The sequence below is a fragment of the Collinsella sp. HCP3S3_E5 genome (genome assembly GCF_052067635.1).
Taxonomy (GTDB): domain Bacteria; phylum Actinomycetota; class Coriobacteriia; order Coriobacteriales; family Coriobacteriaceae; genus Collinsella.
Window position 1 is genome coordinate 1 of record NZ_JBQHQF010000003.1, and the last position, 55536, is coordinate 55536.

Genomic DNA, 55536 nt, shown 5'->3' on the forward strand with positions numbered 1-55536 from the left:
AGGCAAAGCCAAAGAGAGAAAGAGGCACGCCTTTGCCAAACCTGAAACCTTTCCTTGCCACGTGTGAAAAGAACCGCTGCCTCAATTGAAAGCCCGAGCTTGACACAAACAGGCCGTGATGCCGTCGATGACGGCGTCGGTGACGTCGTGGAGCTCGCCCGAGTCCCAGGCGTCGTCGAACTGCTTGAGCAGGGCGCGCGACTGGGAGGCGTCCAGGCGCATGGTCACGTCGGGAGCTTCCGCGGGGCTGTCGCAGCCGAGCTTGCGCGTGGTGAAGCCGTCGAAGGGCATGTAGGCTACGTTGTCGTCCGTCTTGTCGATATCCATGAAGCCGCTCATGCGCCCCTCGCCCTCGAAGGAGCGGAAGCGCGCCTTGCGGCGGATCCAGTTGGCGCATTCGGTCGCGACGGCCTTCTGCGTGAGCTCGTTGCGCAGCCTGATCTCGAAGTCGGTGCCGCAAAGGCCCTGCTCGCGGGATAGGCGCGGGATGTAGAACTCGCGCTTCTCGCGCGCTGGGCGCTGCTTGGTGAACGCCTGCGACGTGAAGACGAAGCGCAGCTCGTCGATGCCTTCGAGCTGCTCGGCGAGTTCCTGGTAGGCGTACATGGAGAACACCGACGCGGCTATCGCCACGCGGTCGCCGGCGGCTATGTTGGCGACGAGGTCGTCCTTGACGATGCGCGCCCTGTTGTCGAAGAAGTCGGGTTGCATGGGTTCTACGCCCCCTTCTTCGCGAGCTCTTCGATCATGCACGTGCGCACGAAGGCGGAGAAGCTCATGCCCCGCAGGGCCGCCTCCTCCTTCGCCGCGTCGCGCAAGGTGTCGGGAATGCGCAGGGTCACGGAGACCTGGTCGCCGTTCACCAGGAAGCTCCTGATCTCCGTCTCGTCGGGATTGCTCTTGATGAGCTCCTTGTAGCTATCGGGCATTTGCGCTCCCATCGCTCGAAATGCAATACAAATGCGTCCGAAAGTATTATAGCGGTGTATTAAAAGAGACCTTCGGTGCGAGCGGGTGAACGGCGCTGCTGTCTGGTTGGGCCGTGTCGTCAAGTGTCGATGGCCTGGTTGTCGTTTTCGTTATCAGCACTGAGATTCGTGTCTGCGCAATTCGCTTCTGTAGGGGACGTACCGTCGGAATAAGGCGAGGATCTCACCCGCGTAAAACTATGCTTCAATTCATATGCAGTAGCAGCCATAGCAAGCGTCGCAAAGATATGAGACATAGATACTCAATCGGCTTTGTGCCCTCCATGGCTAATATGTCATTCAACGGGCGTTTAGTCCTAGACGGCAAGAACAAAGAGGGGACAACCGTAAACGAAAGCAACCGAAGCGAATCTGCTCGACTTTATGGGTGTCGCGAAGATGCAGTTCGTCATTCCCGTGTGCCACCGAATTTACTCTTGGAGCGAAAAAGAGTGCGGAGCGCTTTGCGATGACGTTATGCAAGCGGGCCGTGATGGCGTGTCGCATTTATCTCAGCGGCGCTCTTCATGCACGCCATCTTCAGATCGATAACAGATGGGATATTCTGCTCGATTGTGGCTTGGATATTTGGCAACGTTTTGACATATTGAAAGCTGTCTGCCCGAAATGCGTCGCGTGAAAGCGTTTGAGCTTACCTACATGAAGGCGGGCGAACAGTAGGCTGCATGCGCCTTCCATTTTGAAGGAGAGAGACTCGGTGTATTCTTATCAAGTTCCTGACGGTTTCGGTCGGCGTGTCGAACAGTATCTAGCGGCTATTGTCCCGGATACAAAAGCTCTTACGGACTTACGACGTTGCCATTACGATTATGAAGACCTCGGTAACGCTTATTATGCGGGGATTAGACCGTCCCCCTGGGATTCAAATGCTATGGATGTAACCTTGCTTGGCCCGTCAGCGTCCATAGATCGCTTGCGCGAAATGAAGACCCTCCTTAATACGGCTGTTTCCAAGGCGTTGAATACGTCTGTGACTGGTCTTCTGCTGCATGAGCTGTTCTTGATTGATGACGTCGCGCCGTCCTCTCCTTCTTTTGCCTCTGATCAGGACAGATTCGATGTTGATGTTAAAAATGCTCAGATGATCAAAAAAGAAATTGTGAGGATTGGGGAGAACTTAAGTAAAAATAGCCTGTATACAGACGCCATTTCCGAGGATTCCATCAACGACTTCTTTCGTGATTTCTTGGACCGGCTGGATTGCTGTGAGGTCAAAGACCAGACTAGGCATGGGCTCTCCTCAAATGGCTCAGCGGCCGGGGAAGTCGATATTCTCTTGCAAAAAGATGGGCGCGAGGCGGCAATTATTGAAGGGCTTAAGCTGTCGTGCGTAAATGCTAGCTATATTGGTGAGCATATAAGAAAGGCAACAACCAACTATAATCCGCTCGGAACCCCGGTTTTTATTCTTGCTTATGTATCAACAAATGATTTTGATAAGTTTTGGTTGCGCTGTTTGGAGTTTTTAAAGAATTACTCCTTTGATGCAAAAGTGAAAAAGTCAATATTCCCCGAAACTGCCCCAAATGCTGCCTGTAGGCTGGCGTCGGCTGTTCTCTCACGTGATGGCTACTCTTTTCCGTTTTTTCTTTATTGCGTTCAAACTCATTAAATGAGTTAAATAAGTTAGCTCAATTATTAGAGGGATCCGGCAATACCAGCGAGGCACCCTATCCGTTCTGTATATCTATCCGGCAAGATCTTTCATAGAAAGGTACTTATGATTCAGCAAGTTGCTTTCGAAGTTCCCGCAGAAATTGCGGTGGGCCTAGCTTCGGGTAAGTATGTCCAATGGGGCGGTGTTGTGCGCGACGGCGCCGGGCATATTGTTCGGCATCTTAAGCCTGCAGATGTTCAAAATGGGGCCAACAAAGCGCTGCGTATAGCTGACCAGGCGGTTCAGCTTGCGAAACAGAACAAGAAAGTTGCTATAGCTGCGCTTGCGGTTGCGGGCGTAGCTGCGGTCGGCGGAGGCGTCTATGCGGGAGTAACTCGCGTGCGCCACAGCAAAGAAGGCGCGTTGCGAAAGAAGCGGATGGCAGACTTTAACTCCGCATTCTCGGAATACCTTAAGGCTTTGGGGGATGGCGAACTTACGATCGAGATGATTGACAGATTGGAAGGCGCCATAACTGCTCTTAATGACGGCAGGGAAGGCTTCACAGTCGAAATTAAGGGCGAGCAGTTTGAGGACATTGTTAAGTCCGTGCGCGACTACACTGATCGTCTGTCCAAGGCGAATGGCGAGAAGACCTCCAATGCCGTTCTTAAGCTGTTCGAAAAGAAGCCGAATGATATTGAGGGACTGAAGGAGTGTCTGAATACCCAACGAGGGATACTTTTGAGAGCGGCATAGAAGAGCCGCTATATTCGAGATATGGGTTTCTACACTCTCGTACGTCAAGCGTTCGAGCTCTCTGCAGCTGTCTATGTTCGCTCATCGCTCGTGATTGACTCGGGAGATTCTGACCACCGACATTTTGGCAACCAGATTACGGAAAGCGGGCTCACCGATCTCGGTGAGCCCGCAGACGTTGCGCATGCCGTTGTGGTTGCCTAATTTGAAGGCTGAGGCTGAATCTGCTGAGGGATGGATGCGAGGTATCTGATGGCGAGCTAAAGCCTGATGCTGATAATGCCAATGGTGCTGGCGAGAAGAATGAGGGCTATCAACGCAATCACAACTGCCAAAACTGCATACAACTGCTTCATTTTGCCTCCTGCCGAACTGGAAGAAATGAGTTCAATAACTGCTGATAGAATTCTACCAGCAGATTACTACTCAACGGTATGAGTGAGGCGTGTTTTGGAACATAGCAAACATGAGAGGGGCGTTCAGTCCGAATGTACCTCCGGGCATGATGAGCGTGTGGAAGTGTCTCGAAAAGAAGCGGTCGAGGCGAATGACAAGTGGGGTAAGAAGGTTGCCAAGTTTTTTGGAAAGCTGTCGACCAAGGTAAAGATCGCTTTGGTCGTGGTCATAGCGGTGACCCTTGTCGGATTTTTCGGCTTCATCCTCCCTTCAATGCTCGATAACGACGAAACTCAGTACCTCACGACATCGGATCTTAAGTCTGCTGTAGATATCGACAGTCTTTCTACGGTTGATTACACCTACCACGGCATCGTCGAGAAACACGGCAGGTTCCTCTGGATGGATCGCGTGGAATATCGCGTTAAATACGAGGCTCACATTCGTGCATCGTTTACGATGAGCGACATCCAGTTTGGCATCGACGAAGAGAATAAGGTCGTTACCGCCTATCTCCCCAAAGCGCAGGTTGGCGAGCCTCAGCTCGACAATAGTAAGTTTGGCTACCTTCCCGAAAACGCAACTGCAGATATAAAAGATGTTCTGTCACTTTGTCGTAAAGATGCCGCAGACGAAGTCGATAAAAAAGAGATTAAAAAACAGGCGGACACGAGCTTGCGGGATACCGTGAAGGCCCTGACGCTGCCGCTTATCGAGGGTGAGTACGAGCTTGATTTCAAACCGTTGGCCGATTACAAGGGGGAGGCTGACTCCAATGCGTAAACCATGGTTGGTATGCTTTGCCCTCGTGGCGGCGCTGTCGCTTACTGGGCTTTCGGGTTGCGCAAAAAAAGACGAAGAGCCTGATTTTTCGGATTATACGAAGATTGCCGAGCTTGCTACCGTTGAGTGCAGATTCCATAACGTCGCGGAAATCTATAACGACGGCACCAATATGTTGTTTGGGATAAACGTGGGATACAAGAAAGCGTGGTTCGAGTATGACGGAACGGTGCAACTGGGCGTTGACGTCTCCAAGGTAGATGTCAGTAGGCCGGACGAGAACAATGTCGTAACTATCACAGTCCCTAATGCGCAGATCCTCGGTCAGCCCCAAGCCGACGAGAGCACCTTTTCCGATATCTATAGCGATACCGGGTTGCTAACTCCTATTACGACAGTTGACCAGTCTGCTGCGCTTGAAGAAGCCCAAAATGAAATGATAAAAAGTGCCGAGGGCAATTCAGCATTGATGAACAGCGCCCGTGAAAGAGCTAAAACTCTCTTGAGTCAGTACGTCACTGGAATTGGTGAGCGGATGGGCGAGAAGTACGAAGTTCAGTTTAAGGATGCAGAATAGGCTGACTTACAATTGCCTTGCTTGAGAGGGGCTTCGGATATGAAGGGCCTCCCATTTCTGGTTGTGTTAGAGATGGGAGGCCTCTTTTTGTATTCAACATCTCTTTACTGCTGCGTATCTAGCCGCGGCATCAATGAACTTCGCTAGCGCTTTCGGACTGTCAAAGGCAGACACAAGTGCCAGCCTTTTGACACCGTGTGATCAAAGACTGCGCGCCACAATGATGCCTCCTGCGTTCGTCTACGCCATCGCAATCCCACACGCGGCACTCAGCAGCTCGTACTCCCTCTGGCTCCACTGGCGCAGCCCAGCCGCGCGCACGGCGTCGCGGCACAGGTCCAAAAACACCTCAGCGCCCTCGCAGAAGCACTCACGGGCAAAGGTGCCAGATCCGTCCGCAACGCACACGCCGTCGGCGAAGAGCTTCCAGCTAGACGGTTCGCGTGAATCGTCTCCGAGCAGCTTGATCTGCAGTACGTGAGGGTCGCCGGCGGCGCAGAGCTCTTCCTCGAGCACCTGCACGGTAAAGCGCATCTGGTGGGAGAGGCTGCTCTTAACCATGGCCGAGGCATAGCCGCTCGGTGCGTCCAGAAGATGCATTCGTTTTGGCTTGGCTGCCAGGTTGTGGAAGTTGCGCTCACTGCGCACGGAGAAATTGTCCATACGGACTCCTTTCATCGATGTTGGCAGGGCCACCGTGCCTCTTGGCCGGTTGGCGTCGGGATCGTGGAGCCAACTCTCTACCCCGACTCTGGATAAAACGCGCCCGCTCCTTGCGGGCACGATGGAGTGTATCAGCGCGCGCGGACACAAATCAAGCGCGCCTGCGAAATGATGTGCAGACGGCGCTTGATTACGCGGCAATTATTCGGCCAACATTCGGAAAAGTGTCGAAATCGGCCGTAAGAAAGTACGGAAAAGTGTCGAATCTGACGGTCTCAACATCTGGAAAAGTGTAACTGGATAACAAAACAGCACGTAGAAGCTGGTGCTACATATGGACGCTTCAGCCGCCCCTAACCCCCGCTACTCGTCCCCGTCGTTGGGGTCGCCCTTGAGGTTGTTGACGTCGAGGTAGTCGTTGCTCTCGTCCTCTTTTTGCTGCGTTGCCGATTCGGACTCGACGGGGCTGCGGAACAGCTGGAATCCCTCAAACGCAATGACGCCAAGTAGCACCACGACAATCGCTATAAAGATAATCTTTGCTACTGGATTGAAATCCAAAAAGCGCGGCGCCTCTTCTGCAGCGTAGTAGTCGCCATAATAATCGTCGTTATCAGTGTGGCTATCGGTGTATGAGGATGTGGGTATAGCTTGCGCATGGTCGTCCGGCTCGTATTCGGAAGCGGACGCGGCGACAAGCGGATTTACCGGCTCGCCGAGCGTCGGCGCTCCGGCAGATGTTTCGTCCAGATCGGCATCAGCCCAGGAATCGAAGGCAAACTGACGGGTCGCAAAGTCGTCGAGATCTGCAATGGGCGGTTCGGGCGCAAGATGCTGCGCCGCGGCGATAAACGATGCCGTCTCGGAGGGATCGCCTGTCGAATGGGTTCCGCCGCCCATGGGCTCGTCGGCTGTCCAGGGGCGATCGCTCATCACGTCGTCGAGGCTCAACGCAAACAGATCGTCTTCGCCCACGTCAAACGCGCGTTTCGCATGCCTGGCGGCAGAAGCGAAGCCTCCGTGGTCGTTGCGCGATGCGTTGCTCGACCCCATCTTGTTCCATCCTTTCGAACTGTCTCGTCCTTCGATTATATGGAACTTGCCTTGCGGCCGAGTCTTGGATTCGTGCATTCCAGAACTCACGCCCAAAAGGGGAGGGGCGCAGACGCGCTGACTATTTGTCGTCGGCCTCTGCCTTTGCCTCGTTGAGGTAGCTATAGAAGCTGTACTTAGAGATGCCAAAGAACTCGCAGGCACGCTCGCTCGACTTGGAAATGAGGAAGGCGCCGCGACGATCGAGGTAGCCAATGGCGCGAATGCGCTCATCTTTGGTCATAAGGGCTGCGGGCTTGCCCACGTATTGCTCGCACTCGCGCAGCAGATCTTCGAGCAAGTCGCCGATGGTTTTGGTAATGGGCTCGGGCTCGGTGTAGCCCGTGCCGTCGGTGCCGGTAAAGGCATCGAGCGAGCGCTCAAAAGCTTTCATGAGCGTAATGTCAAAGTTAATGCCCAAAATGCCGACAGGCTTGCCCTCGTCGTTGCGGATAAAGATGGTCGAGGACTTAAGCAGCTTGCCATCGGCGGTTTTGGTGAGGTATGGCTCGCGGTCGTGCACGTCGGTGGTGTCCTCGTGCATGGACTCAAACACAATATGGCTGGGACCGTCACCCAGTTTGCGCCCGCTTACATGGCCGTTTTCGATCACCACGATGGAGTGATCCACGTCCTCGGTCTCCAGGTCGTGGACGACGACTTCGCAGTTGGGGCCAAACTGGAGCGCCAGGCCGTGTGCAAGGCGCTTAAAAAACTCAATCTGTGCGGGGGTCATGGGTGCCTTCCTAAAAATTAGTTTGGGCACACTTTGCCATAAACCCCACTTGTTCGCAAATAACGAAAGTGCCGCTGCGTTATGAGCGCAACGCCGTCCGTTGGTTCCAGGCCTAAAGCCGGGTTGAGGTAAGCCATGTAAAGGGGGCGCTCTGCCAACCGGCGGGGTGCCCCCTTTTTGCATCGTGGGCGTGCGGGATAAGCGCTTTCGATGTAGATGCCCCGCGACGCGCGTTATGGGTACGATGGCTTCAGGGGAGGTATCGCCATGAAACTTGGTTGCGTCATTATGGCTTCGGGCGAGGGCAAGCGGTTTGGCTCTAACAAGATGCTTGCCGACATCTGTGGAAAGCCGCTGATTCAGCGGACGATTGAATCGGTGCCCAGGGGATTTGACGTTGTTGTTACGACGCGCTGGCCCCAGGTTGCCGAGATCTGCCGTGAGCTGCGCTGCGCGTGCGTACGGCACGATGGCGCGCTCAGGAGCGAGAGCGTGCGCGCCGGCCTTACTTGGGGAGCCGATCGCGATTGGAGGGGCTGCCTCTTTTTGCCGGGCGACCAGCCGCTCGTGAGTTCGGATTCCTTTGAGGCACTCGCCGGTGCTTTTAAGGCCAACGGCGGTGTCGCGCCCGTGCGTCTTGCCCTGAACGGCGAGCCGGCCTCTCCGGTGCTGTTCCCCGCGAGCTTCTTTCCTAACCTTATGGGGCTTAAGGGCAAGGACGGCGGATCGTCGCTGCTGCGCGGTCGTGCCGATATCCAGTTGGTCGAGGCACGTGCCTACGAGCTGTGGGATGTCGACACCGCCAAGGGCCAGCGCCGCGTCTCAGAACACGTTGCGGCCTGCTACGCGCCTCGCTAGCAGGGGGTGCCGCCAGGGTAGCTAATTTGGGACGGGGCTCTTTTAGCTACCCTGCCTACCTGATGATTTTTCTCTCAACATGGGGTAGCTAAAAGAGCCCCGTCCCAAATTAGCTACCCCTGGAGGCTGGTGGCGATGATGGAGCGGTCGAGAGCCGCTTCGAAGCGGGCGGCCATAGCCGGGTCGCTGAGCGCGTCGACTTGGTTGAGTATGACGTGCGCGGCGTCGAGCCTCAGCGCCTGCATCTCGGCATTGAGCACCTGGGCGACGCGCTCGGGCGTGGCGATGTCGGTGGGCTCGCAGCCGCAACGCTCGCAAAAGAGCTCGGGGCGGTGGACGGCTTCGTTGATGGGCTTGCCGAGCCCCGAGGCGCCGACGATCCAGACGATGTTGGCCGTGCCAGAGGGAATCACCGGCTCCCAGGCGGCGTGGGCTTTGAGCGGGAGCCGCTTGCTGCCGTCCGCCTCGGCCAAGACGTAGTTAAAGCGCTGTGCCAGCTCGCCGAGCGGCTCGGCGGGGGCAGAGAGCTTGCCCGTCTCGGGGTCCAAGACACCTGCTTGGCGGATGCTTCCCCGCGCAAGGCCCGCGCAGGCCTCGCAGGTGCAACCGGGGACATGTGCGGCGCCCGGCTTCCAAGGTGCGGAGTCCAGGCGACGACTCGACCCGTTCCATGGCACGCCGGCGACGGGAAACATATGCGTGGTGGTGCAGAGGAGCACGCGGCCGCCCGCGCGCATAAGCTCAAGGCCGAGCGTCTTTAGCAAGGTCGACTTGCCGCCGCTGCCGATAATCGCGGTAATGCCCGGCTCGAGCTTGAGCGCGGAGGCAAGGTTTCCGCTCGTCGTTTCCATCTGTTCACCGCCGTATAATACTGTGATAATAAATAATCATCAGAGTAGCGGTCGAACCGCTTTTGCTCTGCTCAAACCGTAGCACAGGGAGGTGCCCCGGAAATGCTCGTTTATGTTCGCGGCGCCGGCGATATCGCCACGGGCGTCGCCGCCCGTTTGGTGCGCGCCGGCGTGTCGGTTGTCATGGCCGATATCGCGGTTCCCACGTGTATCCGTCGCACGATCAGTTTTTGCGAGGCCATTCGCCTGGGCGAGGTTCAGGTCGAGGGCATTCGTGCCCGCTTGGCGCAGGCGCCGGCAGAGGCGCTTGCCATTACCCAGGCCGGAGATGTCGCCGTTGTGGTGGATCCCCAGGCCAAGATGCTCGACGAACTTAAGCCCGCTGCTGTGGTCGACGCGATCCTGGCTAAGCGCAACTTGGGCACCACGCGCGATATGGCGCCTGTCGTCATCGCCGTGGGGCCGGGCTTTACCGCGCCGGTCGATTGCGATGCTGTGGTCGAGACCATGCGTGGGCATTTCCTCGGCCGCGTCATCACCCAGGGCTCGCCCCAGCCCAATACGGGCGTGCCGGGTGTCATCGCCGGGTATGGCAAGGAGCGCGTTATCCACAGCCCCGCCGCCGGTGTGTTTAGGTCCGACCGCGCGATCGGTGACATCGTGAGTGCCGGCGATGTGATCGGGTATGCGGGCGACACTCCGATGGTCACGCAGATTGCCGGCTGCTTGCGCGGCCTTTTGGCCGACGGCGTTCTGGTGACCGAGGGCTTTAAATGTGCCGACGTCGACCCGCGCGGCGATGCCAGCTATATCAACTATATTTCGGACAAGGCGACGTCGGTCGGCGGCGGCGTACTCGAGGCGCTCGCCATGTTCACCGACGTTTTTAGGGGATAGGAAGCGACGATGGAAAAGCTCGATGTGGTGAATGCTGCGCTTGGCGCTCTGAAGGCCGGTAAGACGTGCGAGCTGGTGGTAGTTACCGGCACGGCAGGGTCATCGCCGCGCGGCGTGGGCGCCTGGATGGCCGTCTTTGCCGATGGCAGCCAAGCGGGCACCATCGGCGGCGGTAAGATCGAGCTCTTTGCGCTGGACGAGGCGCGCGAGCTGTTGGCCGCAGGGCAGTCGCGCCTGGTCCGCTACACCATGGGCGGCGAGAACTCCGATACCGGCATGATCTGCGGCGGAGCCATCTGCCTGTGTTATCTGCACCTGGATGCATCGCAGGCGCCGTTGTTCCAGTCGGTTGCCGACGTCTTGGCGTATCGACGCATCGGCGACTTCGTCATCGACTTTGAACCGTTTATCGCAAGCGCGCTCGAAAGCGACGCTGCCGAATACCATGGCGAGGAGTCGCGTCGCACCATTGTGGGCTGCCCCGGGCTTTCGCTGACGGAAGAGGGGAGTAAGGTCACCTACACCAACGCCGCCTCCGAGATTCCCCCGGCGCACATCGAGACGCTTTGCCCCGAGGGCCTGACCTACATCTTTGGCTGCGGTCACGTGGGCGCCGCGACGGCGCGCGTGCTCACGGCGGCGGGCTTTGCCGTTGTGGCGTGCGACGATCGCCCCGGCACGTTGACGCCCGAATGGGTGCCCGGCGTCTACGACCGTCGTCTGGTCGACTACAAGAACCTGGACGAGCAATGCCCCATCGGTCCGCGCGATCTGGTAGTCGTCGCCACGGCGGGCCACAAGTCCGATATCGATGTGGTGATTCAGGCCTTGCGCGCCAAGCCCGCCTATTTGGGTTGCCTGGGTTCGCGCCGCAAGACGGCCTTTGTGCGGGCTCGCTTGGAGCAGGAGGGCTTTACGCAGGACCAGATCGACGAGCTGCACCTGCCGATCGGCGTTGCCATTCAGGCCGAGGACCCCGAAGAGATCGCCATCTCCATCGCCGCCGAGATGATCCATCTGCGTCGCACCAAGCTCGTCCCCCGCAAGCGCTAGTCGCATCCCAGGGGTAGCTAATTTGGGACGGGGCTCTTTTAGCTACCCTGCCTGCTCGATGATTTTTCTGGGACGGGGACTAAAAAATCATTAGGTACGCAATGATTTTTAAATCCCCGTCCCAGAAAAATCATCTCGAGGCGTTCGCTCACTGTTGGGTAGCTAAAAGAGCCCCGTCCCAAATTAGCTACCCCAGCCCTCTGTCGCATGCGGGTCAAAATGCTACCTGTGCCATATGCCCTATAATGTCCGCCCGTTGGGCGGCATAGGGCCGCTGCCTAGGGTATGGGAGGCGCAAATGGCAGAGTCGGTGGCAGGGGACGCCCTGTTCGAGCGTACGGGAAAAGTTTCGTTTGTGCAGGTATTGCCCCATGCACTGCAGCATGTGCTGGCGGCATTCGCGGGTATCGTTACGCCCGCTATCATCATCGCGTCGGTCTGCGGCTTCACGCCTCAAGAGGAAGCCGCCGTCATTCAGGCGTCGCTGGTCCTCTCGGCGCTTGACATTTTCCTTCAACAGTTCCCCATAAAAGGCATCGTCGGCTCGGGCTTGCCCATTGTGATGGGTGCGAGCTTTACCTTCGTGCCGGCACTTAAAGCGGTCGGTCTTGAGCTTGGTTTCGAGGCCGTGCTGGGCGCTCAAGTTATCGGCGGCGCGCTCGTCGTGCTCTTCGGTCTTTTGTTTAAGCGCGTGAGCTTTCTGTTCCCAGCTCCGGTGCTCGGTACCGTAATCTTTGTTATTGGCCTGTCGCTGTGCCCGGTTGCCGTGGCGTCCATGGCAGGCGGGGAGGGCGCGGCCGATTTTGGCAGCGTCACCAACTGGACCGTCGCGCTCGTGACGTTTGTCGTCACCTTTATGGCCGGTAACTACGGCAAGGGCGCGCTCAAGCTGGGCGGCATCCTGGCCGGTATCTGCGCAGGTTTTGTCGTTGCGGCGGTGTTGGGCATGGTCGACTTCTCGGCTGTCGCGACTGCAAGTTGGTTTGCCCCACCGGCGTTTGGCGCCCATCGTCTGGTGTTCGATCCAGCGGCGTGCGCCGTGGTGGGCGTTGTGGCCATCGTGAACGCCGTGCAGGTTATGGGAGAGTTTGCCGCTGTGTCCTCTGCGGCGCTCGATACCCCCGCGACCGATAGTCAGATCTCGGGCGGATTGATCGCCAATGGTCTCGTCGGTATGCTCTCGGGCTTTTTGGGCGGCGTTCCCACGGCAACCTTTGGCCAGAATGTGGGCATCATCGCCGAGAACAAGGTCGTCAACCGTATGGTCTTTACGCTCGCAGCCGCCATTCTGCTCGTCGCGGGCCTGCTGCCCAAGTGCGCGGCAGTGCTCACGTCCATTCCGCAGCCGGTGATCGGCGGCGCCACGATCGGCGTGTTCGCAACCATCGGCATGAACGGTGTGGTCATGTTTTCCCGCCACGGCCTGTCTCAGCGCGATACCACGCTCATGGGTCTCTCCATCGCCTTTGGCACGGGCATTGAGCGCACGGCCGGCGCGCTTGCCGGCGCTGGATTCCCCGCATGGGTCGACACCGTCTTTGGCGGATCCTCCATTGCCGTCGCCGCACTTGTCGCCGTCGTCCTCAACCTGGTCCTGCCTCGCCAAAAATAACGCCCCATATATGAGTTGCGGTGAAATACGGATTGTTTAAGCCGGTTAAGCCGTCAAACAGTCCCTATTTCACCGCAACGGCTTTTTGGGACCCATTTGTGCGAGGGAGTTGTGGAGTTGTGCAGGCAGACGATGTTTTTCTGGAAATACGCACCCAATGCGCGTATAGTACCGATTGTTTTGTCGGCTCCTGCTGCGTCGAGTCCAAACCGCGAAATGCCATGAGCGGCGCGGATGCAGTCAGGAGGCACGAGGACAACCCACCGTGGCCACGCCCCGTGCTTAAAACCCCAAGAAGGAGTGAACAATGGCAGAAGAGAAGTATGTGCCGCGTCTGAAGGCCAAGTACAACAACGAGGTCAAGCAGCAGCTTCAGGACAAGTTCCAGTACGAGAACGTCATGATGATCCCCAAGTTTGAGAAGATCGTCGTGAACATGGGTGTCGGCGAGGCCGCTACCGATTCCAAGGCCATCGACGGTGCCGTGCGCGACCTGCGCGCCATCACCGGCCAGCAGCCGATGATCACCCGTGCCCGCAAGTCCATCGCTACCTTCCGCCTGCGCGCTGGTATGCCGATCGGCTGCAAGGTTACCCTGCGTGGCGACCGTATGTGGGAGTTCTTCGATCGTCTGACCTCCGTCGCTATCCCCCGTATCCGCGACTTCCGCGGCATCTCCGCCAAGAGCTTCGACGGCCGTGGTAACTTCTCCATGGGCGTCACCGAGCAGCTCATCTTCCCCGAGATCGACTTTGACTCCGTCGATCACCAGCGTGGTATGGACATCACTTTCGTGACCACCGCCAACACCGATGAGGAGGCCAAGGCCCTTCTGGACGCCTTTGGTTTCCCGTTCAAGAAATAGGTTCACCTGCCCTATAAGCGCCGTTCCCACAAGGGGTCGGCGCTTGGGGCGAACAATACTCTATGTGAGGAGGATATAAGTGGCTAAGACATCGATGATCGTCAAGTGCAATCGCAAGCAGAAGTTCTCTACTCGTGAGTACACGCGCTGCCAGCGCTGCGGCCGTCCGCACTCTGTGTACCGCAAGTTCGGCCTGTGCCGTGTCTGCTTCCGCGAGCTTGCACTCAAGGGCGAGCTTCCCGGCGTTAAGAAGGCCAGCTGGTAAGTCACTACCAGCGTTTCAAGCATCCGTTTGGAACAGGGAAAACGTGCTAGTTAGGCTTTGCCGTTAAGGGCGGCGAAGAACCAAGAGCACGTGTTCATCAAGAACGAAGGAGAATCTGTATGAACCTTACAGACCCGATCGCAGATATGCTTACGCGCATTCGTAACGCTAACTCTGTGAACAAGGCCACGGTCTCCATGCCGAGCAGCAAGAAGCTCGTCGAGATCGCTCGTGTTCTGCACGAGGAGGGCTACATCGAGGGCTACGATGTCGAGGACACCGTTCCCCAGAAGACTCTGCACATCACGCTTAAGTATGGCCCCAAGAAGGCTAAGGTCATCAACGGCATCCGCCGCATTTCCAAGCCGGGCCTGCGTAAGTACACCGGCGTTGCCGACATGCCCCGCGTCCGCGGTGGCCTTGGTACCGCCATTATTTCCACCAGCCATGGCGTCATGACCGACCGCGATGCTCGCAAGCACAACGTCGGCGGCGAGATCATCGCTTACGTCTGGTAATTCGCTCGGTAGGTAGAAGGAAAGGAGATCACCGTGTCTCGTATCGGTAATAAGCCTGTCCAGATTCCCGCCGGAGTCGAAGTGGCAGTCAACGGCAACAACGTTGTCGTCAAGGGCCCCAAGGGCCAGCTCGAGCTCGATGTCTATGAGAAGCTCGCTATCAATATCGAGGACAACGTCCTCACCGTTTCCCGTCCCGACGACGAGCGTGAGACCCGTGCCCGCCACGGCCTCACCCGCGCCCTCATCCACAACATGGTTGTTGGCGTTTCCGAGGGCTTCGAGAAGAAGCTCGAGCTCGCCGGCGTCGGTTACCGCGTGCAGCAGAAGGGCAAGAACCTCGAGTTCTCCCTGGGCTTCTCGCACCCCGTGATCGTCGAGGCTCCCGAGGGTATCACCTTCGAGGTTCCCGACAACACCCACGTGAACGTCAAGGGTATCAACAAGCAGCAGGTCGGTCAGATCGCCGCTGAGATCCGCGGCCATCGTCCTCCCGAGCCTTACAAGGGCAAGGGTATCCACTACGTTGGCGAGCACATCCGCCGCAAGCTGGGTAAGGCCGCCAAGTAGTCGTAACCGACTCACTCGCATAAGACCAGCACCCCGTTAGGTGCTGGCAAGATCAACCTTTTTAGGAGTTTACGTATGAACAAGCATAAGGCGAAGCTGGAAGGCCTCAAGCGTCGTCAGCGTCGTGTTCGCGGCAAGATCTCGGGTACCGCCGAGCGTCCGCGTCTTCGCGTGACCCGTACCAACGCCAACATCTATGCCCAGATCATCGACGACAGCAAGGGCTCCAGCCTGACGCTCGTCTCTGCCTCGACCCTCGAGGCCGAGTTCAAGGGCACCCACACCTCGAACAAGGAGGCTGCGGAGAAGGTCGGTCAGCTCGTTGGCAAGCGCGCCATCGAGGCCGGCATCACCAAGGTCGCCTTCGATCGCGGTGGCCGTATCTACCATGGCCGCGTCAAGGCCCTCGCCGACGGTGCTCGTGCCGCCGGTCTCGAGTTCTAGGAGGTATGTAGCACATGGCTCGTAATCAGAAGCAGCAGCGCGAGGCCTCCGAGTTCGAGGAGCGCGTCGTTTACATCAACCGCGTGTCGAAGACCGTCAAGGGCGGCCGTCGCATGAGCCTCGTCGCTCTCGTCGTCGTTGGCGACGGCAAGGGCAACGTCGGCGTTGGCATGGGCAAGTCCGCTGAGGTGCCCATGGCCATCTCCAAGGCGTCTCTCGATGCCAAGAAGAACATGTTCCACGTGCCGGTGACCGAAGAGGGTACCATTCCGCACGAGGTTATCGGCCACTTTGGTGCCGGCCGCATCATCATCAAGCCCGCTGTCGAGGGTACCGGCGTTATCGCCGGCGGCGCTGTGCGTCCCCTCTTTGAGCTTGCTGGCATCAAGAACGTCCTGTCCAAGTCCCTCGGTACCGACAACGGCCTCAACATCATCAAGGCTGCCGTCGAGGGCCTCAAGGAGCTCTCCAGCCCTGAGGACGTCGCGGCTCGCCGTGGCCTGACGGTCTCCGAGATGTTCGTCGGTAAGGAGAACTAAGCATGGCTGACACCATCAAGATCAAGCAGGTCCGCAGCACCAACGGTTGCAAGCAGGACCAGGTCCGTACTGTCCGTGCCCTCGGTCTCCACAGGATCCGCGAGGTTCGCGAGATTACTGACAACGAGTCCGTCCGCGGCATGATCTTCAAGGTCAAGCACCTTGTCGAGATTGTAGAGGAGTAGCAAATGCAGCTTCACGATCTTACTCCCGCGCCCGGTTCCACCAAGAACCGCAAGCGCGTTGGCCGTGGCAATTCTTCGGGTCACGGCACCACTTCTGGCCGCGGCCAGAAGGGCCAGGGCTCTCGCTCTGGCGGCACCAAGGGTGCCGGCTTCGAGGGTGGCCAGACTCCGCTGGCTATGCGCCTGCCCAAGCTTCCGGGCTTCCGCAACCCCCGTCGTATCGAGTACACCGCTGTTAACGTTGAGCGTCTCGAGCGTAAGTTCGAGGATGGCGCTGTAATCGACGGTGCCGCTCTTAAGGCCGCTCGCATCACCAAGAGCGAGTTCGAGCCCGTCAAGGTGCTCGGCAATGGTGAGCTTACCAAGAAGTTCACGGTCAAGGTCGACAAGGTCAGCGCTTCTGCGCAGGCCAAGATCGAGGCCGCCGGCGGAAAGGTCGAGCTGCCGTGCTAAATGGTCTTAAGAATGCTTTCCGCATCAAAGAACTGCGCGAAAAGATTCTTTTTACCATAGCTATGCTCGTCGTGTACCGCATTGGTGCGCACGTTCCTGTGCCCGGCATTCCCTTCCAGGGGATGCTGGGCCTTTTCTCGACCGATAACAATTCGGTCGCCGCAGGTGCTATGGCCCTCCTGAATCTTTTCTCTGGCGGCGCGTTGAGCTATGTGTCGGTGTTTTCGCTGGGCATCATGCCTTACATCACCAGCTCGATCATCCTCCAGATGCTCCAGGCCGTTGTGCCTTCCCTGCATGAGCTTGCCCGCGAGGGCGAGGTCGGTCAGACCAAGATTACGCAGTATTCGCGTTACCTCACCCTGGCTCTGGCAATCCTCAACTCCGTGGGTTACCTCTTCCTCTTTAAGAGCTTCGGCATCAGCTTTAATGGCGCCGCCGCTCCCGAGATCATCTTCGACCTCATGATCGTCGGCACGCTCACCGCGGGCGCCATGCTGATCATGTGGATTGGTGAGCTCATTACCCAGCGCGGTATCGGCAATGGCATGTCGCTGATCATCTTTGCGAACATCATGGCCGGTCTGCCGCAGGCGATCTTCTCCAGCACCGAGGGCAATGGCGGTGGCATCATCACTATGGTGATCATCTGCGCCATCATCCTGCTGGTTATCCCGCTGATCGTTTTCCTTGAGCGCGGCCAGCGCCGCATTCCGGTCTCCTACGCTAAGCGCGTCGTGGGCCGTCGCATGATGGGTGGCCAGACCACCTACCTGCCCATCAAGGTCAACACCGCGGGTGTCGTGCCGATCATCTTCGCTTCGGCGCTGCTGTACTTCCCGGCTCAGGTTGCCGTGTTCTTCCCCGGCATCGGCTGGATTCAGGCAGTTGCCTCTGCGCTTTCGACCGGTTGGCTCAACTGGGTGCTTAACGTTTTCCTCATCGTGTTCTTCGCGTACTTCTACACCTCCATGGTGTTCAATCCCGATGACACGGCCGACAACCTTAAGAAGCAGGGCGGCTTTATTCCGGGCGTTCGTCCGGGTAGGGCTACCGCGGCCTACATCAAGAACGCGCTCAACAAGATTACGCTTCCCAGCGCTGTCTTTTTGGCGCTCATCGCCATCGTGCCTTCGATCATCTTCTCCTTCACGGGCAATCAGCTGATCCAGGCATTTGGCGGCACGTCCATCCTCATCATGGTCGGCGTCGTGCTCGACACGGTCGACAAGCTCGAAGGCCAGATCAAGATGTATGATTACGATGGATTCTTTAAATAGGCTAGAGGAGGATTGCTCATGAACCTCGTATTGCTCGGAGCTCCGGGTGCCGGTAAGGGCACCGTTGCACAGGAGCTCGTCGCCGAGTTTGGCGTCGCCCACATCTCCACGGGCGACCTGCTGCGTGCTGCCGTCAAGGGTGGCACCGAGCTTGGTATTCAGGCTAAGAAGTACATGGACGCTGGCGAGCTCGTTCCCGACCAGCTCGTGATCGACCTTGTCAAGGAGCGCCTTGCCGCCGATGACGCCCAGCAGGGCTTCATCCTCGACGGCTTCCCGCGCAACACCGCCCAGGCTGTGACGCTCGATTCCGAGCTCTCCGCCATGGGCCGCGAGATCGACTGTGCCCTTCTGGTCGACGTGGCCCCCGAGGTCATTATCGATCGTCTGTCTTCGCGTCGCACCTGCCGCGCCTGCGGTTACACCGGCACTGCTGCCGATGTTACCTGCCCCAAATGCGGCGGCGAGATGTATCAGCGCGACGACGATAAGCCCGAGACCATCAAGAACCGTCTCGACGTCTACGAGAAGTCCACGAGCCCGCTTGTCGATTACTATCGTGGCCAGGGTCTGCTCAAGTCGGTCAACGGTGACCAGGCTCGCGAGACCGTATACGGGGATGTCAAAGAGGCCCTCGGTCTATGATTAAGATTAAGTCTGCAACGCAAATCGAGCAGATGAAGAAGGCAGGAGCGCTATCTAAGATGGCGCTCCGCCACGTTGGAGCCATGGTGCGCCCCGGCGTTTCGACTTTTGAGCTCGATCAGCTCGCGGAGCAGATTATCCGCATGCATGGCGGCACCCCGGCCTTTAAGGGTTACGGCGGGTTCCCGGGGACCATTTGCGCATCGATCAACGATGCCGTGGTCCACGGTATTCCCAACCCCGATATGATCCTGCGCGATGGCGATATCATCTCTATCGATACGGGAGCCGTTGTCGACGGTTGGGTTGGCGATAACGCATGGACGTTTTTCGTCGGCACCCCTACGCCCGAGGCCAAGGCCCTGTGCGAGGTTACGCGCGATTGCCTTAAGGCTGCCATTGAGCAGGCTGTTCCCGGTAACCATATCGGGGATGTTGGTTATGCCGTCCAGTCCCTCGCCGAGTCTCACGGTTATGGCGTGCTTCGTGACTATGTGGGCCATGGCATTGGCCGCGTGATGCACGAGGACCCCAACGTTCCTAACTATGGAAAGAAGGGGAGGGGCGTTCGCCTCCAGGCCGGTATGGTCATTGCCATCGAGCCGATGGTAACGATGGGTTCCAACCATGTGAGCACGGGCTCCGACGGTTGGATCGTCACCACCAACGACCACCTGCCCGCCGCGCACTACGAGAACACCGTCGCCATCACCAATGACGGTCCGGTGATTCTTACCGCCGATGCGCAAGGATCCTGGTGTGCGCTCCAAGGCGGAGAAATGTAAAAGTCGCCGCCCCCTGATGCCCAACCTCGCCTTTCAATTTCGAAGGCATGCCCCCAAGGTCTATGCCTTCTCATTTCAAGGCGATCTTGGGCATCAGGGAACGGCTTTGTTTTACATTTCAAATGTAACAAGTTCCACGTAGTTGTGGAGCCATTACGAAGTTATTACGATGCGTGTATACGTGTTGTAGAATACTCAATCGCTGTCGTTTTCTAGAGAAAGATGATTGCTTGTGAAGAAGGAAGACGCAATTGAGCTCGAGGGTACGGTAAAGGAACCGTTGCCTAATGCCATGTTTAAGGTCGAGCTCGAGAACGGTCATTCGGTTCTGTGCAACATTTCTGGCAAGATTCGAATGAATTACATCCGTATTCTCCCCGGTGACAGGGTTGTCGTGGAGCTTTCCCCGTACGACCTGACCCGCGGCCGCATCACCTATCGCTACAAATAGCGGCACGCATACACGCACTCTATTTCCGACTGCAGGCTTAGCTCAACCTACGGTCGGATTGTGTGTGAAGACCAGCCATAGTTTTAAACGCCTGCGGCTGGGCGAGTAGATAGTAGGGAAGTAGTTTGAGCGCTACCGAAAGGAAGAACGATGAAGGTACGTCCTTCGGTCAAGAAGATGTGCGATAAGTGCAAAATCATTAGGCGCCATGGCAAGGTCCTCGTCATTTGCGAGAACCCCCGTCATAAGCAGCGTCAGGGTTAAGAGAGGAGACTACGTTGGCCCGTATTAATGGTGTCGACCTCCCGCGTGAGAAGCGCGTTGAGATCGGTCTGACCTACATTTACGGCATCGGCCGCACCACTGCGACGAAGATTTGCGTCGAGTGCAACGTTAACGTGGATACGCGCGTTAAGGACCTCACCGAGGATGAGGTTAACGCCATCCGCGAGTATATCGACAAGAACCAGATCATGGTTGAGGGCGACCTCCGCCGTGAGCGCAACCAGAACGTCAAGCGCCTTATGGACATCGGCTGCAACCGCGGCCTTCGTCACCGCAAGGGCCTCCCGGTCCGCGGCCAGCGCACCCACACTAACGCTCGTACCCGCAAGGGCCCGAAGCGTCAGATCGGTGCTAAGAAGAAGAAATAAGGAGCGCTAGATAGATGGCTACTGCTAAGAAGAACGTTCGCGCTGCCCGTCTGAAGCGCGCGGACCGTAAGAACATTTCCGTGGGCCAGGCTCACATCCGTTCTACGTTCAATAACACGATCGTTTCGATCACCGATCCCCAGGGCAACGTCATTTCCTGGAAGTCGGCTGGCCAGGTGGGCTTCAAGGGCTCCCGTAAGTCCACGCCGTTCGCTGCCCAGATGGCTGCCGAGGCTGCTGCCAAGCAGGCCATGGAGCACGGTATGAAGAAGGTTTCCGTCTTCGTCAAGGGCCCCGGCTCCGGTCGTGAGACCGCCATCCGCTCCCTCCAGGCTGCTGGCCTCGAGGTCTCGAGCATTCAGGACAAGACCCCCATCCCGCACAACGGCTGCCGCCCCAAGAAGCGTCGCCGCGTGTAACTGAAAGGATCGTATCAATATGGCAATCGACAGGACTCCTGTTCTTAAGCGCTGCCGTCAGCTCGGGATCGATCCCGCTGAGCTCGGTTACAGCAGCAAGAAGGAATCTATCCGTCAGCCCAAGCGCCGTCGCAAGGAATCTGAGTACGGCATGCAGCTGCGCGAGAAGCAGAAGGTCAAGTTCATCTATGGCGTTCTGGAGAAGCAGTTCCACGGCTACTTCAACAAGGCCCGTAAGATGAACGGTGTCACCGGTGAGAACCTCATGATCATCCTTGAGTCTCGCCTCGACAACGTTGTTTTCCGTCTTGGCTTCGCTCGCACCCGTAAAGAGGCTCGTCAGTCCGTCCGCCACGGTCACTTCACCGTGAACGGCAAGCGCGTGGACATCCCGTCCTACCGCGTCAAGGCCGGCGACGTCGTCGCTGTCGGCGAGAAGTTCCGTGACCTCCTCCCCATCAAGGAGGCTCTGATTTCCTCCGAGCGCTTTGAGGTCCCTGGCTGGCTTGAGGTCGATATCGAGAAGCTGTCTGGTAACGTGCTCGCTCTGCCGACGCGTGAGCAGATCAGCGGTGATATCAACGAGCAGCTCATCGTCGAGCTCTACTCTAAGTAGTCCATCCGGGCTGCTGAGGCTGGAGGTAATACATGTCAGAATTCATTAGGCCTCAGGTTCAGGTCGAAGAGATCAACGAGACGTCTGCCCGTGTCTCCGTCGAGCCGCTCGAGCGCGGTTACGGCGATACGCTGGGCAACTCCCTGCGTCGCGTTCTTCTGTCCTCGCTCGAGGGTGCCGCCGTCGAGGCTATTCAGATCGATGGTGCGCAGCACGAGTTCATGACCATCCCTAACATGGTCGAGGATGTCACTGACATCGTCCTGAATGTCAAGGGTCTTGTCTTCAGGGCTCTCGGCACGACCGACGAGGCGACCGCCACCATCTCGGTTGACGGCCCCTGCGAGGTCACCGGTGCGGACTTCTTTATTCCGTCCGAGTTCGAGTTGGTCAACCCCGAGCAGCACATCGCTACGCTCACCGAGGGTGGCCATCTCACCATGAGCATGCGCATCGGCTATGGCCGCGGCTATGTCTCTGGCGAGGCCAACAAGCGCGACAACGATCCCATCGGTGTGATCCACGTCGACTCGCTGTACTCGCCGGTATCCCGTTGCGCCAAGCTCGTTGAGGCTTGCCGTGTCGGTCAGCACACCGACTACGACCGCCTTGTCCTCGAGATCGAGACCAACGGCTCCATCGCCCCGCGCGACGCCGTGGTCCAGGCTGCCAATATCATCAACCAGCATATGGCTGCCTTTATGAACCTTGCCGAGACCCCCGAGGTCGAGGAGGAGGTTTCGATCTTCGCTCCCGAGGTCACCAACGACAACGCCGAGCTGGACAAGCAGATCGAGGATCTGGACCTTTCTGTCCGTTCCTACAACTGCCTTAAGCGTGCCAGCATTCACTCGGTCCGTCAGCTCGTTGAGTTCTCGGAGAACGATCTTCTGAACATCCGCAACTTCGGTGTTAAGTCGATCGAGGAAGTGAAGGACAAGCTTGAGTCCATGGGCCTGAGCCTGAAGGCTTAATGCTTCGCATATTTGAGGAGAAACTAGACCATGCGTCACAACGTTAAGAAGGGCCTGAAGCTCGGCACCGATGCGAGCCACACCAAGGCCATGAAGAAGAGCCTGGCCAAGGCCCTCTTCGAGAACGACCGCATCAAGACCACCGAGACCCGCGCTAAGGCGCTGCGTTCGGTTGTCGAGCCCATCATCACCTGGGCCAAGAAGGGCGACCTGCACTCTCGTCGTCTGGCTATCGCCAAGCTCGGCGATAAGCAGCTCGTTGCCGAGATCTTCGACAAGGCTGCTCAGGGCATGTGGCAGGATCGCAACGGCGGTTACACCCGCATCATGAAGCTCGGTAACCGTAAGGGCGACAACGCTCCCATCGTTATCATGGAGCTCGTCACCGAGCCTTGCACGCCCAAGGCCAAGAAGGCTGCTCCGGCCCCCAAGAAGGCCGCTGCTCCCAAGAAGGTCGAGGCTGTCGAGGAGACCGCTGCCGAGGAGGCTCCTGCTGAGGAGACCGCTGAGTAGACAATTCGTCTGCATAGGCTATATTCGAGGGGTACGTTCGCGTACCCCTCTTTTTTTGTCGCGATATCGTTGTTTGTTTGTTGGGAGCGCCCATGACCGCGCCGTCTGATTTCAATTTGACTCCAGAGCTCGATGCCACGTTGGTGTTTCGTGTTGCCTATGATGGCTCGTCCTATAGCGGATTTGCCGAGCAGCCGGGGCAGACGACGGTTGCCGGAGAGCTGCGTCTTGCCATAGAGACGCTCTTGCGCCGCTCAGTCGATTTGACGTGTGCCGGGCGCACCGATGCAGGGGTGCATGCGGTGGCCCAATACATCAGCGTGCCCGTTACGGACGCAGAGCTCGCTTTAACGCGCCGCAGGTGGCTGCGAGCTATGGATGCGCTGCTGCCCAAAGATATCGCCGTTAATGAGGTCTACAAGGCCCGTAAGGGCTTTTCTGCGCGTTTTGACGCACGTTCTCGTACCTATACCTACCGTATTGCCGATCGCGATGCGCGTCCGGTGCTATCGCGTGGCGCAGTATGGTGGCATCGTTATCCTTTGGACGTGGATGCGATGGCAGCCGCCTGCCCAGCGCTTTTGGGCGAACAGGACTTTAAGAGCTTTTGTAAGGTCGCTTCTGCCGTGGGCAAGCCAACGCATCGTTGCGTGATGCGTGCCGAGTTTGGCCACGAGGTCGCCTTTGGCGAGGATATCCTCACGTTTACCATCGAGGGCAATGCGTTTTTGCATTCGATGGTGCGCACCATCGTGGGAACGCTCGTCGAGATCGGCATGCATCGCCGCGATCCCGAGTGGATGCGCGAGGTGATTGACGCTTGCGATCGTACTGCTGCGGGTCCCACGGCGCCGGCGTGCGGCCTTACCTTTATGGGCGTAGATTATGACCCCACCGAGCTCGTCGCGCTCGAATAGGAGAGAAGCGAGAGCCATCTAAGTATGCTGCTCGTGTGGGCGAGCCGTGTGCAACATCTGTTCTTGGCGTGCAGCGCATCAGGCGACTCATTGCGTTTATTGCCGGGGTGTACCATGAACGGCAGTTGATTATTGCTGTCGAGAGGATGGATAACTTGCTTCGACGTGGCTCGCTTCCGCGACTTTCGGTGATCCTTGTTGTGGAGGGTTCGCCCAGCTACGCGATGCGCGCACTCGAAAGCGTCCAAAACCAAGACCTCTACGATATGCAGATTGTCGTTGCATGTCGCAACGCTGCGCCGGGCGTTCGTCATTCGCTCGATGTTGCCGCGGGCAGAGATATTCACATCGATTTGATAGACGTTGACGATCCGTCGAGCGGAGCTTGCCTTCGCGAGGGTTTTGCCGCTTCGCGCGGGGCCCACATTATCGCAATGAGCGCCGACGAGTGGTTTGCGCCGCACGCGTTTTTGGCAATGCTCGATGTCGCTTGTGAGACCTCGGCAGATATCGTATTTCCCTCGGTGTCGCTCGATCGCTACGATACGCATCGGGAACGCCATTCTCGTATGTTGGACGCGCAATCCATTGCCCTTGCCGACGATGGAGACCGGGCTTCAGGCCTGGCCAAGCTGGTCGAGAGCGGTCTGGTTTGTCAACATTCCGGTGTGATGTATGAACGCTCCCTGTTTGAGTTGTGTCTGCAGCATGCCGAGTCGTATCGTGCGATCGCCTTTTTGGCGCCTGCCCTTTCGCATGCGGAACGCGTATTTGGGTGCGCCGAAGCTTGTTTCCATGCGGCCGCGCCATCGGTTGCGGATTCATTCGACCCCACCATGTTCTCGCGACTTTCCGATGACGCCAAGGCGCTTGAAGAGCTTTGCGTGCCATTTGACGCAATAGATGACGATAACCATCTAAAGCTGGCCTGCCAACGGTTTTACTATGGCCACTTGGTTGCTTGTATCGAGAATTTGTGCCTGAGCCCCCATGGGGTGTCTTCAATTGAGCGAACGGCACGATTGCGTGATATGCTCAATGACGTGCGGACCCGCCAGATGGCGGTGGCCCTTAAGGGAGAGCGCCGAGGCCTTGGGCTTTTGTTTGGGCCGATTGCCAACGTTAAGCCTATGCGCTGCGTTATGTATGCGCATCTGGCTGCTTTTTTGAACAGAACGGGCGCAAGGATAGCCTAGCTGTGTCATATTCGAAAATAATTTGCATAGAATTGTTTCGAAATGCGTTCTTATTCACAAATAGCCTCAAATAGCGCTAAACTATTCAATCACTGATAGATTGTCTTCGCCATCTATGGAGTGAGGTTTTATATGGCTAAAAAACGCAACGGGCGCCAGGATGCCATCAGAGATATCGTGCGCAATAAAGACGTGCGTACGCAACGCGTGCTGGTGGACGAACTCCGCGCCATGGGCTTTGACTGCACGCAGGCGACGGTTTCGCGTGACATCGCCGATATGGGGCTGCGCAAACTGCCCGAGGGCATCTATGTTCTGGCTGAGGACCTGCACCTGCAGCGCATGGTCTCCGAGTTGGTTACCGGTGTGTTGCGCACCGACAACCTGGTTATGATTAAGGCTCAGCCCGGCACCGCCTCGGGCATTGCCGCGGCCGTCGATGCGGCCGAGCTGCCCGATGTGCTCGGATCGCTTGCCGGCAATGACACGATTTTGGTTATCGCTCAGACTGCCGAGGATGGCGAACGCCTCGAAGCGCTGATTAACAAGCTCAGTGCCGCGCGTAAATAGCTTTACGCGCGTAAACAACGCCAGCTAAGACGGCAGAAATACAGGGGCGTCGGTTTTGAGCCGACGCCCTTTTTGTGGCGGTCCTGTCTTGGCATCTCGATTGCGCGCGATATGCCATGTATGTCCCAACAAAAAGCGCCCGAGCATTTGAGCTGCTCGGGCGCTTTGCTATCTACTGACCTGTGGAAGGATCGGGGGTCGGGCTAGGGCTGGGATCGGGGGTCGGGCCAGGGTCGGGGCTGGGGCTGGGGCTGGGATCGGGGCTGGGGCTGGGGTCGGGGTTGGGAGTAGGGGTGGTACCGCCGCCATCGCCTTCGCCGCCGGTGTTACCGCCCTCGCTGCCGCTCCCGCCGGTGGTCTCCGTCTCTTCTTCCTCGTCTTCGTCCTTATCCTCGTCCTCTTCCTTCTTCTTGTTGTTTGTGCCGTAGAACTTCCAGACGTTATTGTTCTTGTACGTGGGAGCCGTTCCGGTCGGGAACTCCTCGCGCTCGGCGCCCGCAAGAACGGTGTTCATGAACTTCTTAAAGACGGGCAGGTTGGTGCTGTCGCCCAGCAGGTCCGAACCGTACTTTTGGATGGGAATCTCGCCTGCGGAATAACCGGTCCACAGGGCGCATGCCAGTTGCGGCGTGTAGCCGCAGAACCACAGGTTGGTGGTGTTGTCAGTGGTGCCCGTCTTGCCGGCATAGGGCTGGTTGACGCTCAGCGCGCCGGCGGCACCCGTGCCGCTGCCCTGCATGACGCCGGATAGAACGTCGGTAACCGCGGCAGCCTCACCTTCGGTGAGCACCCGCGTGGGATTGTCGGTGTGCTGGTACAGAACCGAGCCGGTACGCGAGTCGATCTCGGTGATGGCGATCGGCTGGCGATAATAGCCGCCGTTGGCAAAAGCGGCGTAGGCCGATGCCATCTCGAGCGGTGAGATGGACCCGGTGCCGAGCGTCATGACGGGAACGTCCTCGATATTGTCCTTGGCGGGATCGATGCCGAGCTTTTTGACGAGCGACATGATCTTGTCATTGCCGATGGCTTCGGCCACCTGAATATAGCCGGTGTTGGATGAGTATGCCGTTGCCTGCTTAAGCGTGATGTTGCCATAGCTCTGGTTGCCATAGTTTTGCACCTCGGTCGTGGTGCCCTTGGCCTTGAGTGGCGAGTTGCAGTTGAGACTGACGTTGGGGTTCATGCCGTTTTGGATGGCAGTTGCCAGCGTAAAGGCCTTAAACGTGGAGCCCACGGGGCGCTTTGCCGTAGCGTGGTTCACGTGATTCTCGTCGGCGTTGTAGTCGTAGCCGCCCACCATGCACTTGATGTAGCCGGTCTTGGGGTCAACGACAACCATGCCCATGTCCAGGCCATCGAGCGAAAGCGTGTCGAGCTGTGAGCGCACAGCCTCCTCGGCTACCTGCTGCATGGTGGGGTCGATGGTGGTCTTAACAGTCAGGCCACCCTTAAAGAGTACGTCGGTGGAGAACTCCTGCTCGAGCAGCTGCTTGACGTAGGAGACAAAGTAGGGCTGTGAGTATACGTCGACGCCGCTGCCCGAGATCTCGGTCACGTTGAGGGTGATGGGCTCAGCCTGCGCGGCATCGTGCTCTTCCTGCGTGATGTGGCCCAGGCGCAGCATGTTGTCGAGCACCTTATTGCGGCGGGAAAGCGCCAGGTCGGGATTGACCGTGGGGTCGTACTGTGAAGGCGAGTTGGGCAGACCGATGAGCAGCGCGGCCTCGCTCAGGGTGAGGTCGGAAGCACTCTTGGAGAGGTAGGTCTCGGCGGCGGCCTCGATGCCATAGGCGCCGTGGCCATAGTAAATGGTGTTGAGGTACATCATGAGGATCTCGTCTTTGGAGTACATGTCCTCCATCTTGATGGCGATATAGGCCTCGCGCACCTTACGCTCGATGGTCGAGTCGAACTGCTCCTCCTGCAGGATGGTGTTGCGCACCAGCTGCTGGGTGATGGTCGAGGCTCCTTCGTGGCCGCCGGCAAGGGTTGCCACCGAGGCACGCGCGATGCCCAAGAGGTCTATGCCGCCGTGCTCGTAGAAACGCTCGTCCTCGACGTCGATCGTGCCCTGCAGGACGTACGGGGAGACCTGGTCCTTGGTGATGGACTTGCGGTTTTGGGTATAGAAGCTGGCGATCTTGTTGCCGTTGCAGTCAACAATCTCGGTAGGCTCGCTGACCAGATAGGCGTTGGCGTCGGTGTAGTCGGGCAGGTCGGACAGCCAGCGGTTGACGTTGCCGATCATGCCGATGCCAAATGCTACGCCCGCGATGAGCAAAAAACCCAAAAGCGAAAGCAGGATGACGGGCAGAGCGTGCGTCTTAGAGCGACCGTGTCCCTGTCGTTGGCGAGGACCCATATGTTGACCTCCAAGTATGTCGTGCCAGGCGGCGGGTATGCGTCGGGCAGGATGGACATAAGTTATTACACGATAAACCAATCGAGCCGCGCGAAGCCTCGTGTATGCTGGTTGACGGCAATTAACAGAGTGATTGCATACCTTGGTAAGGAGTTTGCCGATGGCGATTTGGGCGACGGAGCCTAGCAGACAATGCGGGAATGGGACGCCAACATCGGGTCTGGCACTGCCCGAGCTGTTGGCTCCGGCTGGCGGGCTCAGTCAGATGCTCGCCGCGATCGCGGCAGGTGCCGATGCCATTTATGCCGGGTTGAGCGGATTTAACGCCCGCGTGAGTGCGCACGGGTTTAGTGATGACGAATTTGCGCGCGGGTGTGCCGTGGCGCACGCCCATGGTGTGCGCGTGTACGTGACGCTCAACGTATTCGTGTTCGACGACGAGCTGTCCGAAGCCGTGGCACTGGGGGCACATGCGCATGCGCTGGGCGCCGATGCACTGATCGTGGCAGATGCGGGCCTAGCCCGCGCGCTGCATGCGGCAATTCCGGGGGTCGAGATTCATCTGTCCACCCAAGCGGGCGTCCATAGCAAGGGGGCCGTGCGTTTGGCGGCTGACGAGCTGGGGGTCGAGCGCGTGACGACGGCGCGCGAGCTGACCGTGGCAGAGATTGTGACGCTCTGCGCTACCGGTGTGCCCATCGAGGTGTTCTGCCATGGCGCCATATGCATTGGCTATTCGGGCGCGTGCGAGTTTTCGGCCCTGCGGCGCGGACGGTCGGCGATGCGTGGCGACTGCACGCAGCCGTGCCGCCTGGCATACGATTTGGTGGATGAGGCTGGGGAGAGCGTCGTTGCCGTCGAAGGCGATCGTCTGCTCTGCCCGCGTGACTATCTGGGCATTGCTCATTTACCCGAGCTTGTTGCTGCCGGGGTGGCGTCGCTCAAGATTGAGGGTCGTATGAAGAACCCCGACTACGTCTACAACGTGGTGCGGGCGTGGCGCCGGGCGCTCGATATGCTGCGTGATGGCGCGTGGGATCCCGATGCCGTGCAGGCGCTCGAACGTGAGCTGGGAAGGTCGTTTAACCGCGGGTTTACCGACGCGTATCTGCGAGGCCTCTCGGGCGCGGAGCTTATGAGTTTTGAACGCGCGATCAACCAGGGCGTGCGTGTGGGCCGTTTGGTTGCCGTGGGACACGAGGAAGTGACCGTCGAGCTCGATGCCGCCGTGGCGGCGGGCGATACGCTCGAGATCAGGTTTTACCCGGGCGCCGACGCGCGTCCCGATGTACCTAAACGCTGGCCGCAAGTTCCCTGCCCGGTGGATGCCGAGGCGGGGGAGCGCATCGTTGTCCATTGCAAGCGCAAGGTCGACGCGGGCTGCGAAGTGTATCTGATTCGCAGTGCTGGTGTGCTTGAGCAAACGGCGGCGGCACTGGAGCGCATGCGGGCCGAGGCCGATGCGGTCGTGCTTGCGAAACGCGCTGTCGAGACGCTGCCGTTTGCGGGCGTTCTGATGGATAGCGGAACGCAGCCGGAAGAACCTGCAGAGTCTGTCGCCGCTCGCTTGGTCTTTGCCTGGCAGCTGATGGACCAGGACCCGAACGAAGAGCTCGACCTGTCCGATGCGACTGTTGTGCTCGACGAGGTCTGCCGTGTGGGCGATATCGAGCGGACTCGGTCGCTCATGCAGCGCGCCGGCCGCATCGTCTGTCGTAATCTGGGACAAGTGGCGATAGCTCGCGAACTGCGCGTCGTCTTTGACGTGGCAGCGCCGGTGTTCTGTGCGAACCGGGCAACGCTCGCCTGGTTGCGAGGGCTTGGGGCGCAGCGCGTGTTTTTGCCTGCCGAACTTGTCGCTCACGATGCGAAACGCGTTGCCGAGCTTGCCGCCTGTCCTGGCGTCCTGGGCCCCGTCGATACCGATCGTCCCGAGCTTATGGTGTGCGAGCACTGCCTGCTGACCGCCGAGGGCGTCTGTGCCACCGATGCGACGGGACAGGCCTGTTGCCGCGACTGCTTGCGTCGCCGGCAGACGCGCTATCTGGTCGATCGTGACGGTACACGTCTGCCAGTTGCCATCGACGCATGCGGCAGGACGAGGATTTTCCTGTCGTAGGTGCTGCGTCGCGTCAGTTTGTTATCATATGAGAGTTTATGGACTTCCAGCACCGCCGTTTTCGGCGAGGGTGCTATAGCAAAAGGAGGATACCCAATGCTGTCTGTTGACGAGCAAATGCGTATCATCACCTCGGGCGCCGCAAAGATCGTCCCCGAGGCCGACCTTCGCAAGAAGCTTGAGAAGGGTGAGCCCCTCAACATTAAGCTCGGCGTCGATCCCACCAGCCCCGACCTGCACCTGGGCCACGCCGTGCCCCTGCGCAAGATGCGCCAGTTCCAGGACCTGGGCCACAACGTCACCCTGATCATCGGCAACGGTACCGCGCTGATCGGCGATCCTTCGGGCAAGAACTCCACCCGCCCGCAGCTTTCTCAGGAGCAGATCGAGGCCAACGCCGAGACTTACGTGAGCCAGGCCATGAAGATCTTGGACCCCGAGAAGACCACCATCGTGCACAACGGCGACTGGATCTTGTCGATGGACCTGGCCGGTCTGCTGCAGGTGTGCTCCAAGTTCACCGTCGCCCGCATTCTTGAGCGCGATGACTTTACCAAGCGCTATCAGTCCCAGACGCCGATCGCCCTGCACGAGTTCCTGTATCCCGTGATGCAGGCATACGATTCGGTCATGATCAAGGCTGACGTGGAGATGGGCGGCACCGACCAGCTTTTCAACCTGCTCGCCGGCCGTGAGCTCATGGAGAAGATGGGCATGGAGCCGCAGATCGCGCTCACCATGCCGCTGCTCGAGGGCACCGATGGCGTCCGTAAGATGTCCAAGTCCTATGGCAACTACATCGGTCTGACCGACGCGCCCAAGGATATGTTCGGCAAGACCATGTCCATCCCCGACGAGATGATCGGCAAGTACTACCGCCTGGCGAGCTCGCTCACCCCGGCCGAGGTCGACAAGATCGACGCTGCCCTGGCCGATGGCTCTGCCGACCCCTATGAGCTCAAGCGCGCTCTGGGCCGCGACCTGTGCGACACCTACCACGGCGCCGGTGCCGGCGACGAGGCTCAGGCCGAGTTCGACCGCGTGTTCAAGGAGGGCCAGCTCGCCGACTTCCCCGAGAAGCATATTGAGCTGACTGTAAACGACGAGGGCCAGATTTACCTTGCCGGCCTGCTCAAGGACCTGGGTCTTTCGGCCAGCGCCGGCCAGGCTCGTCGCGACATTGACGGCGGCGGTGTCAAGATCAACGGCAAGGCCGTGGCTCCCAAGAGCTACAACATCGACCCCAGTGCCCTCAAGCTGGGTGACACCCTTTCCGTGGGCAAGCGCAAGGGCTTTAAGTTGGTCTAACGAGCAAGTTGACCTCACAAGTGCAACAAGGCCGCAGCCGGGATTTCCGACTGCGGCCTTTTTGGCACTTAGGGATGATCCTTTTGTGCCGGCACTTTGGGACACTCCTTGTCAGTGGTGCAAAGCAGCCTGTCCCCATTGCGCCAAGTGGTGTGTGCCGTTAAGCAGAGGGGCGTATTGCTGGCCCATCGTTTGGGCATACAATGGCTATTGGCTTGCTGCGGTGAAGGTCTGTCCGCTCCGCAGCTTTTTTCTACGGTTAAAGGAGTATGTATGTCCGTTGAGGTCATGAGGTCTGTGATCGATGCCGCCGAGGGCCGCGTGCCCGTCGACACGCTGTTTGCCAACGCACAGATCGTTGATGTGTACGGTCAGCGCGTGGCGCCCGGTAGCGTCGCCGTCAAGGACGGCGTGATCGTCGGTGTTCTCTACGATGGTCGAGATGACGCTGCTGGCACGTACGAGGCAGCTGAGGTTATCGACTGTCAGGGTCGCTATCTCGCACCCGGTTTTATTGACGGACACTTGCATATCGAGTCTTCGAACATCCGTCCCGCCGAGTATGCGCGCATGGCGGCGACGCGTGGTACCACCACCGCTATTGCCGACAGCCACGAGATCGCTAACGTTTCCGGCCTAGACGGCCTGCGCTTTATGATTGAGGACGGTTGTCGCGCGCCCATCTCCATCAAGTACATGATGCCTTCGTGCGTGCCCGCACTGCCCGACGAGCAGGCCGGTGCCGTCATCACTGCTGCCGATATGCAGGCGTTTTTTGCCGAGCATCCGGGCGACGTCTTTGGTCTGGGCGAAATGATGAACCTGCCGGGTGTCTTTATGGCCGACCCCGAGACCTGCGCTCGCATCGATGCTGCCAACCAGACACCGTCCAAGCAGGTTGACGGTCATGCTCCGCTTGTTGCCGGCAAGGATCTCAACGCCTATGTCGCGGCGGGTATTATCGCCGACCACGAGTCGACGATTCCCGAGGAAGCGCTCGACAAGCTATCCCGCGGCATGTATGTCATGCTGCGCGAGGGCACCTGCAGCCATGATCTTGCCAACCTGTCGCCTATGCTGCTGGAAAACCCCGCCCGTGCCCGCCGCTGCTGCTTCGCGACCGATGACCGCGCTCCCTCCGACGCGCTTTCGACCGGCATGATCGACAACGCCTGCCGCGTGGCCATCGAGGCCGGCATCGACCCGGTGGTCGCCATCTCCATGGCGTCCCTTTCCACGGCCGAGGCCTTTGGCCTGGACCACGGTTGCCGCGATCCGCATGAGCTCCGCGGCGCCATCGCTCCGGGCAAGCGTGCCGACCTGCTGGTGCTCAACGATCTGACGTTTGCCACGGCCCCGCATCGCGTATATGCCGCCGGTGCTCTGGTGGCGCAGGATGGCACCTTTGTGGGCGAGATCGCACCCGAGATGGCTGAGGTTGCAGCCCTTGCCGACGAGCTGCGCGCCTCTGTTAAGCTGCCGAAGCTTTCGCTCGACGTGTTCGACTATGCCTTTAAACCGGGCGAGGCTGTGATTGACGTGGTGCCGGGTAAGGCCATCACGGGTATGGCTCGCCCCGAGAGCGCCGAGGGCCTGCGCCGCATTATGCTGATTGAGCGCCATGGCCGCGGCGTGTCGCTGCAGGCCGAGGGCGTCGACGGCGACGGCCCCGCTGGCCTGGGCCTGGTCGGCAAGCATATCGGTCGCGGCTGGGTGCGCGGTTTCACCATCACCGGTGGCGCCATTGCCTCCACGATCGGCCACGACTCGCACAACGTGTGCGTGGTGGGCGACAACGCCGCCGATATGATGGCTGCTGTTGAGGCCGTGGGCCAGGGCGGTCACGTGCTGGTGCGCAACGGCGAGGTCGTGGCGCGCATTCCGCTGGCGCTCGGTGGCCTGATGAGCGAGGGCACGGCCGAGGATGTCGCAGCGCAGCACGACGACTTTATGGTCAAGGCGCGCGCCATGGGTATTGAGCCGCCGCTCGATCCCATCATGGGCATCATCTTCCTGCCTCTGCCGGTGATCCCGACGCTCCGCATCCGCCCCGAGGGCATGTTCGACGTCACCACCTTCACCTACGCCGACTAATCATCGGGGATGTTCTTAAACGACTAGCCGTCGGGGTGGCGTGTCGCCTGACGCCGCGACCGTGGGCTCTCTGGCGCGCGTGAGCTATTTGCCAGGTCTATGTAACGTTTATGACTGCGGGGTCTTATTTGAGCTCCCTTTGGGTACGTTGGAATCGGATACACGTTCGATTCCAGCAAGCCCGAAGGGAGCTTTTCTATGTTTAAGCTGATTGCATCCGATATGGACGGCACACTGCTTGACGAAAATGGCCAGGTGCCTCCCGAGACCTACGAACTGATCCTGGCACTGCGCGAGCATGGCGTGCATTTTGCCGCATCGTCAGGCCGCCGCTACGATCGCCTGTGCGAGTTCTTTGCACCCGTTCGCGACAAGATGGACTTTGTCGCAGCTAACGGTGCCCAGGTCTACGCCGACGGCAAAATGGTAGACCGCGAGGTGTATTCGCACCTGGCGATTCGAAAGCTCGCCCAGGCCGTCGCGACGTTTCCCAATTTGCATCTTGCACTCTTTGACCGAACCAAGTCCTTTTTGCTCGATGACGAGTGCAAGTTCGTACGCGAGGTCGATAAGGACCTTCCCAATGCCGAGCGCATTTGGGAGCTGCCCGATCCCAGCGTAAATATCATCAAGGCGAGTATCTTTTGCGATGATGGTGCCGTTATGGACAGCGCTTACGTACTGCAGCGCGAGCTCGGCCAGTTCTTTACCTTTGCGCCTTCGGGCAACGCGTGGATCGACGCCATGCAGCCCGGTGTGTCGAAGGCCTCGGGTATCGCACAGCTCATGGAGCACTATGGCGTCGAACGCGACGAGGTCATGGCGTTTGGCGACTCGATGAACGACTACGAGATTATTCGCTTTGTCGGCACGGGCTGCGCGATGGAAAACGCGCGCCCCGCGCTCAAGGCAGTCGCCGATCGCGTGGTGGGGTGCAACCGCGACCACGCCGTCCAGCAGGAGCTCCGTCGCGTGTTGGAGAGTCTCGCCTAATTCGGCAGATGGGGACAGTCCTTGCAGCGCCCCGCGAAGAGTGCCCCCAACGACTACTGTGACCAGGGTAGCTAAAAAAGCCCCGTCCCAAATTAGCTACCCTGCCGGGTTGCTGCTGCTAGGCGAGGGCGGCCATGATGGCGCGGGCGACGCCGTCGTGGTCGTTGTCGTATTCGGTGATGGCGCCAGCGGCTTCGCGGTCCTCGGGCTCGGCATTGATCATCGCCGTACCGTGGCCCGCTGCCTGCAGCATGGGGATGTCGTTGATGTTGTCGCCGAACGCCCAGGCGTCGGCGAGAGGCTCGCCCAGATGCTCGCATAGCCACGTGAGGGCCGTTCCCTTGGTGGCGCCCCCGCCCATGACCTCGATATTCATGGCGTACGAACGCGTGACCTCAATGCCTTCGAGTGTGTCGAGCGCCGCCACGATAGCGTCGCGGTCGGCTGAGTCGTGCCAGTACATGGCGATGCGTTCGAGCACCTCGACCTCGTCGATTTTGCTGTCGATATCCATGTCGATCGGCGTTCGCGTGCGCTTGAGCGAAGCCGCGATGTGAGGATCTCCGCCGCAGAATTCGTCCAGGCGCGTGTAGAGCGAGCGGGGGAGGAAGCACTGACCATCCGCGAAGATATCGAAGGTCACATCGTGGCCGGCGGCAATGCTGTGGACGCGGTGGGCGATGGCGCGGTCGAGCGGTCGGCTCAATATGCGCGTGCCGCGTGAGACATCGGTGGGCACATCCTCGTCGAGCTGCCAGACGCTAGCGCCATTGGCGCAGACCGCGTAGTGCACGGCAGGATGGGCGAGGATGGCCTCAAAGACGCCCGAAAGCGGACGCCCCGTGCACGGTACAAACTCAATGCCGCGACGTGCGAGCTCGTCGAGCATCGCCCAGGTGGCGTCGCTCATCTGCTTGTCACTCGTCAACAGTGTTCCATCCATATCGGAAAAAACAATCATTCGATGCAGCCCTTTCTGCTGGCATAAAAAGCGTGGCCGAGGGCGGTGATGCCCTGGCCACGCTCGTGTTCTATAACGGTGCGCGTCCTAACGGTCGGCGAGTGGCTTGTACTCCAGTGGCTCGATCACCGGACGGTATGCCGGGCGAATAATACGGTGTGCGCAGAAGAGCTCTTCCATGCGGTGTGCCGACCAGCCGGCCATGCGGGCCACGGCGAACATCGGCGTAAAGAGCGTCTCGGGTACGCCGAGCATCTTGTAGATAAAGCCCGTGTACAGGTCAATATTGGCGCAGATAGGTTTGGTCATGCCGTGGTCGCGCATGACCTGGGGCGCCAGGCGCTCGATGCGCTCGATCAACGCGAATTCCTCGCCCAGATCTTTCTTGGCGGCGAGCGAACGTGCGTAGTGGCGGCAGACCTCGGCGCGCGGGTCGCTGAGCGTATAGACGGCGTGACCCATGCCGTAGATGAGCCCCGTGCCGTCAAAGGCCTGCTTGTCGAGAATCTTGCTCAGATATGCAGCGACCTCGTCATCGTCTTCCCAGTTGGAAACATGCGCGCGAATGTCCTCGTGCATGGATACGACCTTGGCGTTGGCACCGCCGTGACGCGGGCCCTTGAGCGAGCCGATAGCCGCGGCGTAGGCGGAATACGGGTCGGTGGCCGAAGACGACAGCACGCGGCAGGCGAAGGTGGAGTTGTTGCCGCCGCCGTGCTCGGCGTGGAGCATGAGCATCACGTCGAGCAGCATGGCCTCGTCGCGGGTGAACGCCATGCCGCCGCGCAGGACCTGCAGAATGGTCTCGGCGGTGGAGAGACCGGGCGTGGGGTGCGGCACGTGCATCTCCGAACCGTGGCACTTTGCGATCGATGCCGTGTGCGCAAAAGCGGCGATGCGGGGCAGGCGTGCCAGCATGGAAATGGCAACGTCGATCTCGTGCTCGGGTGTGATTACATCGGGCTCGGCATCGAAGGCATAGAGCAGCAACACGGCGCGCTGAAGCACGTTCATGATGCTCGAGGATACCGTGGTCATGGGGAACACGCGGACGTATTCGTCGCTCAGGTGCCTAAAAGCACCCAGGCGTTCGCAAAAACCGTCAAGCTCTTCCTTGGTGGGCAGAGAGCCCGTGATGAGCAGGTAGGCGACTTCTTCGTAGCCGTAGCGGTTCTCGGCCTGGGCATTGTTGACCAGATCTTCGATGCTGTAGCCACGAAGCGTGAGCTTGCCCTGATCGGGCACAACCTTTCCGTCGACCTTGTTGTAGCCATGCACATCCGAGATGCGAGTGAGGCCCGCAACCACGCCCGAGCCATCTGCATTGCGCAGGCCGCGCTTGACATCGTGCTCGACAAACAGGTCCTCGTCATAAGGGTCGGTCGGCAGGCCGTAGTATAGATTTTCGCTTTCGGGCGAAATCTGGCGGCTTGCTTCGTAGTCCAAGACCAGGCGGCTCAGGTGGTCGTCGAAGCGGTAATAGATTTTCTTGGCGTCGTAGGCCATGCGCGCTCCTCTCCGGGCTATGTGGCGACGTTGCGCCTGGGCGCACGTTGGGCCGTCGTCACGCAGCCTGTTCGCTACAGGCGGTACATAAAGTTAAAGACGTCCTCGCGTTGGATGGACACGTTGACGCCCGAAAGCTCGCCGGCCTCGGCCAGGGCCTTCTGCAGCTCGGCGAAGTCGAGCTTGGACTCGGCGGTGTCGGCCAGCATGGTCATGGTGAAGATGTCCTCGATAATGGACTGCGTAATGTCGCGGATGTCGACATTGGCTTCGCCCAGGACGCGGGTGACGCCGGCGACAATGCCGGGGCGGTTCTTGCCAAGGACGGTGATGACGATACGGGAGGACGAGATCTCGGCCATGGGAAACCCTTTCGCGTGTTAGCGGCGCGCGGCGGCGCTCCGCTGCGGTACAGTGTTCATCATTGTACCTGTCCCGTGCAAAAAGGGGCACCTTTGCTGCGGCGTTACACGTCTGCAACATGGAGCGCTTGTCTCGTAGGGTGTTTTTTTTGGCACCCTGGACAGATCGGGCGGCTCTGTTGGCGCCGCGATCGGGTAGATTCGCCTGTGCGCTCCGGCGTAAAGACCGTGAACCTTTTGTGGGACGCTCTACACCGTGGTAACATAGCCGAGTTTGTTGTCTTGGTCGGAAACCAAGACGCCTTATGCGCTGATCGGTAACCAGCGCCTGACCAATAAGGAGTCCTACCATGAAGCAGGGTATCCATCCCCAGTATGTCGAGTGCACGGTGACGTGCTCCTGCGGCAACACCTTCAAGACGCACGCTACCGTGTCCGAGATGAGGGTCGAGCTTTGCAACGAGTGCCACCCGTTCTACACCGGCCAGCAGAAGTTCGTCGACACCGGTGGACGCGTCCAGCGCTTCGCCGACAAGTTCGGTGGCGCCGCTGCCGCCCAGCTCAAGAAGGCCGAGGAGGCCAAGGCCGCCAAGGCCGCCAAGGCTGCTGAGGCCGAGGCCGCTCGCAAGGCCGCCGCTGAGGCTAAGGCTGCCGAGAAGGCCAAGCGTGCCGCTAAGTTTGCCGAGGAGGCTGCCAAGCAGGCCGCCGAGGCTCCCGCAGAGGCTCCCGTCGAGGAGGCCGCTGCCGAGGCCGAGACCACCGAGGCTGCTGAGTAAATAGCTCGCCGAGGAATCGCTCGCATTCATGGCAAAAGGGCCGTGCATCCAATTGGGTGCACGGCCCTTTTCTTATCGACGCAAAGTAGCACGTCCTCTTTGGGCTTATAGGACAAAATGTGTGTCCACGTTGGGGGCATCGGCGCAGGTCGATGCCCCTTTTTCAGCCGTTTAAATTCCGTGCCCGCTTTTAACCGCTCGGACAGAATGTGTGTCCGGTTGCCTATCGTTACCGCAGGTAGATAACCTTTTCCGGAACCGTTAAATACCCTTTCGGAAGAGGTGCCCATGAAGGCCGTTTATTGCCCCTACTGCGGCGGTCGGACCAAGCGCAACGGCAGGACCTCATCGGGGTCCCAGCGGTGGAGGTGCACGGCCTGCGGCGCGTCGACGACGGTGAGGTACGACGACACGGCGACGAGGCTGGACGAGTTCCTCGGGTGGCTCCTCTCCAAGGACTCCCAGGCGGCGATGCCGGGCGGCGGGCGGTCCTTCAGGCGCAGGACGGCCGAGTTCTGGGAGGTCTGGCCCATGCCCGTCCCCGACGGCGAGCTGCACCGCGTGCTCTACGTCGACGGGATCTGGATCGCGCGCGACCTCGTGGTGCTCATATGCTGCAGCGGCGAGAGGGTGGTCTCCTGGTACATGGCAAGGTCGGAGAACTCGAGGGCGTGGTCGGCCCTCATGGCGCCGATCCCGGCGCCCGAGGTGGTCGTCACCGACGGCGGGAGCGGGTTCGCCAAGGCCGTGCGCGAGACCTGGCCGCGCACCAGGGTCCAGAGATGCACCTTCCACGCCTTCTCGCAGGTCAAGCGCTACACGACGACGCGGCCGAAGCTCCAGGCGGGGCGCGAGCTCTACCTCATCGCGCGCGACCTCATGGGAATCGAGACGCTGCACCAGGCCGAGCTCTGGGTCGAGCGCTACCTCGACTGGTGCGGGTTCTGGGCCGACTTCCTGGAGGACAGAACCGTGGTGGACGGCAGGAGGGTCTACACCCACGAGAGGCTGAGGCGGGCGCGCTCGTCGCTGTCGTCGCTGGTGTCGGCGGGGACGCTGTTCACCTACCTCGACCCCGCCCTGGCCAAGGCCGGCCCGCTGCCGTCGACCAACAACATGATCGAGGGAGGGGTGAACTCGCAGCTGAGGGCCGTCCTGCGCAACCACCGGGGGCTGACGTCGGTCAAGCGCGTGAAGGCGGTGTTCTGGTGGTGCCACGCGCACTCGGGGGACGCGAGGACGGCGCGCGAGAAGCTCGCCACGATGCCGACCGACGCGGACATCGACTTCCTGTTCAGCGTCTACTCCGCCTCGCCGTCGCGCGAGGACGGAGGGCCGGAATGGGGCGACAGGGCCGTGTGGGAGGACCTCCACCACAGGGACCCGTACCCGTTCTGGCTGGATTAATGGATGGAAACGGATGTTCTATCGGGACACACATTTTGTCCTATAGGCCCCTCTTTGCACCGAACGGTGGGGATTTTTCGTTTGCCCAGATAAAACCTGCCAAAATAAACCTGTCCCTTTTTGGCAGGTAACCGATAGGAGGCTACGTGGACACATCGACGTCCTTGGGCAATCGCGAGCTCGCGGTGGCAAAGAAGCGTGCGCTCGATGCTGCCTATTTTAGGAAGGGTATCGCTGTCGCGGCGCTTTCGAGCTGCATGTATGCGCTGTACACGGCCTTTGTTACCGCCGGTCAGCTCTTTGGCGTTTGGGCCGGTTGGTTCGATGCATTTGCTCCCTCCGGCCTTTTGGCGGTATTCATCTTGCCCACAATCGCCTCGGGCGTCAATGACGTGTTGAGTGCCGTCTGGGCCACGTTTTTCACTGCCGGTCAGGGCAAACTCGCCGACCTAGGCCGCTGCATCGCCTCAAAGCCCGGCGTCATCGTTATCGCCGCCGCCTTCATTGGCGGGCCCATCGCTTCTGCCGCCTACGTTATCGCGCTTTCGCAGGCAGGCACGCTTGCCGTGCCCATCGCCGCGCTCAACCCCGCGATCGGTGCGGTGCTCGCCCGCGTGCTCTACCGACAGCCGCTTAGCCCCCGTGTCGTTACCGGCATCGTTGTCTGCGTGGTCGCCGGCGCCATGATCGGTAGCGCCGGCCTGAGCGGGCAGGCATCTTTCGGCATGGCGCTTGGCCTGGGCCTGGCGCTGTTAGCCGCCCTGTGCTGGGGCGTCGAGGGATGCGTGGGCGGCCGCGCCACCTGCATGATCGATCCTCAGATCGCCATCAACATCCGTCAGCTTGTCTCGGGGGTCGGCAACCTGTGCTTGGTACTGCCGGCCCTAACCTTGGCATGCGGAGAGCCCCTTGGTCAGAGTTACGTCCTTGTCGCCCAAGCGCTCACCGACAAATCCTCCGTCGTGTTTTTCGCCTGCTCCGGTTTTGCCGCCTACTTTTCGTTTATGAGCTGGTATCGCGCCAACTCCATGTGCGGCACGGCGCTGGGCATGGCCATCAACGGCACCTATACCTTTACAGCGCCGCTGTTTACGTGGATTATCGTCGGCCTGGTCTTGGGCTTTGACGGCTACGCGCTTCCGTCCGTTGCATGGGTGGCGGCCGTCGTCAACCTCGTCGGCATTTGCCTGATCGCCGTGAATCCCCTCGACATGGTTAAAAAGGACGGTGATCGGGATGCTTCCGCTTAACTATGCCATGCTCGATTATTTTGTTTGCCATGACGAGGCTTGCGTCGACGATGTGATGGCCGATCTCGCGGCCGAGTATGCATCGTTTGCCGCCTTTGCAAGGCCGCGCATGCAGGAGGCGCTCATGACCGCGCACAAGAATGGCCTGATTGACGAGGCGCGCTTTGATTTGAATGCCGAAGGCGAGCTTCGCGTCTACTATCGGGCGAGCGCCGAGCAGCGCAAAGTTATCGGCGCCTATCTGGGCCGTAGCCACTAAAAATAAAACGCCCTTTTTGGCAGGTCGGTCGTAGTTATTACGTGGGGGATGAGGTCGAGCGTATAGCGTGCGCCCCGTTTGGCTAAAGTACAACTATCTGTGTTTAACTCGCCCAGTGCAGTGCGCTACGGGCGATGGCCAAAAAAAGGAAAACCACATGGGATTCATGTCAAAGCTGCTGTCCTTTGGATCCGATAAGGACCTTAAGCGCTACTACAAGATCGTTGACCAGATCAACGGGCTTGAGCCTCAGTTTGAGAAGATGACCGAGGAGGAGCTTCGCGGCCAGACCGATAAGTTCCGCGAGCGTTATGCTAACGGCGAGTCGCTTGACGACATGCTCCCCGAGGCCTTTGCCACCGTGCGCGAGGCTTCAAAGCGCATCACGGGCATGCGTCACTTTGACGTACAGCTCATCGGCGCCATGGCGCTGCACGAGGGTCATATCGCCGAGATGAAGACCGGCGAAGGCAAGACGCTCGTCTCCACCCTGGCCGGCTATCTTAACGCCATCGCCGGCAAGGGCGTGCATGTCGTTACCGTCAACGACTACCTGGCAAAGCGCGACTCCGAGTGGATGGGCCGCATCTACAAGTATTTGGGCATGACCGTCGGCCTGCTGCAGAACAACATGCCGCTCGAGCTTAAGCGCCCGGCCTACCAGGCCGATGTCACCTACGGCACCAACTCCGAGTTTGGCTTTGACTACCTGCGCGACAACATGGTCACCCGCCCCGAGCAGCGCGTCCAGCGCGGCCACAGCTACGCCATCGTCGACGAGGTCGACTCCATCCTGATCGACGAGGCCAGGACCCCGCTGATCATCTCGGGCGCCGGCACCAAGTCGGCCAGCACCTACAAGGACTTCGCGCGGGCCGTGCGCGGGCTGGAGCGCGGCGAGGACGTGTCGCACGATATGCTCACTGCTACCGAGGACGTGGAGCCCACGGGCGACTACGTCATGGACGAGGCCAAGCACACCATTGCCGCCACCGAGCGCGGCCTCAAGAAGATCGAGCGCCGCTTGGGTATCGAGGACATCTACGCCGACCTTTCGGGCCAGCTGGTCAACCACCTGCAGCAGGCGTTGAAGGCCCAATACATGTTCCACCGCGACAAGCAGTACGTCGTTACCAACGGCGAGGTCAAGATTGTCGATGAGTTCACCGGCCGCATCATGGAGGGCCGTCGCTACTCCGAGGGCCTGCACCAGGCTATCGAGGCTAAAGAGGGCGTGCTGGTGCGCGAGGAGAACCAGACCCTTGCTACCATCACCCTGCAGAACTACTTCCGTCTGTATGACAAGCTCTCCGGCATGACCGGTACGGCGCTTACCGAGGATGCCGAGTTCCGCGAGATCTACAAGCTGCCCGTCGAGGTCATCCCCTCCAACAAGCCCGTTCAGCGTGTCGATCACGAGGACCTGGTGTACCGCACCATCCAGGCCAAGTACAACGCCGTTGCCGACGACGTCGAGCGACGTCACGCCAAGGGCCAGCCGGTCCTGGTGGGCACCGTCTCCATCGAGAGTTCCGAGAAGCTGTCGGCCGCCCTTACCAAACGCGGCATCGCGCATGAGGTCCTCAACGCAAAGCACCACGAGCGCGAGGCTCATATCGTGGCCCAGGCCGGACGCTACGGCGCCGTGACCATCGCCACTAACATGGCTGGTCGTGGTACCGACATCCTGCTGGGCGGCAACCCCGACGAGCTGGTGCGCGAGCGCCTTGAGTACGAGGGCCTGACCATGGAGGACGTGACGCCCGAGCAGCTCGAGCAGTTTAACGCCGAGGCCAAGGAGACCTGCAAGGCCGAGCGCGAGCGCGTGCTTGCCGCCGGCGGTCTGACCGTCATCGGCACCGAGCGCCATGAGTCCCGTCGTATCGACAACCAGCTGCGCGGCCGCTCCGGTCGTCAGGGCGATCCGGGCGAGACCCAGTTCTACCTGTCGCTCGAGGACGATCTGATGCGCCTGTTCGGTGGCGACAAGATGGACCGCGTCTCCAAGATGATGGTCACGGCAGAAATGGGCGACGACATGCCCATCCAGCACAAGATCATCTCCAAGGCCGTCGAGAGCGCCCAGCACAAGGTCGAGAGCATCAACTTCTCCATGCGCAAGAGCGTTCTTGAGTACGACGACGTGATGAACAAGCAGCGCCAGGTTATCTACGCCGAGCGCAACAAGATTCTGGACGGTAAGGACCTGACCGACCACATCACCGAGGTCATGCACGACACCGTGTACCGCTGCGTGCAGGAGTTTTGCACTAAGGACAGCCACGACGGCGAGCGCGACCTCGATGGCCTGCGCAAGTGGGTCGTGGAGCTGACCGGCCATATCGATACGCCCAAGTTCCCCGACGAGGATTACGAGGCCCTTGCTGCCGATGTCCTAGCCTACGTCGAGAAGTGCTACAACATGAAGGCCGAGCGCCTGGGCGAGGACCTCATGCGCGAGCTCAATACTCAGGTCATGCTGCGCGTCATCGATACCCGCTGGATGAACTACCTGCAGGAGATGGACTATCTCAAGACCGGTATTGGCCTGCGCGGCTTTGGTCAGCGCGACCCGCTGGTCGAGTACAAGACTGAGGCCTATGGTGCCTTCCAGATGCTCGTTGACACCATGTATGAGGATTACCTGCGCACCGTCCTGCGCATCGAGATCAAGGCCGCCCCGCAGGCTGTGGAGCGCAAGGAGGACCCCGCGCTCGAGGGTGCGCGCTTCTCCGGCCCCGCCGACGTCGATGGCGACAACGGCAACTCGGTCCTGCGCAAGGAGGCACGGGCACAGGCTCGCACGGCCGTCCAGGGCGGACCGGCAGCTGTCAACAACGGCGCTAAGGTGACCACCTACCGCAAGTCCGAGAGCGACGACCCGTATGTCAACGTGGGTCGCAACGAACCGTGCCCTTGCGGCAGCGGCAAGAAGTTCAAGTACTGCCACGGCAGGAATCGTTAATGGCCGAGGCTTTAGAGGTAACGCCCGCCGAGTTGGACGTGTTTGCGGACCGGCTCGGCGAGGTCGAGTCGTATCTTCATTTGGACGAGAAGCGCACCCACGTGACCGAGCTTGAGGCCAAGAGCGTCGCTCCCGGCTTTTGGGACGACGCCGATGCCGCTCGCGCCACGATGGAAGAGATTGCGCGCGCCAAGGAGGATATCGCCGCCGTGGATACCGCGCGCGGCGAGCTCTCCGACGCCCGCGCGGCGCTGGAACTTGCCGAGGAAATGGGCGATGACCCCGATGCCGCTGCACTGCGTGAGGAGGCTGCCGCCACGGCTGATCGTCTGGCGCGCGCCATCGATGAGCTCGAACTTTCGAGCTGGTTTACCGGCGAGTTCGATCACGGTGACGCGATTGTGACCATCAAGCCCGGACAGGGCGGCTTGGAGGCGCAGGACTGGACCTTCATGCTCTTTAAGATGTACATGAAGTACTGCCAGCGCCGCGGCTGGAAGGTCACCATCAACGATTGCCCCGCTGCCGAGGTCATTGGCATTGATCGCGCGACCTTTACCGTTGAGGGCAAGGATGCCTTCGGTATGCTTCGTGCCGAGGCCGGCGTTCACCGTTTGGTGCGCATTAGCCCCACCGATGACAAGAAGCGTCGACAGACTACGTTTGCCGGCGTCGAGGTCATTCCGGTGCTGCCCGACGATATCGATATCGAGATCAACCCCGACGATATCCGCGTCGACGTGTACCACGCAAGCGGCCCGGGCGGCCAGGGCGTCAACACCACCGACTCCGCCGTGCGCGTGACGCATTTTCCCAGCGGCATTGTAGTGACCTGCCAAAATGAGCGCAGCCAGATTCAGAACAAGGCCGCGTGTATGCAGATTCTCAAGGCCCGCCTGTACGAGATTGAGCTCGAGAAGCGCGCCGAGGCGCTCGACGAGATCCGCGGTCCCAAGACTACGATTGGCTTTGGCAACCAGATCCGCAGCTACGTGCTCTATCCGTATCAGATGGTCAAGGACCTGCGCTCGGGCGTGGAGACCAGCAACGTCGAGGCCGTTCTCGACGATGGCGACTTGGATCCGTTTGTGATCGGCTACCATCGCTGGGCTACCGGCAATGCTGATGCGGAGTCTCCGTCCGCTTAAGCCCCGGGTGAGTCTCGGACCGACACTAAACTCTGGACAGGCGGTTTTATATCCAGAGCAAACCCGCCGCGGGGTGGTTTTTCCTCGGCGAATCGGTAGAATCAAATACGGTAAGAAGTTCAAAGCGCACCCAATGGGGTGCGCTTTTTTGAGGGAGGTAGCATGGCGTATCGTCTGGATATCAAGCGTATTCTTTCAATGAACTTCTTTCGCGATCTGCCCCAGATCATGCTTGGGTGCGCTTTGGCGGCCATCGCGACCGACCTGTTTTTGATTCCCAACGGTCTTGCCGCCGGTGGCGTTACGGGCCTTGCGACTATTATCCAGGCGGTCGGTGCCGCGCGAGGCGTGTCGCTGCCCGTCGGTATCCAAACCATCGTGATGAACGCCTTGCTGTTGCTGGTCGTAATGCGCGAGGGCGGCATGTTCTATGTGGTACAGACGGCGACAGGCTTTGTGCTACTGGGCTTCTTTACCGACCTGTTTGCCCCGTTTGTAGCGCCTCTGGCAGATGCAGACCTGATGCTTCCCGCTATGTGGGGCGGCATTATCACGGGCATTGGTTACGGCATGGTGTTACGCGCCGGCGCCAACACCGGCGGCTCCGACACCATCGGCCAGATTATCTCGCGTAATACCTCGCTGCCGGTGGGTTCGACCGTCATGGCGATCGATGTCGCCGTATGCGCGGCATCGGCCCCCGTCTTCTCTCTGGAGAACGCGCTGTATGCAGGGCTTTCGATGGTAATTAGCGGCTATGTGATCGACGCTGTGGTCGATGGCGGCAACAAGCGCCGCATGGTGCTCATCATCTCGGACAATTTTCCCGATATCGCGGCCGATATCATGTATGGCCTGGGTCGCGGCTGCACTAAATTTAAGGCGACCGGCATGTATTCGGGCGCTGAGAAGCCGGTGATTATGGTGATCGTTAGCCGCCGCGAGCTCAATACACTCAAGACCATCGTGCGCGAGCGCGATCCTCAAGCTATAGTGACGGTCGCCGACGTTACGGAAGCCTTCGGCGAGGGGTTCAAGGACATTAACGCGTAGGGCAGACGGCGCTCCATCCAAAAGACGTTCACATTGATAAACCGATTCATCAGCGGGTCTGCCTGCTAAATTATTCAAATAATGATAAAAACTCTGGTAAAGCCTTCAGTTTCCAGCATAATGAATGGCGCACGTGCATTGCGGCTGGGTTGGGATTACCTTCTGCGCCGTGCGCATCTTGTCTAAAGAGGATGAAAGGAAGGCACAATGAGCGACGAAGAGCTCAAAAAGGTTGCCAACGAGGTAAGGAAGGGCATCGTCACCGGCGTGCACGCTGCCAAGTCCGGCCATCCGGGCGGTTCGCTCGGCTCTGCCGACATCATGACTTATCTGTACTTTGAGGAAATGAATGTCGACCCGGCCGATCCTCGCAAGGCCGACCGCGACCGCTTTGTGCTCTCCAAGGGCCATTGCGCTCCGGGTCTGTACGCCGTGCTCGCCGAGCGCGGATTCTTCCCCAAGGAGGACCTCGAGACGCTGCGCCATATCGGCAGCCACCTGCAGGGCCACCCCAACATGAACGACACCCCGGGCGTCGACATGTCCACCGGCTCGCTGGGCCAGGGCATCTCCGCCGCCGTGGGCATGGCCGTCGCCGCCAAGCACTGGGGCGATACTTACCGCACGTACGCCCTGCTGGGCGACGGCGAGAGCGAGGAGGGCCAGGTCTGGGAGGCCGCCATGTTTGCCGGCAATCAGCAGCTCGACAACCTCTGCGTGATCGTTGACCACAACGGCCTGCAGATTGACGGTCCCGTCGAGGAGGTCAACGATCCCATGCCGCTCGCCGACAAGTTCCGCGCCTTTAAGTTCCACGTGGTGGAGCTCGCCGACGGCAACGACTTCGGTCAGATTCGCGCCGCCTTTGCCGAGGCTCGCGCCACCAAGGGTCAGCCTACCGCCATTATCGCCGAGACCATGAAGGGCAAGGGCGTTTCCTTTATGGAGAACCAGGTTGGTTGGCACGGCAAGGCCCCCAACGATGAACAGTTTGAGCAGGCCATGGCAGAGCTCACGGCCGCCGGAGAGGAGCTCTAGGATGGCAGACGTCAAGAAAATCGCCACGCGTGTAAGCTACGGCGAGGCCCTCGTTGAGCTCGCTGCCGAGCACGACGACTTTGTGGTCCTCGACGCCGACCTGGCTGCCGCCACGCAGACCGGTAAGTTTAAGGCCGCCTGCCCCGACCGCTTCTTTGACGTGGGCATTGCCGAGAGCAACCTGATGGGTGTCGCCGCCGGTATCGCGACCACCGGTCGTACTGCCTTCGCGAGCACCTTTGCCATGTTTGCCGCCGGCCGCGCTTTTGAGCAGGTCCGTAACTCCATCGGCTATCCGCACCTCAACGTCAAGATCGGCGCCACGCACGCCGGTATTTCGGTGGGCGAGGACGGTGCCACGCACCAGTGCTGCGAGGATATCGCCCTTATGCGTGTTATCCCTGGCATGACCGTGATTGTCCCGGCCGACGACGTGGAGGCCCGCGCCGTGGTCCGCGCCGCCTACGAGTGCGACGGTCCCGTGTACATGCGCTTTGCCCGTTTGGCCTCGCCGGTCATCAACGACCCCGAGACCTACAAGTTCGAGCTGGGCCGCGGCATCGTCATGCGTGAGGGCGCCGATGTGACCATCATCGCCTGCGGCCTGATGGTTGGCGAGGCTCTCGAGGCTGCCGAGCAGCTCGCTGCCGAGGGCATCGACGCCGAGGTCATCAACATGCACACCATTAAGCCCATCGACGCCGATCTGATCGTCAAGAGCGCCGCCAAGACCGGTCACGTCGTGACCGTCGAGGAGCACTCCGTGATCGGCGGCCTGGGCAGCGCCGTTGCCGACGTGCTCTGCGCTCAGTGCCCGACGCCGCTCAAGAAGATTGGCGTCAACGACACCTTTGGCGAGTCCGGCCCGGGCGCCGAGCTCCTGCACAAGTACGGCCTGGATGCCGCCAACATCGTGGCAACCACCAAGGAGTTCTTGGCTTAGGGCAAGACGAGGCAAAGTATCGCTTCAGCAACCGTAAGCAAGCCAGAACAGGGGCGCCCTCTTTGAGGGCGCCCCTGTTTTTTGTCGGTAACAAACAAATCAGGCCCGCACCAAGCAAGGGCTTCCTCCGGGAAGCGGGCCCAGGCCAGCAAAGTGCAACTCAGCCCTTCCAACTTTGTATATGCAGCACCCCAAGAAAAACGCGGCGACTCCTTAGTAGCCGCAGGCCGCGCACAGGGCTACCTCCCAAATCTTTCCGCAGGACGGAGGAGTCCCCGCAGCGCGAAGCGCGCAGCGGGGACTCCGACATGTCCGAGGACGATTTGGGAGGTAGCCCTGTGCGCGGCCGGTGAGACCAAAACCCTGCCATGCTTCTTATGTGCAGTGAAGCCAATGCTGCTAAAATACAAAGCGCTCATGTAGTTTAAACGCACGATGATAAGGAGCACCAGTGGGTAACCACTTCCGTACCTCCGGTGCGGGCGATGAGGCCCCCAAGACACGGCAAGGTGTCCCGGGCACACGTTTCGCCACTCCGGATTCAGAGGGCCAGCATATTGCCCAGGCCCCCGCACAGCCGGCAGATCAGGCACGGCCGGCATCCGATCCCTTTGCCTACAATCCCACCAGCGATGCCGAGCTTTCTGCCGCTGCGGGCTTTGAGCCCGTCCAAAAGGTGACTGCTCGCGTGAACCAGCCTCAGACGTCAGCCGAGCCTCAGCCGACCATGGCGGGCATTCCCGATCCCATGGTTCCTGCTACGCCCGCGCCGCAGCCGGCGCAGTCCGGCCTCTTTGCCGGCATTCCCGATCCTACGCAGCCCGCTGCGCCCATGGTCGAGAATGATCAGGCTGCCGAGGTCGCAAGTCTTGACAATGCGCTCAACAACCCCGATTTTACGTCGGTGTTCGCGCCTATCGATCCGCAGGCAAGTCGCAAGAAGATGGCCAAGCAGGCCGGTGTCGAGCCCGTCATTCTGATGGAGCATGTCACCAAGATCTACCCGGCACAACCCAACAAGCCCGCACTCGACGACATCAACATCGAGATCTATCCGGGTGAGTTCGTCTTCTTGGTCGGTCATTCCGGATCGGGTAAGACCACGCTGCTTTCCACGCTCAACCGTGATGTCAGGCCTACGAGCGGTCGCATTTTGGTCGCCGGTCAGGATCTCATGAAAATCAAGAACCGCAAGGTTCCCTTCCTACGCCGCCAGATTGGCGCCGTGTTCCAGGACTTTAAGCTTCTGCCGCAAAAGACCGCCTATGAAAACGTGGCGTTTGCCCTGCAGTGCATAGGCAAGCCCAAGGGCGTCATTCGCAGCCAGGTGCCCGAGGTGCTGCGTCTGGTCGGTTTGGCCGATCAGATGGACTCGCTGCCCGATCAGCTTTCCGGCGGCGAGCAACAGCGCGTGGCCGTCGCCCGCGCCATGGTCAACCGTCCGCCGCTGCTGATTTGCGACGAGCCAACGGGCAACCTCGACCCGGCAATTTCGCTCGGCATCATGAAGCTGCTCGAGCGCATTAACCGCACCGGCACGACCGTGATCGTGGCTACCCACGATCGCGAGATGGTCGATAGTATGCATCGTCGCGTGATCGCCCTCGAGGGCGGCCACGTAATCCGCGACCAGGAGAGGGGAGGTTACGGCAACTATGGCACCAACTAACGTGGGCTATTCGCTCAAAGAGGCAATGAGCCACTTCTTCCGTAACTGGACCACCTCGCTCGGCGCCGTCATCACGATTTTCCTTTCGCTGTTTATCATCGGCCTGTTCATCATGGGTTCCGCGATGCTGAACTCCGTGATCGGCACCGTTGAGGACCAGGTTGTTATCAACGCGTTTATTAGCGATGACGCCGACCAGGCCGACGTCCAGGCTTTCGAGAGTGAGCTCAAGACGTGGAACAACGTTAAGTCCGTGACCTATAAGGACAAGGACGACGCGCTGGCCGAGTACACGAGCAAGATGTCGGGTAACGCCGACGCCACTCTGAGCGCACTTGATGGCCAGAATCCGCTGCCTGCTTCGTTCGCGATCGAGATGGACGATCCGTCCCAGGTCGAGAGCACGGCCAAGAAGCTCAAGAAGAACTCCGATTTCCAGAAGATCGCGGATGACGGTGACGTTGACGCGAGCGTTCTGTACGGTCAGGAGGAAGTGAGCCGCCTGTTCCAGGTGACGAACTACATCCGCATCGCTGCCGTTGTGCTTGTTGGTTTGCTGACGTTTATCGCGTTCATCTTTATCAACAACACGATTCGCCTGTCGATTACGGCTCGCCGCCGCGAGATTGCTATCATGCGCCTGGTGGGCGCCAGCAATGGCTTTATTCGCGGTCCGTTTATCACCGAGGGCGTGCTGCAGGCCGTTTTGGGCTCGCTGCTTTCCATCGGTGTTTTGGAGCTGCTTCGCAACCTGTTGGTTCCGCGTCTTCAGGAGAGCATTGGCTGGATGTCGTTTGCGCTGCCGATGCAATACTACCTGGTGACGTATGCCGCACTGATCCTGGTCGGCGTGATCATCGGTCTCTTTGGTTCCGCCATTGCCATGCGTCGCTACCTGCGCGTGTAGACACAGCTGGAATAAGTTTTGCTAACGGGCCGTCCCGCTCTGGGGCGGCCCGTTTTTTGATCCCGTGCGACGGAGGAAAAGGGCTCACCGGCAGTTCGGCTTGTTTCGATAATTCGATTTTCTCCGTCACATAGGGATCATGACGCGAGGTGCGTGCCCTGTTGTTGATTGGGTAGACTCTTTGATGCGTGCGGTTTAGGCCTGCACGGTGTTTTGACATGATGCGGTTGCGCCTGCGGGCCCCGCAACAGATAGTAAGGAGGCGCCATGGGGCGCAATAACAAACATAAGCGTAGCGCTCGCAACAAGCGCGCGCTGGTGCGCAGCGAGCGGCGTCCCAGCCTGACGGGCCGCGTGCAGCTCCATGAGCACAGCGCCTATGTTGTCACCGATAATGGCGACTATAAGGTTATGGGTCGCGGCAAGCGCGAGATTATGGACGGCGACATCGTGGCCGTGAGCATTAAGACCGGACCGCGCGGCGATCGCCGTGCCGTGATCGAGGGCGTTGTCGAGCGCGCGGCCATAAGCGTGGTGGGCACGTATCAGACGGCAGGCCCCCTCGGTGTGATCGAGCCGCTTGATTCGCGTCTCAAGGCCGATTTCTTTATTTTGCCCGAGGATACTTCGGCGGAGCGTTTGGGCATGCATCCGGGCGATGCAGTCGTCGCACGCATTTTGAGCTATCCGACACGCTTGGAATCGGGCACCGTGACTCTTGAGCGCCGCATTGGCGGCGACGATGCACCCGACTTGGGCGTTCAATATGTCATGGCTCGTTACGGCTATATCGATAGTTATCCCGAGACCGCCCTTGCCGAGGCCGAGGAGCTATCGCTCGACGTGGCGACGGCTCTTAAGGACCCGCTTCGCCGTGATCTGCGCGACCGTTTTATCATCACGATCGATCCGGTCGACGCGCGCGACTTTGACGACGCCATCTCGTTGGAGCGCACGACGCAGGGCGGCTACAAGCTGGGTGTCCATATCGCCGATGTATCGCATTATGTGGCCTGGGATGGACACATCGACCTAGAGGCTCGCCATCGCACGACGTCGGTGTACCTTGCCGATCGCGTGCTCCCCATGTTGCCCGAGCGCCTGTCGAATGACCTGTGTTCCTTGCGCCCCGACGAGGATCGCCTGGCGTTTACCGTCGACATCGAGCTCGATGCGCAGGGGCACGTCCGCCACTACGATCCGTATCCCAGCGTGATTCGCTCGCGCGTGCGCATGGACTATGACGGTGCCGAGGCACTGCTGGTGCGTGCCGGTGCGGTGGAGTACTCCGTGTTGGAAGGTGCCGCCGAGGATGTTGCTGCAGCCGAGGCGTCGCGCGAGGAGGCGCTTGAGCGCGGTTTGACTTGCGAAGAGACTGCCCGCGACTACGACGTGGATCTGAGCGATTTCCTAGTCGCTGCCAACGAGCTTGCCGAGCGACGCCGTCGCATTCGCCGTGCGCGCGGCTCGGTCGACTTTGACACGGCGGAGATTCGCGCTTTGCTGGACGAGGACGGCATTCCCGTGCAGATCGTGGCCCGCGAGCGCTCGTGTGCCACGTCGCTCATCGAGGAAGCTATGCTGCTTGCCAACGAGTGCGTTGCCGAGTGGCTGGCAGACCGCGATATTGAGGCATGCTATCGCGTGCATGAGGATCCCAGCCCCGACAGCTTGCACGGGGCCGCTGTGGCGCTGGCGCAGCTGGGTATCATCGACGATCGCCGCGCGGCCGGCATTGCCCTGGGAAGTCCCGATGAGCTGCAGGCGGCGGTTGACGCTGCCGCTGGCACGGCAAATGCCCCGCTTGTCAACACGTTGCTATTGCGCAGTATGCAGCGCGCGCTGTACAAGCCGCGCAACGAGGGCCACTTTGCGCTCGCCGCGCCGTGCTACTGCCACTTTACGAGCCCTATCCGACGCTATCCGGACCTTGTTGTCCATCGCGTGCTCAAATTGCAGCTGGCGTATGAGCAGCTGGGCGGCAAGGATGCCTTGGTGCGCACGCCGCGGCTGATCGGCAGGGGTCGCGAGTCGCTGCCGCGCATCTTGCCGCAGATTTGCCGTGCATGCAGCGATGCCGAGCGTGCGGCCGACGCCGCCAGCCATGCGACGCAAAAGATCAAGATTGCCCAGTATTACGAGGATCGTCTGGGCGAGCGCTATGCCGGAACCATTTCGTGGGTCAGCAGCATGGGCTTCTTTGTGCGCCTCGACCTGACACAGGTCGAGGGCTTGGTCTCGATTAAGAGTTTGGGAAGCGAGTGGTTCGAGTTTGACGAGGACGCGCTCACGTTGACGGGTGCCGACACGGGGCGCCGTTTTGAGTTGGGGCAACGCGTGATCATCGAGGTCTCGCGTGTCAACACGACCCGCGGGCACTTGGACTTTAAGCTCATCCATTAGTTTGGCCAGAAAAAACTTGGTTGGCGACCGGGTGCATAAGATTTTTGTTCCCGGCAGGCACTTCGACATTATTGACCTGGGTTTCGATGCTGCGGGCGATGTCACCGCTATCGTGCTGGTGCTGCTGGTGGCCGCGTTGGCGCGTTATGCCACTCGTCCCATCGGCGCCCATGCAAGACGTGTCTGGATACCCAAGATACTACCGGCATCGTTGGATACTCTTTATGGCAACCGGTTACAATGTCAACTGTCGATACGCGCCATCGACGCTTCGGCGCTTACCCAGACATGCGTCTTTACGAAGAGGAGATTCCTGTGGCAGTGCTATTTGTTGAGTATCCCAAGTGCTCTACCTGTAAAAAGGCTAAGGCATGGCTGGATGAGCACGGGGTTGAGTATATCGATCGCGATATCGTAGCGGATAACCCAACAGCCGAGGAGCTTTCCGCGTGGGTTGCGCGGTCGGGATTGCCGGTGCGACGCTTCTTTAACTCGTCGGGCATGAAATATCGAGAGCTTGGTCTGAAAGCGCGCCTGGATGCGGGTATGACGGACCAGGAATGCTGCGAGCTGCTGGCGACTGACGGCATGCTGGTTAAGCGCCCGCTGCTGGTGGGCGACGACTTTGCGATCCCCGGCTTTAGGGAAGCGGCTTGGACCGAGGCGTTGCTGTAGCGACTGCGGGGAAGCTGTATCCCGTTTTGGATGCCGATTTTGGGATACAGTTTTCGCTGACAGGCTTGCTCCGGTCAGTTTTTGAACCGCGGCCACCCGTGCGGGCCGAAGAGCTATGCGTGCTTGTCGAAGTATCGCTTCGCCATCCTTTGTCCATAAGGGGCAGATGTGTCGCTTCACAGGTCCTTCACGGGTTGGCTAAAATCAGGCCAATTTTAAAAAAGTCAAAATAAAGACTTGCGTCATCGCGATGCTTCCCGTATATTTCTTTCTTGCGCAAAGGCACAGCCGAGCGCAGCGATGCAGTCATTGGGATGTCGTCTAATGGCAGGACAGCGGATTCTGGTTCCGTCAATGGGGGTTCGACTCCCTCCATCCCAGCCATTGCATTTGCTACATATGGCCCGTTCGTCTAGCGGTTTAGGACGCCGCCCTCTCAAGGCGGAGATCACCAGTTCGAATCTGGTACGGGCTACCACAAATTGAATGCCCGGGCCTCGCAAGAGACCCGGGTTTTGTGTATACACCGCATGTGTGGAATGAGCCGCGTTTCACCTGGACCGAGGAGTTGCCATGGACCTGCCCATCAGCCTACAAGACATTACGTATGCCGAGAATTACCTGGCGCAGGGAGACCTGGCCACGGCGACGCCGCTGCTGGAGCGTTTGGTGGAGCTCGCCGAGGAGTATATCGATGCCGAGTGCAAAACGGAGGAGAACCGCCAGTACTTTAGCTTCGATAGCAAGTTTGAGCGCCTGGCCTACCGCCGCGTGGAAAAGGATCCACGCGAGCTGGTGCAGGTCGAGGTGCCGTTTGACCGCCTGTACTCCGACATGGCGTTTGCCTACATCCGTCAGCAGGATTATGTTAGCGCCCGCAATGCCTTGATGCAGGCCGTGCGCTGGGACCCCATGAACTGCAACTACCGACTGGATCTGGCCGAGCTGTTCCGTGCGCTCGAGGACAAGCAGGAGTGGGCTTCGCTTTCGTTTTCGGTGCTGGAGCGTGCGAGTGACGGCAGGTGCGCCGCCCGCGCCTACGCCAACTTGGGCCAGTACTTTTTGGAGCCCGAGACCGAGAACGTCTCGGCGGCCGTGGGTTGCGCACGTCTGGCGCTGCGCTTGGCCCCTGGCGATTCACATACGACGCGCTTGCTCAGCAAGATCCATGCCACCTATCCGGATGCCGCCGACGAGAGTGATGAGCATGTGATGGGCGAGCTGGCGTTACAGGGCGTACCGACCTCGCCTTCGGCCGAGATTGCCATTTGTCTGATTATGTGTGCGACCGACGCTGCGAGCGACGGTGACAAGCAGGAGGCTACACGCCTGACGGTCCGTGCCCGCGACCTGGTGGGAGAGGAGGCATGCGCGGCGATCATTAAGCTGGTGCGCGAAAGCGATGCCGAGCTCAACGCCGAGCGCAAGGCCAAACGCGAGGCCGCGAGCGGGAAAGCCGATGACGCCGAGGAGGCCGGTGATGCCCAGTAAGCGCGAGCGCAAGCTCATCTCCAAGAATCGTTCGGCGCATCACGAATACTTTATCGACGAGACATTCGAATGCGGCATTGAGCTGAGCGGTACCGAGGTCAAGTCGATTCGCGAGCGCGCCTG

At 59.7% G+C, this 55536-nt stretch carries 59 protein-coding genes, 2 tRNA genes and 1 riboswitch (1 of these 62 only partly in view); of the genes, 51 read left to right on the forward strand and 10 right to left on the reverse strand.

The window, feature by feature from the left end:
* Window positions 1-81: 81 nt before the first annotated feature.
* Both ACTM82_RS01315 and ACTM82_RS01320 read right to left on the reverse strand, forming a co-directional pair.
* Window positions 82-711 (reverse strand): hypothetical protein, encoded by a 630-nt coding sequence (locus ACTM82_RS01315; RefSeq protein ID WP_441055273.1) that lies wholly within the window; start codon window positions 709-711, stop codon window positions 82-84.
* Between the two features lie 5 nt (window positions 712-716).
* A complete protein-coding gene (locus ACTM82_RS01320) occupies window positions 717-941 on the reverse strand; it encodes a YlcI/YnfO family protein (protein ID WP_441088501.1) in 225 nt (74 codons plus the stop codon).
* A 496-nt stretch (window positions 942-1437) separates the two neighbouring features.
* Here ACTM82_RS01320 and ACTM82_RS01325 point away from each other — a divergent pair, with 496 nt between their 5' ends.
* From ACTM82_RS01325 to ACTM82_RS01345, 5 genes are all read left to right on the forward strand, one after another.
* On the forward strand, window positions 1438-1608 hold the full coding sequence (locus ACTM82_RS01325) for an MIT C-terminal domain-containing protein (protein ID WP_441055271.1): 171 nt from the start codon (window positions 1438-1440) through the stop codon (window positions 1606-1608).
* 78 nt (window positions 1609-1686) lie between these two features.
* Window positions 1687-2601 carry a hypothetical protein gene (locus ACTM82_RS01330; protein WP_441055269.1) on the forward strand — a complete coding sequence of 305 codons (915 nt, stop codon included), beginning with the start codon at window positions 1687-1689 and terminating at the stop codon, window positions 2599-2601.
* 108 nt (window positions 2602-2709) lie between these two features.
* Complete coding sequence (locus tag ACTM82_RS01335; RefSeq protein ID WP_441055267.1) at window positions 2710-3345, forward strand: hypothetical protein; 636 nt, start codon at window positions 2710-2712, stop codon at window positions 3343-3345.
* A gap of 450 nt (window positions 3346-3795) precedes the next feature.
* Window positions 3796-4524 carry a DUF4230 domain-containing protein gene (locus ACTM82_RS01340; RefSeq protein WP_441055265.1) on the forward strand — a complete coding sequence of 243 codons (729 nt, stop codon included), beginning with the start codon at window positions 3796-3798 and terminating at the stop codon, window positions 4522-4524.
* 25 nt (window positions 4525-4549) lie between these two features.
* On the forward strand, window positions 4550-5101 hold the full coding sequence (locus ACTM82_RS01345) for a DUF4230 domain-containing protein (RefSeq protein WP_441055263.1): 552 nt from the start codon (window positions 4550-4552) through the stop codon (window positions 5099-5101).
* Between the two features lie 240 nt (window positions 5102-5341).
* Here ACTM82_RS01345 and ACTM82_RS01350 read toward each other — a convergent pair whose 3' ends face one another.
* The 3 genes from ACTM82_RS01350 to ACTM82_RS01360 form a co-directional block, all read right to left on the reverse strand.
* Window positions 5342-5764 carry a hypothetical protein gene (locus ACTM82_RS01350; RefSeq protein ID WP_441055262.1) on the reverse strand — a complete coding sequence of 141 codons (423 nt, stop codon included), beginning with the start codon at window positions 5762-5764 and terminating at the stop codon, window positions 5342-5344.
* 8 nt (window positions 5765-5772) lie between these two features.
* Window positions 5773-5863: riboswitch (SAM riboswitch) on the reverse strand.
* Window positions 5864-6127: 264 nt separating this feature from the next.
* Complete coding sequence (locus tag ACTM82_RS01355) at window positions 6128-6817, reverse strand: hypothetical protein (protein WP_441055260.1); 690 nt, start codon at window positions 6815-6817, stop codon at window positions 6128-6130.
* A 121-nt stretch (window positions 6818-6938) separates the two neighbouring features.
* Entirely contained in the window at window positions 6939-7592 is a 654-nt protein-coding gene (locus tag ACTM82_RS01360; protein ID WP_441055258.1) for a helix-turn-helix transcriptional regulator, read from the reverse strand.
* A 267-nt stretch (window positions 7593-7859) separates the two neighbouring features.
* Here ACTM82_RS01360 and ACTM82_RS01365 point away from each other — a divergent pair, with 267 nt between their 5' ends.
* Window positions 7860-8450, forward strand: a complete 591-nt coding sequence (locus ACTM82_RS01365) for a nucleotidyltransferase family protein (RefSeq protein ID WP_427747852.1) — start codon at window positions 7860-7862, stop codon at window positions 8448-8450.
* A gap of 113 nt (window positions 8451-8563) precedes the next feature.
* Here ACTM82_RS01365 and yqeC read toward each other — a convergent pair whose 3' ends face one another.
* Entirely contained in the window at window positions 8564-9301 is a 738-nt protein-coding gene (gene yqeC / locus ACTM82_RS01370; protein WP_441055256.1) for a selenium cofactor biosynthesis protein YqeC, read from the reverse strand.
* 102 nt (window positions 9302-9403) lie between these two features.
* Here yqeC and yqeB point away from each other — a divergent pair, with 102 nt between their 5' ends.
* The 24 genes from yqeB (at window position 9404) to ACTM82_RS01490 (ending at window position 25721) form a co-directional block, all read left to right on the forward strand.
* Window positions 9404-10198, forward strand: a complete 795-nt coding sequence (gene yqeB, locus ACTM82_RS01375; protein WP_441055254.1) for a selenium-dependent molybdenum cofactor biosynthesis protein YqeB — start codon at window positions 9404-9406, stop codon at window positions 10196-10198.
* 9 nt (window positions 10199-10207) lie between these two features.
* Entirely contained in the window at window positions 10208-11251 is a 1044-nt protein-coding gene (locus ACTM82_RS01380) for an XdhC family protein (protein WP_441055252.1), read from the forward strand.
* A gap of 298 nt (window positions 11252-11549) precedes the next feature.
* Entirely contained in the window at window positions 11550-12863 is a 1314-nt protein-coding gene (locus ACTM82_RS01385) for a uracil-xanthine permease family protein (protein ID WP_441055250.1), read from the forward strand.
* A 307-nt stretch (window positions 12864-13170) separates the two neighbouring features.
* Window positions 13171-13728, forward strand: a complete 558-nt coding sequence (gene rplE / locus ACTM82_RS01390; RefSeq protein WP_154516073.1) for a 50S ribosomal protein L5 — start codon at window positions 13171-13173, stop codon at window positions 13726-13728.
* A 79-nt stretch (window positions 13729-13807) separates the two neighbouring features.
* Window positions 13808-13993: a type Z 30S ribosomal protein S14 gene (locus ACTM82_RS01395; protein WP_022094280.1), complete on the forward strand. Its 186-nt coding sequence runs from the start codon at window positions 13808-13810 to the stop codon at window positions 13991-13993.
* A 119-nt stretch (window positions 13994-14112) separates the two neighbouring features.
* On the forward strand, window positions 14113-14511 hold the full coding sequence (gene rpsH / locus ACTM82_RS01400; RefSeq protein WP_006235262.1) for a 30S ribosomal protein S8: 399 nt from the start codon (window positions 14113-14115) through the stop codon (window positions 14509-14511).
* A 33-nt stretch (window positions 14512-14544) separates the two neighbouring features.
* Window positions 14545-15081 (forward strand): 50S ribosomal protein L6, encoded by a 537-nt coding sequence (gene rplF / locus ACTM82_RS01405; protein ID WP_370450587.1) that lies wholly within the window; start codon window positions 14545-14547, stop codon window positions 15079-15081.
* Window positions 15082-15156: 75 nt separating this feature from the next.
* On the forward strand, window positions 15157-15525 hold the full coding sequence (gene rplR, locus ACTM82_RS01410; RefSeq protein ID WP_118270231.1) for a 50S ribosomal protein L18: 369 nt from the start codon (window positions 15157-15159) through the stop codon (window positions 15523-15525).
* A gap of 14 nt (window positions 15526-15539) precedes the next feature.
* The gene (gene rpsE / locus ACTM82_RS01415; RefSeq protein WP_154516070.1) at window positions 15540-16064 is read left to right on the forward strand and encodes a 30S ribosomal protein S5; all 525 of its coding nucleotides are present in this window, start codon (window positions 15540-15542) and stop codon (window positions 16062-16064) included.
* 2 nt (window positions 16065-16066) lie between these two features.
* Complete coding sequence (gene rpmD, locus ACTM82_RS01420; RefSeq protein WP_154516067.1) at window positions 16067-16249, forward strand: 50S ribosomal protein L30; 183 nt, start codon at window positions 16067-16069, stop codon at window positions 16247-16249.
* A 3-nt stretch (window positions 16250-16252) separates the two neighbouring features.
* Entirely contained in the window at window positions 16253-16702 is a 450-nt protein-coding gene (gene rplO, locus ACTM82_RS01425; protein WP_006235267.1) for a 50S ribosomal protein L15, read from the forward strand.
* Window positions 16696-17982, forward strand: coding sequence for a preprotein translocase subunit SecY (gene secY, locus ACTM82_RS01430; protein ID WP_441055248.1), 1287 nt, complete (start codon window positions 16696-16698; stop codon window positions 17980-17982). The genes rplO and secY overlap by 7 nt, the downstream gene beginning before the upstream one ends.
* An 18-nt stretch (window positions 17983-18000) precedes the next feature.
* Window positions 18001-18627, forward strand: coding sequence for an adenylate kinase (locus ACTM82_RS01435; RefSeq protein WP_347486596.1), 627 nt, complete (start codon window positions 18001-18003; stop codon window positions 18625-18627).
* Window positions 18624-19412, forward strand: coding sequence for a type I methionyl aminopeptidase (gene map / locus ACTM82_RS01440; RefSeq protein ID WP_441055246.1), 789 nt, complete (start codon window positions 18624-18626; stop codon window positions 19410-19412). Before ACTM82_RS01435 ends, map begins: the two co-directional genes overlap by 4 nt.
* Before the next feature lie 232 nt (window positions 19413-19644).
* Window positions 19645-19863, forward strand: a complete 219-nt coding sequence (infA, locus tag ACTM82_RS01445; protein ID WP_035137443.1) for a translation initiation factor IF-1 — start codon at window positions 19645-19647, stop codon at window positions 19861-19863.
* Window positions 19864-20013: 150 nt separating this feature from the next.
* A complete protein-coding gene (rpmJ, locus tag ACTM82_RS01450; protein WP_006363204.1) occupies window positions 20014-20127 on the forward strand; it encodes a 50S ribosomal protein L36 in 114 nt (37 codons plus the stop codon).
* Window positions 20128-20141: 14 nt separating this feature from the next.
* On the forward strand, window positions 20142-20516 hold the full coding sequence (gene rpsM, locus ACTM82_RS01455; RefSeq protein WP_154516058.1) for a 30S ribosomal protein S13: 375 nt from the start codon (window positions 20142-20144) through the stop codon (window positions 20514-20516).
* 14 nt (window positions 20517-20530) lie between these two features.
* A complete protein-coding gene (gene rpsK, locus ACTM82_RS01460; RefSeq protein ID WP_006235274.1) occupies window positions 20531-20935 on the forward strand; it encodes a 30S ribosomal protein S11 in 405 nt (134 codons plus the stop codon).
* A 19-nt stretch (window positions 20936-20954) separates the two neighbouring features.
* The gene (gene rpsD, locus ACTM82_RS01465; RefSeq protein WP_006235275.1) at window positions 20955-21551 is read left to right on the forward strand and encodes a 30S ribosomal protein S4; all 597 of its coding nucleotides are present in this window, start codon (window positions 20955-20957) and stop codon (window positions 21549-21551) included.
* Between the two features lie 32 nt (window positions 21552-21583).
* A complete protein-coding gene (locus ACTM82_RS01470) occupies window positions 21584-22525 on the forward strand; it encodes a DNA-directed RNA polymerase subunit alpha (RefSeq protein WP_154516055.1) in 942 nt (313 codons plus the stop codon).
* A 30-nt stretch (window positions 22526-22555) separates the two neighbouring features.
* Entirely contained in the window at window positions 22556-23038 is a 483-nt protein-coding gene (gene rplQ / locus ACTM82_RS01475) for a 50S ribosomal protein L17 (protein ID WP_271742473.1), read from the forward strand.
* Window positions 23039-23130: 92 nt separating this feature from the next.
* Entirely contained in the window at window positions 23131-23955 is an 825-nt protein-coding gene (gene truA / locus ACTM82_RS01480; RefSeq protein WP_427717709.1) for a tRNA pseudouridine(38-40) synthase TruA, read from the forward strand.
* Window positions 23956-24023: 68 nt separating this feature from the next.
* Window positions 24024-25151 (forward strand): glycosyltransferase, encoded by a 1128-nt coding sequence (locus tag ACTM82_RS01485; protein ID WP_441055244.1) that lies wholly within the window; start codon window positions 24024-24026, stop codon window positions 25149-25151.
* A gap of 132 nt (window positions 25152-25283) precedes the next feature.
* Window positions 25284-25721, forward strand: coding sequence for an arginine repressor (locus ACTM82_RS01490; protein ID WP_154516043.1), 438 nt, complete (start codon window positions 25284-25286; stop codon window positions 25719-25721).
* 172 nt (window positions 25722-25893) lie between these two features.
* Here ACTM82_RS01490 and ACTM82_RS01495 read toward each other — a convergent pair whose 3' ends face one another.
* Complete coding sequence (locus ACTM82_RS01495; RefSeq protein WP_441055242.1) at window positions 25894-28086, reverse strand: transglycosylase domain-containing protein; 2193 nt, start codon at window positions 28084-28086, stop codon at window positions 25894-25896.
* Window positions 28087-28246: 160 nt separating this feature from the next.
* Between ACTM82_RS01495 and ACTM82_RS01500 the strand changes: the two genes are divergently transcribed.
* From ACTM82_RS01500 to ACTM82_RS01515, 4 genes are all read left to right on the forward strand, one after another.
* Window positions 28247-30205, forward strand: a complete 1959-nt coding sequence (locus ACTM82_RS01500; protein ID WP_441055240.1) for a U32 family peptidase — start codon at window positions 28247-28249, stop codon at window positions 30203-30205.
* A 96-nt stretch (window positions 30206-30301) separates the two neighbouring features.
* On the forward strand, window positions 30302-31513 hold the full coding sequence (tyrS, locus tag ACTM82_RS01505) for a tyrosine--tRNA ligase (RefSeq protein ID WP_154516034.1): 1212 nt from the start codon (window positions 30302-30304) through the stop codon (window positions 31511-31513).
* Between the two features lie 273 nt (window positions 31514-31786).
* Window positions 31787-33607 (forward strand): adenine deaminase, encoded by a 1821-nt coding sequence (locus tag ACTM82_RS01510; RefSeq protein ID WP_441055238.1) that lies wholly within the window; start codon window positions 31787-31789, stop codon window positions 33605-33607.
* Window positions 33608-33805: 198 nt separating this feature from the next.
* Complete coding sequence (locus ACTM82_RS01515; protein ID WP_441015011.1) at window positions 33806-34600, forward strand: Cof-type HAD-IIB family hydrolase; 795 nt, start codon at window positions 33806-33808, stop codon at window positions 34598-34600.
* Between the two features lie 118 nt (window positions 34601-34718).
* Here the strand turns inward: ACTM82_RS01515 and ACTM82_RS01520 are convergent, their stop codons facing one another.
* The 3 genes from ACTM82_RS01520 to ACTM82_RS01530 all read right to left on the reverse strand — a co-directional run bounded on the left by ACTM82_RS01520 (window position 34719) and on the right by ACTM82_RS01530 (window position 37429).
* The gene (locus ACTM82_RS01520; protein WP_441055236.1) at window positions 34719-35561 is read right to left on the reverse strand and encodes a Cof-type HAD-IIB family hydrolase; all 843 of its coding nucleotides are present in this window, start codon (window positions 35559-35561) and stop codon (window positions 34719-34721) included.
* Between the two features lie 87 nt (window positions 35562-35648).
* Window positions 35649-37067 (reverse strand): citrate synthase, encoded by a 1419-nt coding sequence (locus tag ACTM82_RS01525; RefSeq protein WP_441055234.1) that lies wholly within the window; start codon window positions 37065-37067, stop codon window positions 35649-35651.
* 74 nt (window positions 37068-37141) lie between these two features.
* Entirely contained in the window at window positions 37142-37429 is a 288-nt protein-coding gene (locus tag ACTM82_RS01530; RefSeq protein ID WP_006235289.1) for an ACT domain-containing protein, read from the reverse strand.
* Window positions 37430-37779: 350 nt separating this feature from the next.
* On the opposite strand from ACTM82_RS01530, the gene rpmE reads away from it, so the two are divergent.
* The 17 genes from rpmE to smpB all read left to right on the forward strand — a co-directional run.
* Window positions 37780-38205, forward strand: coding sequence for a 50S ribosomal protein L31 (gene rpmE, locus ACTM82_RS01535; RefSeq protein ID WP_154516018.1), 426 nt, complete (start codon window positions 37780-37782; stop codon window positions 38203-38205).
* A gap of 288 nt (window positions 38206-38493) precedes the next feature.
* Window positions 38494-39612: an IS1249 family transposase gene (locus tag ACTM82_RS01540; RefSeq protein ID WP_441055232.1), complete on the forward strand. Its 1119-nt coding sequence runs from the start codon at window positions 38494-38496 to the stop codon at window positions 39610-39612.
* Window positions 39613-39758: 146 nt separating this feature from the next.
* On the forward strand, window positions 39759-40862 hold the full coding sequence (locus ACTM82_RS01545; protein WP_441044638.1) for a hypothetical protein: 1104 nt from the start codon (window positions 39759-39761) through the stop codon (window positions 40860-40862).
* Between the two features lie 7 nt (window positions 40863-40869).
* Window positions 40870-41121 carry a hypothetical protein gene (locus ACTM82_RS01550; RefSeq protein WP_441055230.1) on the forward strand — a complete coding sequence of 84 codons (252 nt, stop codon included), beginning with the start codon at window positions 40870-40872 and terminating at the stop codon, window positions 41119-41121.
* A 157-nt stretch (window positions 41122-41278) separates the two neighbouring features.
* Window positions 41279-44086: a preprotein translocase subunit SecA gene (secA, locus tag ACTM82_RS01555; RefSeq protein WP_427747705.1), complete on the forward strand. Its 2808-nt coding sequence runs from the start codon at window positions 41279-41281 to the stop codon at window positions 44084-44086.
* On the forward strand, window positions 44086-45234 hold the full coding sequence (gene prfB, locus ACTM82_RS01560) for a peptide chain release factor 2 (RefSeq protein WP_441055228.1): 1149 nt from the start codon (window positions 44086-44088) through the stop codon (window positions 45232-45234). Before secA ends, prfB begins: the two co-directional genes overlap by 1 nt.
* Before the next feature lie 162 nt (window positions 45235-45396).
* Window positions 45397-46287, forward strand: coding sequence for a YitT family protein (locus ACTM82_RS01565; RefSeq protein WP_441032955.1), 891 nt, complete (start codon window positions 45397-45399; stop codon window positions 46285-46287).
* A gap of 207 nt (window positions 46288-46494) precedes the next feature.
* Window positions 46495-47325, forward strand: a complete 831-nt coding sequence (locus tag ACTM82_RS01570) for a transketolase (protein ID WP_154516003.1) — start codon at window positions 46495-46497, stop codon at window positions 47323-47325.
* A gap of 1 nt (window position 47326) precedes the next feature.
* Entirely contained in the window at window positions 47327-48268 is a 942-nt protein-coding gene (locus ACTM82_RS01575; RefSeq protein ID WP_154516000.1) for a transketolase family protein, read from the forward strand.
* A gap of 451 nt (window positions 48269-48719) precedes the next feature.
* Complete coding sequence (gene ftsE / locus ACTM82_RS01580) at window positions 48720-49937, forward strand: cell division ATP-binding protein FtsE (protein WP_441054830.1); 1218 nt, start codon at window positions 48720-48722, stop codon at window positions 49935-49937.
* Window positions 49924-50844 (forward strand): permease-like cell division protein FtsX, encoded by a 921-nt coding sequence (gene ftsX, locus ACTM82_RS01585; protein WP_154515997.1) that lies wholly within the window; start codon window positions 49924-49926, stop codon window positions 50842-50844. Before ftsE ends, ftsX begins: the two co-directional genes overlap by 14 nt.
* A 267-nt stretch (window positions 50845-51111) precedes the next feature.
* Window positions 51112-53247 carry a ribonuclease R family protein gene (locus tag ACTM82_RS01590; protein ID WP_441054828.1) on the forward strand — a complete coding sequence of 712 codons (2136 nt, stop codon included), beginning with the start codon at window positions 51112-51114 and terminating at the stop codon, window positions 53245-53247.
* 288 nt (window positions 53248-53535) lie between these two features.
* Window positions 53536-53922: an arsenate reductase family protein gene (locus ACTM82_RS01595; protein WP_441038789.1), complete on the forward strand. Its 387-nt coding sequence runs from the start codon at window positions 53536-53538 to the stop codon at window positions 53920-53922.
* A 310-nt stretch (window positions 53923-54232) separates the two neighbouring features.
* Window positions 54233-54306: transfer RNA gene (locus ACTM82_RS01600), tRNA-Gln, on the forward strand.
* A gap of 17 nt (window positions 54307-54323) precedes the next feature.
* Window positions 54324-54400: transfer RNA gene (locus tag ACTM82_RS01605), tRNA-Glu, on the forward strand.
* Window positions 54401-54495: 95 nt separating this feature from the next.
* A complete protein-coding gene (locus ACTM82_RS01610; RefSeq protein ID WP_154515983.1) occupies window positions 54496-55413 on the forward strand; it encodes a hypothetical protein in 918 nt (305 codons plus the stop codon).
* Window positions 55403-55536, forward strand: the beginning of a protein-coding gene (smpB, locus tag ACTM82_RS01615; RefSeq protein ID WP_006235325.1) for an SsrA-binding protein SmpB. The gene runs 337 nt beyond the window's last position; 134 of the gene's 471 nt are visible here — the first part of the coding sequence; it begins with the start codon at window positions 55403-55405; its stop codon lies off the right edge, out of view. Before ACTM82_RS01610 ends, smpB begins: the two co-directional genes overlap by 11 nt.

What these genes read in the sequence shown, in the direction of transcription:
- ACTM82_RS01315 (WP_441055273.1), bottom strand. Translation starts at nt 711, where the DNA reads ATGCAACCCGACTTCTTCGACAACAGGGCGCGCATCGTCAAGGACGAC.
- ACTM82_RS01320 (WP_441088501.1), bottom strand. Translation starts at nt 941, where the DNA reads ATGGGAGCGCAAATGCCCGATAGCTACAAGGAGCTCATCAAGAGCAAT.
- ACTM82_RS01325 (WP_441055271.1), top strand. Translation starts at nt 1,438, where the DNA reads ATGACGTTATGCAAGCGGGCCGTGATGGCGTGTCGCATTTATCTCAGC.
- ACTM82_RS01335 (WP_441055267.1), top strand. Translation starts at nt 2,710, where the DNA reads ATGATTCAGCAAGTTGCTTTCGAAGTTCCCGCAGAAATTGCGGTGGGC.
- ACTM82_RS01350 (WP_441055262.1), bottom strand. Translation starts at nt 5,764, where the DNA reads ATGGACAATTTCTCCGTGCGCAGTGAGCGCAACTTCCACAACCTGGCA.
- ACTM82_RS01355 (WP_441055260.1), bottom strand. Translation starts at nt 6,817, where the DNA reads ATGGGGTCGAGCAACGCATCGCGCAACGACCACGGAGGCTTCGCTTCT.
- ACTM82_RS01360 (WP_441055258.1), bottom strand. Translation starts at nt 7,592, where the DNA reads ATGACCCCCGCACAGATTGAGTTTTTTAAGCGCCTTGCACACGGCCTG.
- ACTM82_RS01365 (WP_427747852.1), top strand. Translation starts at nt 7,860, where the DNA reads ATGAAACTTGGTTGCGTCATTATGGCTTCGGGCGAGGGCAAGCGGTTT.
- yqeC (WP_441055256.1), bottom strand. Translation starts at nt 9,301, where the DNA reads ATGGAAACGACGAGCGGAAACCTTGCCTCCGCGCTCAAGCTCGAGCCG.
- yqeB (WP_441055254.1), top strand. Translation starts at nt 9,404, where the DNA reads ATGCTCGTTTATGTTCGCGGCGCCGGCGATATCGCCACGGGCGTCGCC.
- ACTM82_RS01380 (WP_441055252.1), top strand. Translation starts at nt 10,208, where the DNA reads ATGGAAAAGCTCGATGTGGTGAATGCTGCGCTTGGCGCTCTGAAGGCC.
- ACTM82_RS01385 (WP_441055250.1), top strand. Translation starts at nt 11,550, where the DNA reads ATGGCAGAGTCGGTGGCAGGGGACGCCCTGTTCGAGCGTACGGGAAAA.
- rplE (WP_154516073.1), top strand. Translation starts at nt 13,171, where the DNA reads ATGGCAGAAGAGAAGTATGTGCCGCGTCTGAAGGCCAAGTACAACAAC.
- rpsH (WP_006235262.1), top strand. Translation starts at nt 14,113, where the DNA reads ATGAACCTTACAGACCCGATCGCAGATATGCTTACGCGCATTCGTAAC.
- rplR (WP_118270231.1), top strand. Translation starts at nt 15,157, where the DNA reads ATGAACAAGCATAAGGCGAAGCTGGAAGGCCTCAAGCGTCGTCAGCGT.
- rpsE (WP_154516070.1), top strand. Translation starts at nt 15,540, where the DNA reads ATGGCTCGTAATCAGAAGCAGCAGCGCGAGGCCTCCGAGTTCGAGGAG.
- rpmD (WP_154516067.1), top strand. Translation starts at nt 16,067, where the DNA reads ATGGCTGACACCATCAAGATCAAGCAGGTCCGCAGCACCAACGGTTGC.
- rplO (WP_006235267.1), top strand. Translation starts at nt 16,253, where the DNA reads ATGCAGCTTCACGATCTTACTCCCGCGCCCGGTTCCACCAAGAACCGC.
- ACTM82_RS01435 (WP_347486596.1), top strand. Translation starts at nt 18,001, where the DNA reads ATGAACCTCGTATTGCTCGGAGCTCCGGGTGCCGGTAAGGGCACCGTT.
- map (WP_441055246.1), top strand. Translation starts at nt 18,624, where the DNA reads ATGATTAAGATTAAGTCTGCAACGCAAATCGAGCAGATGAAGAAGGCA.
- rpmJ (WP_006363204.1), top strand. Translation starts at nt 20,014, where the DNA reads ATGAAGGTACGTCCTTCGGTCAAGAAGATGTGCGATAAGTGCAAAATC.
- rpsK (WP_006235274.1), top strand. Translation starts at nt 20,531, where the DNA reads ATGGCTACTGCTAAGAAGAACGTTCGCGCTGCCCGTCTGAAGCGCGCG.
- rpsD (WP_006235275.1), top strand. Translation starts at nt 20,955, where the DNA reads ATGGCAATCGACAGGACTCCTGTTCTTAAGCGCTGCCGTCAGCTCGGG.
- ACTM82_RS01470 (WP_154516055.1), top strand. Translation starts at nt 21,584, where the DNA reads ATGTCAGAATTCATTAGGCCTCAGGTTCAGGTCGAAGAGATCAACGAG.
- rplQ (WP_271742473.1), top strand. Translation starts at nt 22,556, where the DNA reads ATGCGTCACAACGTTAAGAAGGGCCTGAAGCTCGGCACCGATGCGAGC.
- truA (WP_427717709.1), top strand. Translation starts at nt 23,131, where the DNA reads ATGACCGCGCCGTCTGATTTCAATTTGACTCCAGAGCTCGATGCCACG.
- ACTM82_RS01490 (WP_154516043.1), top strand. Translation starts at nt 25,284, where the DNA reads ATGGCTAAAAAACGCAACGGGCGCCAGGATGCCATCAGAGATATCGTG.
- ACTM82_RS01495 (WP_441055242.1), bottom strand. Translation starts at nt 28,086, where the DNA reads ATGGGTCCTCGCCAACGACAGGGACACGGTCGCTCTAAGACGCACGCT.
- ACTM82_RS01500 (WP_441055240.1), top strand. Translation starts at nt 28,247, where the DNA reads ATGGCGATTTGGGCGACGGAGCCTAGCAGACAATGCGGGAATGGGACG.
- tyrS (WP_154516034.1), top strand. Translation starts at nt 30,302, where the DNA reads ATGCTGTCTGTTGACGAGCAAATGCGTATCATCACCTCGGGCGCCGCA.
- ACTM82_RS01510 (WP_441055238.1), top strand. Translation starts at nt 31,787, where the DNA reads ATGTCCGTTGAGGTCATGAGGTCTGTGATCGATGCCGCCGAGGGCCGC.
- ACTM82_RS01515 (WP_441015011.1), top strand. Translation starts at nt 33,806, where the DNA reads ATGTTTAAGCTGATTGCATCCGATATGGACGGCACACTGCTTGACGAA.
- ACTM82_RS01520 (WP_441055236.1), bottom strand. Translation starts at nt 35,561, where the DNA reads ATGATTGTTTTTTCCGATATGGATGGAACACTGTTGACGAGTGACAAG.
- ACTM82_RS01525 (WP_441055234.1), bottom strand. Translation starts at nt 37,067, where the DNA reads ATGGCCTACGACGCCAAGAAAATCTATTACCGCTTCGACGACCACCTG.
- ACTM82_RS01530 (WP_006235289.1), bottom strand. Translation starts at nt 37,429, where the DNA reads ATGGCCGAGATCTCGTCCTCCCGTATCGTCATCACCGTCCTTGGCAAG.
- rpmE (WP_154516018.1), top strand. Translation starts at nt 37,780, where the DNA reads ATGAAGCAGGGTATCCATCCCCAGTATGTCGAGTGCACGGTGACGTGC.
- ACTM82_RS01540 (WP_441055232.1), top strand. Translation starts at nt 38,494, where the DNA reads ATGAAGGCCGTTTATTGCCCCTACTGCGGCGGTCGGACCAAGCGCAAC.
- ACTM82_RS01550 (WP_441055230.1), top strand. Translation starts at nt 40,870, where the DNA reads ATGCTCGATTATTTTGTTTGCCATGACGAGGCTTGCGTCGACGATGTG.
- secA (WP_427747705.1), top strand. Translation starts at nt 41,279, where the DNA reads ATGGGATTCATGTCAAAGCTGCTGTCCTTTGGATCCGATAAGGACCTT.
- prfB (WP_441055228.1), top strand. Translation starts at nt 44,086, where the DNA reads ATGGCCGAGGCTTTAGAGGTAACGCCCGCCGAGTTGGACGTGTTTGCG.
- ACTM82_RS01565 (WP_441032955.1), top strand. Translation starts at nt 45,397, where the DNA reads ATGGCGTATCGTCTGGATATCAAGCGTATTCTTTCAATGAACTTCTTT.
- ACTM82_RS01570 (WP_154516003.1), top strand. Translation starts at nt 46,495, where the DNA reads ATGAGCGACGAAGAGCTCAAAAAGGTTGCCAACGAGGTAAGGAAGGGC.
- ACTM82_RS01575 (WP_154516000.1), top strand. Translation starts at nt 47,327, where the DNA reads ATGGCAGACGTCAAGAAAATCGCCACGCGTGTAAGCTACGGCGAGGCC.
- ftsX (WP_154515997.1), top strand. Translation starts at nt 49,924, where the DNA reads ATGGCACCAACTAACGTGGGCTATTCGCTCAAAGAGGCAATGAGCCAC.
- ACTM82_RS01590 (WP_441054828.1), top strand. Translation starts at nt 51,112, where the DNA reads ATGGGGCGCAATAACAAACATAAGCGTAGCGCTCGCAACAAGCGCGCG.
- ACTM82_RS01595 (WP_441038789.1), top strand. Translation starts at nt 53,536, where the DNA reads ATGCGTCTTTACGAAGAGGAGATTCCTGTGGCAGTGCTATTTGTTGAG.
- ACTM82_RS01610 (WP_154515983.1), top strand. Translation starts at nt 54,496, where the DNA reads ATGGACCTGCCCATCAGCCTACAAGACATTACGTATGCCGAGAATTAC.